The sequence below is a fragment of the Paenibacillus lentimorbus NRRL B-30488 genome, assembly GCF_000411595.1.
In the GTDB taxonomy this organism is placed as follows: Bacteria; Bacillota; Bacilli; order Bacillales; family Bacillaceae; genus Bacillus; species Bacillus velezensis.
In genome coordinates this window covers 230,687-288,357 of record NZ_ANAT01000006.1, presented here as the reverse complement: position 1 = coordinate 288,357, position 57,671 = coordinate 230,687, and the positions used below count along the sequence as shown (strand labels likewise).

16 protein-coding genes and 10 pseudogenes (2 of these 26 running past the window's edge) are annotated in these 57,671 nt (G+C 48.3%); 24 read left to right on the top strand and 2 right to left on the bottom strand.

Features of this window, described 5'->3' with window-relative positions; translation table 11 throughout:
- From D368_RS04050 to mutL, 13 genes and pseudogenes are all read left to right on the top strand, one after another.
- Positions 1 to 1,198 carry the 3' portion of a competence/damage-inducible protein A gene (locus D368_RS04050; protein WP_043867100.1) on the top strand. Its footprint begins 53 nt before the window's first position, so 1,198 of the gene's 1,251 nt are visible here — the last part of the coding sequence; the start codon falls outside the window, past its left edge; the stop codon is at positions 1,196 to 1,198.
- Positions 1,199 to 1,368: 170 nt separating this feature from the next.
- A pseudogene (gene recA, locus D368_RS04045) lies at positions 1,369 to 2,411 on the top strand (recombinase RecA).
- Between the two features lie 166 nt (positions 2,412 to 2,577).
- A pseudogene (locus D368_RS04040) lies at positions 2,578 to 3,756 on the top strand (serine hydrolase domain-containing protein).
- Positions 3,757 to 4,048: 292 nt separating this feature from the next.
- Complete coding sequence (rny, locus tag D368_RS04035; RefSeq protein WP_003154140.1) at positions 4,049 to 5,608, top strand: ribonuclease Y; 1,560 nt, start codon at positions 4,049 to 4,051, stop codon at positions 5,606 to 5,608.
- 59 nt (positions 5,609 to 5,667) lie between these two features.
- Entirely contained in the window at positions 5,668 to 6,462 is a 795-nt protein-coding gene (locus D368_RS04030) for a TIGR00282 family metallophosphoesterase (protein WP_003154137.1), read from the top strand.
- Between the two features lie 199 nt (positions 6,463 to 6,661).
- Positions 6,662 to 6,922, top strand: coding sequence for a stage V sporulation protein SpoVS (gene spoVS, locus D368_RS04025; RefSeq protein WP_003154135.1), 261 nt, complete (start codon positions 6,662 to 6,664; stop codon positions 6,920 to 6,922).
- A gap of 257 nt (positions 6,923 to 7,179) precedes the next feature.
- Positions 7,180 to 8,226, top strand: coding sequence for an L-threonine 3-dehydrogenase (gene tdh / locus D368_RS04020; RefSeq protein ID WP_015417499.1), 1,047 nt, complete (start codon positions 7,180 to 7,182; stop codon positions 8,224 to 8,226).
- 15 nt (positions 8,227 to 8,241) lie between these two features.
- Positions 8,242 to 9,416 (top strand): annotated as a pseudogene (locus D368_RS04015) (glycine C-acetyltransferase).
- A 141-nt stretch (positions 9,417 to 9,557) separates the two neighbouring features.
- Positions 9,558 to 11,085, top strand: a pseudogene (miaB, locus tag D368_RS04010) (tRNA (N6-isopentenyl adenosine(37)-C2)-methylthiotransferase MiaB).
- Between the two features lie 2 nt (positions 11,086 to 11,087).
- Positions 11,088 to 11,519 (top strand): regulatory iron-sulfur-containing complex subunit RicA, encoded by a 432-nt coding sequence (gene ricA, locus D368_RS04005; RefSeq protein WP_003154113.1) that lies wholly within the window; start codon positions 11,088 to 11,090, stop codon positions 11,517 to 11,519.
- Positions 11,520 to 11,772: 253 nt separating this feature from the next.
- Positions 11,773 to 12,318 (top strand): outer spore coat protein CotE, encoded by a 546-nt coding sequence (cotE, locus tag D368_RS04000; protein ID WP_003154111.1) that lies wholly within the window; start codon positions 11,773 to 11,775, stop codon positions 12,316 to 12,318.
- 118 nt (positions 12,319 to 12,436) lie between these two features.
- Positions 12,437 to 15,014 (top strand): annotated as a pseudogene (mutS, locus tag D368_RS03995) (DNA mismatch repair protein MutS).
- A gap of 20 nt (positions 15,015 to 15,034) precedes the next feature.
- Positions 15,035 to 16,912: a DNA mismatch repair endonuclease MutL gene (gene mutL / locus D368_RS03990; protein ID WP_038463888.1), complete on the top strand. Its 1,878-nt coding sequence runs from the start codon at positions 15,035 to 15,037 to the stop codon at positions 16,910 to 16,912.
- 221 nt (positions 16,913 to 17,133) lie between these two features.
- Here the strand turns inward: mutL and D368_RS03985 are convergent, their stop codons facing one another.
- Both D368_RS03985 and D368_RS19910 read right to left on the bottom strand, forming a co-directional pair.
- Entirely contained in the window at positions 17,134 to 17,343 is a 210-nt protein-coding gene (locus D368_RS03985; protein WP_071391815.1) for a hypothetical protein, read from the bottom strand.
- An 88-nt stretch (positions 17,344 to 17,431) separates the two neighbouring features.
- Positions 17,432 to 17,584: a hypothetical protein gene (locus tag D368_RS19910; RefSeq protein ID WP_232484480.1), complete on the bottom strand. Its 153-nt coding sequence runs from the start codon at positions 17,582 to 17,584 to the stop codon at positions 17,432 to 17,434.
- An 828-nt stretch (positions 17,585 to 18,412) separates the two neighbouring features.
- On the opposite strand from D368_RS19910, the pseudogene D368_RS03975 reads away from it, so the two are divergent.
- From D368_RS03975 to D368_RS03925, 11 genes and pseudogenes are all read left to right on the top strand, one after another.
- Positions 18,413 to 19,089 (top strand): annotated as a pseudogene (locus D368_RS03975) (MBL fold metallo-hydrolase).
- A gap of 314 nt (positions 19,090 to 19,403) precedes the next feature.
- Entirely contained in the window at positions 19,404 to 20,273 is an 870-nt protein-coding gene (gene fabD / locus D368_RS03970; protein WP_071391813.1) for an ACP S-malonyltransferase, read from the top strand.
- A gap of 135 nt (positions 20,274 to 20,408) precedes the next feature.
- Entirely contained in the window at positions 20,409 to 21,383 is a 975-nt protein-coding gene (locus D368_RS03965) for an acyltransferase domain-containing protein (RefSeq protein ID WP_071391812.1), read from the top strand.
- Position 21,384: 1 nt separating this feature from the next.
- Positions 21,385 to 23,625 (top strand): annotated as a pseudogene (gene fabD / locus D368_RS03960) (ACP S-malonyltransferase).
- 65 nt (positions 23,626 to 23,690) lie between these two features.
- Positions 23,691 to 23,939, top strand: a complete 249-nt coding sequence (locus D368_RS03955; RefSeq protein WP_017417810.1) for an acyl carrier protein — start codon at positions 23,691 to 23,693, stop codon at positions 23,937 to 23,939.
- A 51-nt stretch (positions 23,940 to 23,990) separates the two neighbouring features.
- Positions 23,991 to 25,253 (top strand): hydroxymethylglutaryl-CoA synthase family protein, encoded by a 1,263-nt coding sequence (locus D368_RS03950; RefSeq protein WP_071391810.1) that lies wholly within the window; start codon positions 23,991 to 23,993, stop codon positions 25,251 to 25,253.
- Positions 25,250 to 26,023: an enoyl-CoA hydratase/isomerase gene (locus tag D368_RS03945; RefSeq protein WP_060674185.1), complete on the top strand. Its 774-nt coding sequence runs from the start codon at positions 25,250 to 25,252 to the stop codon at positions 26,021 to 26,023. The genes D368_RS03950 and D368_RS03945 overlap by 4 nt, the downstream gene beginning before the upstream one ends.
- 9 nt (positions 26,024 to 26,032) lie before the next feature.
- Complete coding sequence (locus D368_RS03940; RefSeq protein WP_003154094.1) at positions 26,033 to 26,782, top strand: polyketide synthase; 750 nt, start codon at positions 26,033 to 26,035, stop codon at positions 26,780 to 26,782.
- A gap of 39 nt (positions 26,783 to 26,821) precedes the next feature.
- A pseudogene (locus tag D368_RS03935) lies at positions 26,822 to 41,769 on the top strand (amino acid adenylation domain-containing protein).
- Between the two features lies 1 nt (position 41,770).
- Positions 41,771 to 55,195, top strand: a pseudogene (locus D368_RS03930) (SDR family NAD(P)-dependent oxidoreductase).
- A gap of 17 nt (positions 55,196 to 55,212) precedes the next feature.
- A pseudogene (locus tag D368_RS03925) lies at positions 55,213 to 57,671 on the top strand (type I polyketide synthase) (it continues 8,097 nt past the right edge of the window).

Genomic DNA, 57,671 nt, shown 5'->3' with positions numbered 1-57,671 from the left:
CGGCCAGATCGCCAATACGAACGCGCAGTTTATCAGTAAAGAGCTGGCGGAAATCGGTGTAAACGTGTTTTACCATACCGCTGTCGGTGACAATCCGGAGCGGCTTAAGCAAGTCATCCGCATTGCCGAAGAGCGCTCAGATCTGATTATTTTTTCAGGCGGCCTCGGACCGACCAAGGACGATTTAACGAAAGAAACCATTGCAAACACACTGGGGCGCCCGCTCGTTCTGAATGACGAAGCGTTCCGGTCGATCGAAGAATATTTCGCGAAAACAAAACGGACCATGTCGCCGAATAACCGCAAACAGGCGCTCGTCATTGAGGGCTCGGACGTTTTGGCGAATCATTTCGGCATGGCGCCGGGAATGCTTGCAGAGCACGGCTCAAGGCTTTATATGCTGCTTCCCGGACCGCCGAGCGAGCTGCGTCCGATGTTTGAAAATGAAGCGAAGCCGCTGCTTCTTAAAAAGCTCGGTTCTAATGAGAAAATCGTTTCAACCGTGCTGCGTTTTTTCGGAATCGGTGAATCCCAGCTTGAAGCTGATTTAGAAGATATCATTGACGCGCAGACGAATCCGACGATTGCGCCGCTTGCTGCTGACGGCGAGGTTACGCTGCGTTTAACGGCGAAACATGCTGACGAAAAAGAAACAGAACGGCTTTTAAAAGAAACGGAAGCCGCCATTTTAGAACGTGTCGGTGAATTTTTCTACGGATATGATGATACGTCCCTGGTGAAGGAGCTTTCAAAAGCATGCAGACAAAACAAAATCACGATTTCTTCTGCCGAAAGCTTTACAGGCGGCCTGTTTTCAGAGTGGGTGACTGATTTAAGCGGTGCGTCTCAACTATTTGCAGGGGGCGTTGTCTGCTATTCCGACAGCGTGAAACAGCATGTGCTCGGCGTGAAAGCTGAGACGCTCGCAGAAAGCGGAGCGGTCAGCAAAGAGTGTGCGAAAGAGCTTGCAGCCGGTGTGAGAAAGCTGACCGGAAGCGATATCGGCATCAGCTTTACCGGGGTTGCGGGTCCCGACCCGCAGGAAGGGCATGCGCCGGGCCGCGTCTTTATCGGCATTTCAGCGGAAGGAAAAGAAGAGGTGCACGAATTTCACTTTGCCGGCTCAAGAACCGGAATCAGAAAGCGCGCCGCTAAATACGGCTGCCATCTCATTTTAAAAATGCTGGATCAAAAATAAAGTTTTAAAGAGCCGTTTTCTCTGATTTTTAAGTTTTATAAGGGAAATTATGCTCTTTTGCAGAAAAGCGAACGCGGAAAAAATCCGAATATGCGTTCGCTTTTTTCTTGGCAAATGCCAGTAAACAAGGTATAGTATATGTAGTGGCAAGATAAAGGAGGAAAAAATAAATGAGTGATCGTCAGGCAGCCTTAGATATGGCTCTTAAGCAAATAGAAAAACAATTCGGCAAAGGTTCCATCATGAAGCTCGGAGAAAAAACGGATACAAGAATTTCAACGGTGCCAAGCGGCTCCCTTGCACTTGATACCGCTCTCGGAATAGGCGGATACCCGCGCGGACGGATTATTGAAGTATACGGACCTGAAAGTTCAGGTAAAACGACTGTAGCGCTTCACGCAATCGCTGAGGTTCAGGAAAAAGGCGGACAGGCCGCATTTATTGATGCTGAGCATGCTCTTGATCCTGTTTACGCGCAAAAGCTCGGTGTCAATATCGAAGAGCTTCTGCTTTCTCAGCCGGATACGGGAGAGCAGGCGCTTGAGATTGCTGAAGCGCTGGTGCGAAGCGGAGCTGTTGATATCGTAGTCGTTGACTCTGTTGCGGCGCTTGTTCCAAAAGCTGAAATTGAAGGTGACATGGGTGATTCACACGTCGGTTTACAGGCGCGTCTTATGTCTCAGGCGCTCCGTAAGCTTTCCGGCGCTATCAATAAATCTAAAACAATCGCAATCTTTATTAACCAGATTCGTGAAAAAGTCGGCGTTATGTTCGGAAATCCGGAGACGACACCGGGCGGCCGCGCGCTGAAATTCTATTCTTCCGTGCGCCTTGAAGTGCGCCGTGCCGAGCAATTAAAGCAGGGCAACGACGTCATGGGAAATAAAACGAGAATTAAAGTCGTAAAAACAAAGTCGCTCCTCCGTTCCGTACGGCTGAAGTGGACATTATGTACGGTGAAGGAATCTCCAAAGAAGGGGAAATCATCGACCTTGGAACTGAACTGGATATCGTGCAAAAAAGCGGTTCGTGGTATTCTTATGAAGAAGAACGCCTCGGTCAGGGCCGTGAAAACGCCAAGCAGTTCTTAAAAGAAAATAAAGATATCATGCTGATGATTCAGGAACAAATCCGTGAACATTACGGTTTGGACAATAACGGTGTTACGGAAAAATCGGAAGAAACTCAGGAAGAGCTTGAATTTGAAGAATAAAAGCACGATCAAAAGGGCGGAATAAGCAATTTCCGCTCTTTTTTTGTGTGTTTAAAAAAACACTGGCTGTTTCGGAAAATTTTATCTGAAATGTTACAACTTTTTTCACCCTTCACTCGTCTAACATCATGGCGAAAGTTGAAATTATATCTGAGGAGGAAAAAAGATGACGAGCCCCCGCCGCACAAGAATTAACAAAAAAGAAAGAAGAAGCTGATGAAAACGGGAGGGCTGTTTCTTTTTCTGCTGCTTGTCACTGTTTTTATTATGATCTGGACCGTCACGGCGCATCACCGGGAGAAGGAATCCGTTAAAAACGCTCCCGCCGCTCAATCTGATACTTCAAAAGACCAGACTCAACAGAAAAAGAAAAGACGCAAAAAGAGAAAACACCTAAATCAATCGATCACAATAAACAGATCAGCAATTACTTGCAACAGATCGGGTTCAGCGGCACGGCAATGATCGTAAAAGATGGAAAAGTTGTGCTGAAAAAAGGCTTTGGCTATGCGGACCGAAAACAAAAATTAAAAACAATCCGGAGACATCATATTATATCGGTTCTTCACAAAAAGCGTTAATCGCGACGGCTGTCCTGCAGCTTGAAGAAAAAGGGCTGCTGCAGACGAGTGACCCCGTCAGTACATACTTGCCGAATTTTCCTAACGGCACGCGCATCACATTGAAAAACCTGCTCAATCATACGTCCGGCATAAACGGGCATATTGAGGGACAGGGACCGATTTCTCCAATTGATTTAATCAAGGATATAGAATACCGCGGAATTAAACGGCAGCCCGGGGTTTGGGATTACAGGGATTCCAACTATTCAGTGCTTGCTTATATCGTATCTCAAGTCAGCGGGGAGTCTTATGAACAATATATAAAAGAACACGTGTTCAAACCGGCCGGAATGAAGCATGCCGGATTTTACAAAACATTTGTCAAAGCCAAATATCCTGCCGTCGGCTACAAAGTCGATGAGAGCGGCAGTCTTGTAACGCCGCACCTTCTGGACTTATCGCAGCTGTACGGGGCGGGCGACATGTATATGAGCGCTGAAGATCTCTATAAATTTGATAAAGCGATCGTAAATGGCACGCTCCTTTCAAAAGAAAGCTTCACAAAAATGTTTACAGCAGGAAGCAGTGCCGCTTACGGCATGGGGTTTTACATTGATCCGGGAAGCTATTCCAATCACGGTGTTATGCCCGGTTACAACATTTTGAACAGCTTCAGCCATTCGGCAAGCAAATATGTCATATTACTGTCAAACATTCAGAATAACGCCAAATTAGGACAGGTAAACAATAGAATTTACCAACTGCTTAACCAGGCGGACTGACAGAGCCGTCATTCACGAAAAGCGGATGAAGGTATGGTATGATATATACGTGGGCGAAGATCCGAGCTGAAGGCGAATCGTTAAGCTGGCAAGCTTGACAAGTATTTCCGACACAATTACAATGAAGTTGTAACATTTGTTTTTTTAACATGATTGTTAAACCATTTAAACTTGACAAGGGCATGAGAGACTCATTCCCTGTGAAGGTTCTGTATGTTGAGAAAATCAGACAATGTACATGCCGGCACTTATTTAAGCAAAAACCAAGTTCATAGCAAGAGGAGGTGAAAGTATGACCCCAATGACGGTTCTCATCTCCATTTTGCTGACTCTGCTCGGTTTAGTTGTTGGCTACTATGTTCGTAAAACCATTGCCGAAGCAAAGATTGCGGGCGCACGCGGTGCTGCCGAGCAAATCCTTGAAGATGCAAAGCGTGATGCTGAAGCACTGAAAAAAGAAGCTCTGCTTGAAGCAAAGGACGAAATCCATACACTTCGAATAGATGCTGAACAGGAAGTTCGTGAAAGACGAAATGAGCTTCAAAAACAAGAAAACCGTTTACTTCAAAAAGAAGAAAATCTTGACCGTAAACACGAAGGAATTGATAAACGGGAAGCGATGTTGGAGAAGAAAGATCATTCTCTGAATGAACGACAACAACATATTGAAGAGATGGAAAGCAAAGTGGATGAGATGATTCGTATGCAGCAGTCAGAACTCGAACGCATTTCGAGCCTGACACGGGATGAAGCGAAACAAATCATTCTTGACCGGGTTGAAAATGAGCTTTCACATGACATCGCCATCATGACAAAAGAAACCGAAAACCGTGCGAAAGAAGAGGCAGATAAAAAGGCGAAAAACATTCTGTCGCTTGCTTTGCAGCGCTGTGCAGCAGATCATGTTGCCGAAACGACGGTATCGGTCGTCAATCTTCCGAATGATGAGATGAAAGGACGTATCATCGGCCGTGAAGGGCGTAACATTCGTACGCTTGAAACGCTTACAGGTATTGACCTGATTATTGATGACACACCTGAAGCAGTCATTCTTTCCGGATTTGATCCGATCAGACGGGAGACGGCAAGAATCGCTCTTGATAAACTCGTTCAGGATGGCCGTATTCACCCGGCGCGCATTGAAGAAATGGTTGAAAAATCCCGCCGTGAGGTAGATGACTATATCCGGGAAATGGGTGAGCAGACGACGTTTGAAGTCGGCGTTCACGGACTCCACCCGGATCTGATCAAGATCCTCGGCCGGTTGAAATTCCGTACAAGCTACGGGCAGAACGTACTGAAACATTCAATGGAAGTTGCGTTTTTAGCAGGTTTAATGGCTTCCGAGCTTGGAGAAGATGCAAAGCTTGCCAAGCGGGCCGGTCTTCTGCATGACATCGGAAAAGCAATTGACCATGAAGTGGAAGGAAGCCACGTGGAAATCGGAGTGGAGCTTGCGACCAAATATAAAGAGCATCCAGTCGTCATTAACAGTATTGCGTCACACCACGGAGACGAAGAGCCGACTTCCATTATCGCCGTTCTGGTCGCTGCCGCTGATGCACTGTCAGCCGCAAGACCGGGCGCGAGAAGTGAAACGCTCGAAAACTATATCCGCAGACTTGAAAAGCTTGAAGAAATCTCCGAGTCTTACGAAGGTGTTGAAAAATCATTTGCGATTCAGGCCGGCCGTGAAGTTCGCATCATGGTGAAGCCGGACTCCATTAATGATTTAGAAGCCCATCGTTTGGCACGTGATATCCGTAAACGAATTGAGGACGAGCTTGATTATCCGGGCCACATTAAAGTGACCGTAATCAGAGAAACTCGAGCCGTAGAGTATGCAAAATAAAGTGATGCTTAGCGCATCACTTTATTTTTTGAGTCCCTGAAAAGGAAGGAATGGAATGTATGAGAATTTTATTTATCGGAGATGTTGTCGGTTCCCCTGGCCGCGACATGGTAAAAGAATATGTCCCGAAACTGAAAGCGAAACATAAACCGCATTTTACAATTATTAACGGAGAAAATGCAGCACATGGAAAAGGACTGACAGAAAAGATCTACCACAGCCTGATGGAAGCGGGAGCAGATGCCATTACAATGGGAAACCATACGTGGGATAAAAGAGAGATCTTCGACTTTATTGATGATGTGCCGCATCTTGTCCGGCCGGCGAATTTCCCGGAAGGTACGCCGGGCAAAGGCATTACTTATATTAAATCGAACGGAAAAGAGCTTGCCGTCATTAATTTACAGGGGCGGACGTTTCTTCCGCCGCTTGATGATCCGTTTGCTAAAGCGGATGAATTAATAGAAGAAGCGAAAAAGCGCACGCCGTACATTTTTATTGATTTTCACGCCGAAGCGACAAGCGAAAAAATTGCGATCGGCTGGTACACAGACGGAAGAGCCTCTGCCGTGGTAGGCACCCATACACACGTGCAAACGGCAGATAACCGCATTTTGCCGAAAGGAACGGCATATATTACTGATGTAGGCATGACGGGTCCGTACGACGGAATTCTCGGTATGGACAGAGAAACGGTCATCAAGCGGTTTAAAACCAATCTTCCCGTCCGGTTTACGGTGGCGGAAGGTAAAACTACGCTGAGCGGAGTGCTCATTGACATCGACGATCAAACGAAAAAGGCCGTAAATATCGAACGGATATTAATCAATGATGACCATATGTTCTTTGAATAGGTGATCATGTGTTTATTTTATAAAAATATTAAAAGGAAAAGCAGGAATATAGCAACTTCTTAGTGAATATAGTAGAAATGGAAGGTAGCCCGCTATTTTTGAAAAGCATTGTGGGGATGGCTTTTTGGATAGCAACATCTAATAATGATTGTTCTAATGAACACTCACTTATCCATTGTAAAACTAAGGGGGAGCAGAAATGGAAATCTTAAAAGTTTCAGCAAAATCAAGTCCAAATTCAGTAGCAGGCGCGCTTGCCGGTGTATTGAGGGAACGCGGAGCCGCCGAAATTCAAGCAATTGGGGCGGGCGCCTTAAACCAGGCTGTTAAAGCGGTTGCGATTGCCAGAGGCTTTGTCGCGCCAAGCGGCGTAGATTTGATTTGTATTCCGGCTTTTACAGATATACAGATTGACGGAGAAGAAAGAACGGCGATTAAGTTAATCGTCGAACCCCGTTAAAAACAAAAACATGACATTCTCAACCTGCTTGCGTAAGGCGAGCGGGTTGTTTTTATTGTTGTCATATTTTCTCACAATATTATATTGATAGTACGAAGAGATGATAAATGGCTTTATTCATATAATATTCAAAAAAAATCCCGCCCATTTTTTCGGACGGAAGCAGTTGTTTTCTCGGAGTGGACACTGGTGTTTACCTCCTTTTTATCTCATGTTACAATCCAGTTATTACAGTGTTTTTTCGAGGAGGAGTGTACATGTTGGGAGGAAAGATGAAAGCTATCGTCAAAAATGAAAACGCTTTCGGAGCAACTCTGAAAGAAATTCCCATACCTTCCATTAATGAGAATGAAGTTCTCATTAAAGTACAGGCCGCATCTATATGCGGTACAGATGTGCATATTTATAATTGGGATCAATGGGCGCAGAAACGAATCAAAACACCTCAAGTATTCGGACATGAATTCAGCGGTATCATAGCGGAAACGGGCAAGCACGTCACAAATGTCAAAATAGGTGACTACGTTTCGGCTGAAACCCACTTCGTCTGCGGTACTTGTGTCCCTTGTTTAACAGGAAAACATCATGTGTGCACCCATACAAAGATCCTCGGCGTAGATACAGCGGGTTCCTTCGCTGAATATGTCAAAGTACCGGCTCGAAATGTTTGGAAAAATCCCGCTGATATGGACCCCGCCGTCGCTTCTGTTCAAGAGCCGCTTGGCAACGCGGTGCATACGGTGCTGGAAAGCAGCCAGCTTGCGGGCGGTTCCGCTGCAATTATCGGCTGCGGACCGATCGGGCTGATGGCGGTGGCAGTGGCTAAAGCGGCCGGTGCATCCCGTATTGCGGCGATTGATAAAAATGATTACAGGCTGGCTCTTGCGAAGAAATTGGGAGCTGCGATCACCATTTCAGCTGATAAGGAAGATCCGCTTGAGGTGATCGACACCTTAACAGGCGGAGAAGGGATCGATCTTGTCTGCGAAATGTCAGGCCACCCGGCAGCTATCGCACAAGGATTAAAGATGGCGGCCAACGGGGGAAGGTTCCATATGCTGAGTCTGCCGGAACGTCCGGTGACGGTTGACCTGACAAATGACGTGGTGTTTAAAGGACTTACCGTCCAAGGCATCACAGGCAGAAAAATGTTTGAAACATGGCGGCAGGTATCGCACATGCTTGAATTCGGCCTTGTTGATCTGACGCCGGTGATCACGCATCAGTTTCCGCTTGAAGACTTTGAAAAAGGGTTTGACCTGATGAGAAAGGGCCAGTGCGGCAAAGTCATTTTGATTCCATAAGGGGAGGGTTCTATAATGAAAGAATTTGAATTTCTAAAAGCCGAGCTTGATAAAATGAAAGAAAATAAAACATGGCAGCAAATGAAACAAATTGAAACGAAGCAGGGTCCGTCGGTGGAAGTCAAAGGGGAAAACGTGATACAGCTTTCATCGAACAATTATCTCGGTTTGACGTCGCATCCAAGGCTTGTCGAAGCGGCCAAACGCGCCGCGGAAGAATTCGGAGCGGGTACGGGGTCCGTCCGGACAATCGCCGGAACATTCACCATGCACAATGAGCTGGAGAAAAAATTGGCAAACTTTAAAAAACAGAAGCGGCACTTGTTTTTCAATCGGGGTTCACAACGAATCAGGGCGTTTTATCAAGCATTCTTACAAAAGAAGATATCGTGATCTCTGACGAACTGAACCATGCTTCCATTATTGACGGGATCAGGCTGACGAAAGCAGATAAAAAGGTGTACCGCCATGTTGATATGGACGATTTGGAAAGGGTGCTGAAAAAATCAATGAATTACCGCATGCGCCTGATCGTCACCGACGGCGTATTCTCAATGGACGGCAACATCGCTCCTTTGCCTGACATCGTCAAACTTGCAGAGGCGTATGATGCCTTTGTGATGGTCGACGACGCGCATGCTTCCGGCGTACTCGGAAAAAACGGTAGGGGAACGGTTAATCACTTCGGGCTTGACGGAAGAGTCCACATACAGGTGGGCACATTAAGCAAAGCCATCGGAGTGCTTGGCGGTTACGCCGCAGGGTCGCAGGTTCTGATCGATTACCTGCGCCATAAAGGGCGTCCTTTCTTATTCAGCACTTCTCATCCGCCTGCGGTAACGGCCGCATGCATAGAAGCCATTGACGTCCTGCTGGAAGAGCCTGAGCATATGGAAAAGCTATGGGAGAACACGGCGTATTTCAAAGACAAACTGGTTCAAATGGGGCTGACCCTCACAAAAAGCGAAACACCGATCGTGCCGATATTAATAGGGGAGGAAGAAAAAGCCCAGGCATTATCAGACCTTTTATTGACCCGCGGCGTCTTTGCACAAAGCATCGTGTATCCGACGGTCGCCCAAGGAAAAGCGAGAATCCGCACCATTATTACGGCGGAGCATACAAAAGAGGAGCTTGACCGGGCCCTGGAAGTAATCCGTTCAGCCGCAAAAGAGCTGCAGCTTGTGTAAGGGGGAAATGATTCCCTCTTTTTATTTCTTATTGATTCTTATTCTCAATAAGGTGTACAATAATAGGCTGGCGGTTGTGCCAAACGCTTTTAACCAGTATACTTGAGGGTGGAAGTTTCGGTTGAAAGGAGACATTCGAACATGAATGAAAAGCAAAAGCAGGAAAGCGGACAAGTGAATCCGGCGGACAAAACATTCGAAAAGGATTACAGCAAGTATTTTGAAGCCGTATATATTCCGCCTTCTTTAAAAGATGCGAAAAACGGGGCAAAGAATCCGTTCAATATCATAACGATTTTAAAATCTCAGAAGAATTTAAAGGCCTCGGTGAAGGCAGGAAATTTTATATCCGCACGTACGGATGCCAAATGAACGAGCATGATACGGAAGTCATGGCGGGTATTTTTATGGCGCTCGGTTATGAAGCGACAAATTCGGTTGATGACGCGAACGTTATTTTATTAAACACTTGCGCTATCCGGGAAAATGCTGAAAACAAAGTGTTCGGCGAGCTCGGCCATTTAAAGGCGCTCAAAAAAATAACCCGGACTTGATTCTCGGCGTCTGCGGCTGCATGTCACAGGAAGAATCAGTCGTAAACCGCATCCTTAAGAAGCACCCGTTTGTCGATATGATTTTCGGCACGCACAACATTCACCGTCTGCCGGAACTGTTATCAGAGGCATATTTATCAAAAGAGATGGTCATTGAAGTGTGGTCGAAGGAAGGGGATGTCATTGAAAACCTTCCGAAAGTCCGCAACGGAAAAATTAAAGGCTGGGTCAACATTATGTACGGCTGTGACAAGTTCTGCACATACTGCATCGTACCGTATACCCGCGGAAAAGAACGAAGCCGCCGTCCTGAGGAAATTATCCAGGAAGTCAGAAGACTTGCAAGCGAAGGCTATAAAGAAATCACGCTGCTCGGTCAAAACGTGAATGCGTACGGAAAAGATTTTGAGGATATGACGTACGGTCTCGGTGATTTAATGGACGAACTGCGTAAAATTGATATTCCGAGAATCCGATTCACGACGAGTCATCCGCGTGACTTTGATGATCATCTGATCGAAGTGCTCGCCAAAGGCGGCAACCTTCTTGACCATATCCATCTTCCGGTTCAATCAGGAAGCTCAGCGATGTTAAAAATGATGGCGCGCAAATATGACAGAGAACGCTATCTGGAGCTTGTCGGAAAAATTAAAGCGGCGATGCCAAACGCTTCACTGACGACCGATATTATTGTCGGTTTTCCGAATGAAACCGATGAACAATTTGAAGAAACGCTTTCGTTATATCGCGAAGTGGAATTTGACAGCGCATATACGTTTATTTACTCTCCTCGTGAAGGCACGCCGGCAGCGAAGATGAAAGACAATGTTCCGATGAGGGTCAAGAAAGAACGTCTTCAGCGCCTCAATGATTTGGTGAAAGAAATTTCAGCCAAAAAAATGAAGGAATATGAAGGCAGGACTGTCGAAGTATTAGTTGAGGGAGAAAGCAAAAATAACCCTGACATTCTTGCCGGCTATACGGAAAAAAGCAAGCTCGTCAACTTCAAAGGGCCGAAAGACGCCATCGGCAAGATTGTACGCGTCAAAATCGAACAGGCGAAAACATGGTCGCTTGACGGTGTGATGGCAGGAGAAGCAATCGAGGTGAAATAATAATGACGCTTTACTCAAAGAAAGACATTGTACAGCAGGCTAGGAACCTTGCGAAAATGATTTCTGAAACAGAAGAAGTTGATTTTTTCAAACGCGCCGAGGCGCAGATTAACGAAAATGAAAAAGTCTCTGCGATTATTAATCAGATTAAAACCCTGCAAAAGCAAGCCGTTAACCTGAAGCACTACGAAAAGCTTGAAGCGCTGAAACAAGTGGAAAGTAAAATTGACGCCCTGCAGGAAGAGCTTGAAGGGATTCCGATCATTCAGGAATTCAGAGATTCCCAGATTGAGGTCAATGACCTTCTTCAGCTTGTCGCACATACGATCTCAAATCAGGTGACAAACGAAATTATTACATCTACCGGAGGCAACCTGCTGACGGGAGAAACCGGTTCAAAAGTAAAACATTCGAATAACAGCTGTTCTATTTAAACACGGGGCCTTCATCGGCCCGTGTTTTTTTGCTGTTTGAGAACTAATTGTAATATGTACTAAATTTTCATCTCATCAACGTTTTGTCCTATTTTTACTGGAAAGTTTTATCATACTTAAAAGTAAAGTTTCTGGGCAGGGCTGCATACAATGAAACAGAAACTTTGTATTTTTATATTTTTATTATAAAAATGCACATGAGACAAATGCCCAGCATAAGATAACACGAAGAAGAACAAGGAGGCCTGCCGGAATGTCTGAATACAGGGAAATTATTACGAAAGCGGTAGTTGCGAAAGGAAGAAAATTCACCCAATGCACCAACACGATCTCGCCTGGAGAAAAACCGTCAAGTATATTGGGCGGCTGGATTATCAACCACAAGTACGATGCCGAAAAGATCGGGAAGACTGTAGAAATTGAAGGGTATTATGATATAAACGTCTGGTACTCTTACGCCGATAATACAAAAACGGAAGTTGTAACCGAGAGAGTAAAGTATGTCGATGTGATTAAACTCAGATACAGAGACACAAATTACTTAGATGACGAACACGAAGTCATTGCCAAAGTGCTGCAGCAGCCGAATTGTCTTGAAGTCACCATTTCTCCTAACGGAAATAAAATCGTGGTTCAGGCAGAGAGAGAATTTTTAGCAGAAGTGGTCGGTGAAACGAAAGTCGTCGTCGAAGTCAATCCTGACTGGGAAGAAGACGATGATGATGATTGGGAAGACGATCTTGATGAAGAATTAGAGGACATTAACCCTGAATTTTTAGTCGGAGATCCTGAAGAATAAGTTGAGGCTAGGGGAGTTTAACACCCCAAGTCTCTTTTTTATATATAAAGATATCACTCTTTTGTTTATGTTATAATGGGATTCGGATAAGAGAAGATACATAGTGAGGGATTAAATGATGGCTAGTTACACGCCTATGATACAGCAATACTTGAAGATAAAGGCAGAGCACCAAGATGCCTTTTTATTTTTCGGCTTGGTGACTTTTATGAAATGTTTTTTGAAGATGCAAAAAAGCGTCGCAAGAGCTTGAAATTACACTGACAAGCAGAGACGGAGGTTCGGCTGATAAAATTCCGATGTGCGGCGTGCCGTATCATTCCGCGGCGGCTTATATTGAACAGCTGATTAAAAAGGGCTATAAAGTGGCGATCTGTGAGCAGACGGAAGATCCGAAGGCGGCTAAAGGCGTTGTAAAAAGAGAAGTCGTCCAGCTGATCACCCCGGGAACCGTGATGGATGGAAAAGGCATCCATGAGTCGGAAAACAACTTTATCGCTTCCGTTTCCGAATTTCGTAACGGATACGGTCTCGCTTTATCGGACTTAACGACCGGAGAAAACCTGGCCGTATTTATTGAGCGGATTGAAGATGTCATGTCAGAAATTTACTCAGTCGGCGCAAAGGAAATTGTCGTATCAAGCAAGTTTAACGAACATACAGCTGCTCAGCTGAAAGAACGGTGCAGCGCAACGATTTCGATCGAAGACGGGGAAATAACAGAACGCATTGAAATCGCAAAGCACTTGCCGGGTGAAGAGCTGACAGAGACGTTTATGCGTTTATATACGTATTTGCAGAAAACGCAAAAACGGAGCCTGGATCATCTGCAGCCGGTTCAAGTATATGAATTGGAAGAAGCGATGAAAATTGACCTGTATTCAAAACGGAATCTTGAGCTGACGGAAACGATCCGTTCGAAAAGCAAAAAAGGGTCATTGCTTTGGCTTTTAGACGAGACGAAAACAGCGATGGGCGGCCGGCTTCTCAAACAATGGATTGACCGTCCGCTGATCAGGGCATCCCAAATCGAAGAACGCCAGGAAATGGTCGAGACGCTGATCAATCATCTGTTTGAGCGTGAAGATCTGCGCGAGCGCCTGAAGGAAGTATACGATTTAGAACGTCTGGCGGGCCGGGTCGCATTCGGAAACGTCAACGCAAGAGATTTAATCCAGCTGAAAGAATCTTTAAAACAAGTGCCGAGCATTAAAGAGCTTGTAGGGTCTCTTAACCATAAAAAAGCAAAAGAACGCGCCGGCTTGATTGATCCGTGCGGAGATTTGCTTGACCTGTTAGAAGAAGCTCTCCATGAAAACCCGCCGTTATCGTTAAAAGAAGGCAACTTAATTAAAGACGGCTATCATCAGAAGCTCGATGAGTACCGTGACGCCAGCAAAAACGGTAAAGACTGGATTGCCAGACTGGAGCAGCAGGAACGCGCTTATACGGGCATCCGTTCATTAAAGGTCGGTTTCAATAAAGTGTTCGGCTATTATATTGAAGTCACAAAAGCAAACCTTCATCTGCTTGAAGACGGACGGTATGAGCGGAAGCAGACCCTCACAAACGCCGAACGGTACATTACGCCGGAATTGAAGGAAAAAGAAGCGCTTATTTTAGAAGCGGAAAACAACATCTGCGAGCTGGAATATGAGCTTTTTGCCGGACTGCGTGAAAAGGTGAAACAATTTATTCCGCGCTTGCAGCGTCTTGCCAAACAAATGAGTGAGCTGGACGCACTGCAATGCTTTGCTACGATCAGTGAAAACAGGCATTACACAAAGCCCGTCTTTTCTGATAATGAAGTAAAAGTCATTGAAGGGAGACACCCCGTCGTTGAAAAGGTGATGGATAGTCAAGAATACGTCCCGAACAACTGCCTGATGGGCGATTCGCGGGAAATGCTCCTGATTACGGGTCCGAATATGTCAGGTAAAAGCACGTACATGAGACAGATCGCACTTCTATCGATCATGGCTCAGATCGGCTGTTTTGTGCCCGCAAAAGAAGCGGTTCTGCCGATTTTTGATCAAATCTTCACGAGAATCGGGGCGGCGGATGATTTGATTTCCGGACAAAGCACCTTTATGGTGGAAATGCTGGAAGCGAAAAACGCGATTGTGAACGCCACAAAAGACAGCCTGATCCTGTTTGATGAAATCGGCCGCGGGACATCAACGTACGACGGAATGGCGCTGGCACAGGCGATTATTGAATATGTTCACGATCATATCGGCGCTAAAACACTGTTCAGCACGCATTATCATGAGCTGACGGTGCTTGAAGATAAGCTTCCTCAGCTGAAAAACGTTCATGTGCGCGCAGAGGAATATAACGGAACGGTCGTGTTTCTCCATCAAATCAAAGAAGGAGCCGCAGATAAAAGTTACGGCATTCATGTCGCCCAGCTTGCCGAGCTCCCGGATGATCTGATCAGCCGCGCGCAGGAGATTTTAAAACAGCTTGAGCAGATGGGAGATAAACCGGAGCTTCCGGCGGCACCTGAGAAAAAGCCCGCCGTCAAAGAAGAACCGGCACAGCTGTCCTTTTTTGCTGACGGTGAAAAAGAACAGAAGGCACCGGCTGTTTCTAATAAAGAAAAACAAGTGCTTGAAGCTTTTAAGTCAATCAATATTCTCGATATGACGCCGCTTGAGGCGATGAATGAAATGTACAAGCTGCAAAAAAATTAAAATAGAAAGAGGTGACGGACTTGGCAAAAGTCATCCAGCTGTCAGATGAACTCTCAAATAAAATTGCGGCCGGTGAGGTGGTCGAACGGCCTGCCTCAGTCGTTAAAGAATTGGTGGAAAACGCCATCGACGCAAACAGCACAGTCATTGAAATCGACATAGAGGAAGCGGGGCTTTCGTCGATTCGGGTGCTCGATAACGGCGAAGGTATGGAAACCGATGATTGCAAGCGGGCTTTCCGCCGCCACGCGACCAGCAAAATCAAAGATGAAAACGACCTGTTCCGGGTGAGAACACTCGGTTTCCGCGGAGAAGCTTTGCCAAGTATCGCGTCTGTTTCTCATCTGGAAATCAAAACGAGCATCGGCGAGGGAGCGGGAACCCATCTCATTCTTCAGGGCGGGAATATCATTTCTGAACAGAAATCCTCCAGCAGAAAAGGAACAGAGATTATCGTTACCAACCTGTTTTTCAATACACCCGCCAGATTGAAATATATGAAAACCGTGCATACGGAGCTCGGCAATATTACGGATGTCGTCAACCGGATTGCTCTTGCGCATCCGGAAGTATCCATCCGTCTCCGCCATCAAGGGAAAAATCTGCTGCAGACAAACGGTAACGGGGACGTGCGCCATGTGCTGGCCGCAATTTACGGGACGGCGGTTGCGAAAAAAATGATACCGCTCCATGTCAGCTCGCTTGATTTTGAAGTCAAGGGCTACATTGCGCTTCCGGAAATCACGCGTGCATCCAGAAACTACATGTCATCTGTCATTAACGGAAGATACATTAAGAATTTCCCGCTTGTAAAAGCGGTGCATGAGGGCTATCACACACTTCTCCCGATCGGCCGCCATCCGATTACGTTTATCGAAATTACGATGGACCCGATTTTGGTCGATGTCAATGTCCATCCGTCGAAGCTTGAAGTCCGCCTCAGCAAAGAGACGGAGCTGCATGAGCTGATCCGTGACGGGATAAAGGAAGTGTTTCAAAAGCAACGGCTTATTCCGAGCGCCCAGCTACCGAAAAAATCAGCGCCGGCACCGGCCAAAAACGAACAGCAATTTATGACATTCGAGGAAAGCGCGCCTGAGCGGAAACTTCCTGAAAAAACGCCTGAGCCGTCTTACTCACCGATGAAGCTGAGTTCGGTCGTAAAAGAGCCTGAGCCGGTCATAGAAGAAGAGTCCCTGACCGATGAAGCAGGTCACGGAGTGCCGCCGAAGATCGGCATGCCGGTAACGGAAGCGCCTGTTTCCGATATTCCGGAGCCTGAAGTGGAGGCTGACTCTGAAGAAATACGGGAAGAAAGAGTTCCGGTGATGTATCCGATCGGCCAAATGCACGGGACATATATTTTAGCCCAAAACGAAAACGGCTTGTATATCATTGACCAGCATGCGGCGCAAGAACGGATTAAATACGAATATTTCCGGGAGAAAGTCGGGCAGGTCGAGCCTGAAGTACAGGATATGATCGTGCCGCTCACCTTTCATTATGCGGCAAATGAAGCGCTGATCATTGACCAGCATCAGCATGAGCTTGAAAGCGTCGGAGTATTTTTAGAAGCATTCGGCACGAACAGCTACATCGTCCGCTGCCATCCGGCCTGGTTTCCAAAAGGGGAAGAAGCTGAACTGATTGAAGAAATCATTCAGCAGGTGCTTGACGCCAAACAGATCGATATTAAAAAACTGCGGGAGGAAGCGGCCATTATGATGAGCTGCAAAGGCTCAATCAAAGCGAACCGCCATTTGCGCAACGACGAAATCAAAGCGCTCTTGGACGACCTGCGCCGAACGACAGACCCGTTCACATGCCCGCACGGCCGGCCGATCATTATCCATCACAGTACGTATGAGATGGAGAAAATGTTTAAGCGTGTGATGTAATAACAACGTTTATGGGTAGTAATTGGGGTTGGCGATGTAGTATCCTGTGTTTGGTGTAACCGTCTATATCGTCAATTGACTGCATTAATAGTGAAATAATGGAGAAAACGATTCCTGAAAAATCTCATGCTATTTGTGAAGAATTTAAATAAAATTGGAATTTGGCGGGTTATACTATCCGCAAGTTAGTCAAGGGGGACTAGTAATTAGCCCCCTTATATTTAGTTCTTCCTGCATTTTTTTCTATTTTTGATTAAACTGAAAACCACTAAGAGAACTACACCGACAGCAACAATATAAAATGAAATTTCCGCTGCGGCGGTGTTAATATTCTTAAGGACAAGGATAAGCCCTATTAAAATTATAGGAATGATGTAAGTTAGAATTCTTATAGCTTTTGGGCTCGGTTCAGCATTACTTTTATCTTCCATAGTTACCTCCGATCTTAAACACTTTAGAAAATAATCACTTTAAAGCTTAACACAGGATAAATTTGTTAAACACCAACAATAGCCCCGTTTAAAGGAAAAGCATAAGAGTTTTAGTAATCCACAAAGTTGCTGCCGGGTTGCCAGTTACTTTTAGAGCACCCGCATAGCACGCATCTTCAACTGCACCAGTAAAATTGCCAATGATATTAAGAATTATTTCAAAACCGCCGATTCCACCCATAGCAGCTTTAACTTTAGTAGGTATTGCGACCCAAGCTGCTCTCAGTGCTTTTATAGCTCAGGACAAATCACCTTGAACAGTAAACTCCGACCCATATCACATAGTCTATTTGTCTAAATCTTAATATTTACTTTTTACACTTAATGATTTTATGTTAGTTTTGTTTTTGCACAGTAAAAAGATAACTTTATTTAGCCCTAACAAAAACATCTGAGCTCCTTGTCAATAATCACATATAAATCGTCTTCAACTGACGTCTTTTTTCATGCACGACGCTTTTGTGAATTGTTGCAGCTAGACTGGTTTTTGAACGGTTTTCTCGCAAAAGAAAAGAGTGTAAATTACGCCGTACTTTTCTCAGTTCAATTATGTTAATGTCAACATAACGTTGAATTCGGTGTAAGAACTAAGGTATTCTGATATATTTCGAGAGCCCGTGTGGTTTAGTTTATCTTGAAGAAAAGGATTGAAATAATAATCTTAATTGCGGGTCATTTCTAAAAACTGATTATCTCCTCCGGCTGCTTCGCAATTGCTTTTCAAAACAAAAGCTCAATTTGTTTTATTTTTATCCGAAAATTATACCATCCTTCATTTTCTGAATAAAATTACCTAAAGAATTCATCTAAATGAACATCCTGATTTCCTGATATATCAGCATAGCAATTTGTAAAAAAGGCCCAGACTGGTGCTTTTGGCGGGAGCAGAAAGTTTTTTAAACTTTACCGGAAAATCCATGGAAAAACGTGGTGCCATCTGGTAAAGTGGTTACAGTCGGCTGGGCGGCGGCAGCAGTCTGCCCGGATCTTTTAAATGGGAATGGTGACAATGGATCATACATATGAAGTGTATCAAATCAAAACTTATCACCAGATGTGGTCCAACTATTGTTATATTATCGCAGACCGCTCAAAAAAATCTGCGATAGCGGTGGACCCGTCCTGGGAAATCGATAAAATAACCGATAAACTGCATGAATTGGATGTTGATTTATCAGCTATTTTATTAACACATTCGCATTATGACCATGTAAACTTGGCGGAGCCGCTTCAGCAAATCTATCATTCTGATATATACATGTCGTCGGCGGAAATCGATTTCTATCAATTCCGGTGCAGAAACTTAATAGCGCTTGAAGACGGACAAACCTTTGCAGCCGGAGGGTTTATCATCAGAAGTATATTGACCCCGGGACATACGGCCGGGGGAATGTGCTATTTGCTATCTGATCACCTTTTTACCGGTGACACCGTGTTTACAGAGGGGTGCGGTATATGTGAGGACAGGGGCAGCTCAGCTGAAGATATGTTTCACAGTATACAGAGGATCAAAGCCTCTATTCCGCCGCATGTGCGTGTGTATCCGGGGCACTCCTTCGGGGAGAAGCCGGGTCAAAAAATGGAGAGTCTTTTGAAGAACAATATTTACTTTCAGATTGAAAAAAAGAACATTTCGTGAATTTCCGCAACAGAAAAAATCAAAAAGGGCTGTTTCATTTTAAGTAGCGTATAATTTGGTTCTATCTAACTAGCTTTTCTTTTGAGGCAAAGAAGTTCTGAAATGGAATGGTAGTTATTACTAGATTTCTGGTGGTGAATGGCTGAGTAACGGGAGTTTGCGGAAGAGAACGCCGGGCAGGCCGGATGGGACATTCTGCTTACGTCTGTTCCAAAAGCCCTGAGTCCGCCTTCTGGCAGGGAAAAATAGGCATTATTCAGGAGTTTGCATAGGATAAATTAACTTGACATGGTATTTTTGTGAAGTTACTATCAACTTGAACATGCTTCTTAACTGAATCCGAGAAAGGATGGCTGAGAAAATGATCACATACTTATTCCCCGGACAAGGTTCTCAAAAGCAGGGAATGGGGAGCTCATTGTTTGATGAATTTAAAGACTTAACGGAGCAGGCTGATGAAACACTCGGATATTCCATGAAACGGCTTTGTCTTGAGAATCCGTATTCCAACCTTCACAAGACGCAGTTCACCCAGCCTGCTTTATATGTTGTAAACGCGTTAAGCTATTTGAAAAAAACCCAAGACAATGACATAAAGCCGGATTATGTGGCCGGCCACAGTTTGGGAGAATATAATGCGCTGTTTGCAGCAGGTGCTTTTGATTTTATTACCGGCCTTCGGCTTGTCCGTAAAAGAGGCGAATTAATGAGTATGGCCACTGACGGAAAAATGGCCGCCATTATGGGGTTAACCGCAGCTCAAGTGTCAGACGCCCTTCAAACGAACGGTTTACATACGATTGATATTGCCAATATGAATTCTCCTCACCAAGTTGTCATATCCGGACGCAAAGAAGACATTGAAAGAGCCAAAAGCGTATTCGAAGGATTAAAAGACGTTACGATGTTTCATCCGTTAAACGTCAGCGGCGCTTTTCACTCGAGATATATGAGCGAAGCAAAACAAGAGTTCGAAAAATTTTTACAGTCATTTCATTTTTCTGCTATATCAATTCCTGTCATTTCTAATGTGCATGCCAGACCTTATGAGCAAGACGGAATCCACTCCGTTCTGGCCGATCAGATCGACCACTCAGTGCGATGGAACGACAGCATCCGCTATCTGCTGGACAAAGGGCGGATGGAATTTGAAGAAGTCGGCCCGGGCCATGTGCTGACAGGACTTATTCACCGCATCAAAAAAGAAACTGAAGCTTCACCCGCCATGTAGCGGAACGCAAGTCAAATTTCTTATCTCACACAATAGTGCCAGCCATACAACATCACGACCACTTCACCTGCACACGACATCACGAAAAACTTACAAATCAATATTTTAAAAAATAAAGAGCAAAAAGGAGAACAAATGAACCAGCCAATTGTTTTCATGTTTTCTGGACAGGGTTCCCAATACTATCAAATGGGGAAAGAGCTGTTTGCACATAACGCCGCTTTTCGGCAGAAAATGCTTGACTTGGACGATTTTGCAGTCAGCCGTTTCGGTTACTCTGTCCTGAAAGAGGTTTATCATACAGGCAATCGTCTGTCTGATCCATTTGACCGCCTTCTTTTCAGTCATCCTGCCATTTTTATGGCTGAGTACGCACTTGCATATGCTTTGGAGCAAAGAGGCATACGTCCCGATTATGTGATCGGAGCAAGCCTCGGAGAGTATGCAGCGGCCGCTGTGTCGGGTGTGCTGAGCGCCGAGGATGCTTTGGATTGCGTGCTGGAACAGGCCCGAATCATTACGGAAACTTGCCGTAACGGCAGCATGCTTGCGATACTGGGTGATCCGGCTTTATATGAAGATGATCCGCTGCTCGGCGAACATAGTGAATTGGCATCTGTAAACTATCATTCTCACTTTGTCATCTCGGGAGAGCGGGAACATATCAAAAAGATCATGGACGATCTGAGAGAAAAGCAGATTCCCCATCAGCTATTGCCGGTATCTTACGGGTTTCACTCAGCGCTGGTTGATCAGGCGGAACAGCCGTACAAGCGCTTTTTAGCTCAGAAATCAATCCGGACTCCGTTTATACCGTACATCTCCAGCGCGACCGGAGAGGCTGAGACCGATATACAAGCGGACTTTTTCTGGGATATTGTAAGAAAGCCGATTCGATTCCGCGAAGCGCTTCAATTCGCAGACAGCCGCCAAAAAGGATTGTATATCGATGCCGGGCCTTCCGGAACATTGGCCGCATTTGCCAAACAGATTCTTCCCGCTGGATCGGCTGAACGCATCCGTGCCATTATGACGCCGTTTCATAAAGAACAAACCCATTTGCAGCAAATAGAAGACAGCATTTTATCACCGCCCGGAAGGAGACTGTAAGATGATCAGCTTTGTTTTTCCAGGCCAAGGCTCGCAAAAAATAGGGATGGGAGAGGACCTGTTCGGCCGCTATCCTGAATTAACCGCAAAGGCCGATCATATTCTCGGATATTCTATTCAGGAGCTGTGCCGGGACGGAGAACGTCTCAATCAGACTCAATTCACTCAGCCGGCGCTCTATGTCGTCAATGCCCTCAGTTATTTAAAAAAACAGAAGAAACCGGCTTGAAACCGGATTTTACCGCCGGACACAGTTTAGGCGAATATAACGCGTTATACGCCTCGGGCGCCTTTGATTTTGAAGAAGGCTTACAGCTGGTCAGAAAAAGGGGCGAACTGATGAGCCGCGCCAAAGGAGGCGGCATGGCAGCGGTGATCGGCCTGACTCATGAGCAGGTGACGGACGTTTTAAAAGAGTATCACTTGCATATGATTGATATCGCCAACATGAACACACCGCAGCAAATTGTCATTTCCGGATATAAAGAAGATATTGAAAAAGCCGCATCCGTTTTTGAAGCCGTAAACGGCGTAAAAATGGTTCACCGCTTAAATGTCAGCGGTGCCTTTCATTCCAGATATATGATGGAAGCGAAGGAGGAATTTTCACGGTTTATTGAAACTTTCCATTTTAAGCCGCTGTCCATCCCGGTCATTTCAAATGTGACGGCAAGACCATATGAGCAGACCGAGCTGAAAGAGACACTCACCGGACAAATAACGGGATCGGTGAACTGGACAGACAGCATCCGTTTCTTAATGGGAAGAAAGAACATGAGTTTTGAGGAAATCGGTCCCGGAAAAGTGCTGACAGGGCTGATTCAAAGAATTACGGCTGAAGCGGAGCCGATAACAGATGAAATCAAAGTCCCGGCTGAGGCTGGAAAAAAGCTCAATTACGGCGGAGTCTTTAGGAAATGAAGAGTTTAAGCGCGATTATCAATTGAAATACGCCTACTTGGCCGGCGGCATGTACCGCGGAATTTCTTCGAAGGAAATGGTCGTCAAACTGGCCGAAAAAGGAATGATGGGCTTTTTCGGAACGGGCGGTTTGAACATCGCGCACGTTGAGGACGCCATTTTGTCAATTCAGCATGAGCTTCGTGACGGCGGTTCCTTCGGTATTAATGTTGTACATAACATGAAGCATACAGATTCAGAAGAAAAAATGATTGATCTTTTACTGAAGCATGGGGTTCAGAACTTGGAAGCATCAGCATTTTTAACGGTTACTCCCGCTTTAGTAAGGTTTCGCGCTAAGGGATTAAAACGCGGTGCCGGCGGACAAATAATAGCGCGTCAGCGGATTATCGCCAAGCTGTCCCGTCCGGAAGTAGCGGAAGCATTTCTCAGCCCGGCGCCTGATCACATTCTGCAGAAACTTGCAGCCGAAAACAAAATTACCGCTGAAGAAGCAAGTCTGATGAGGGAAATACCCGTTGCGCATGACATCTGCGTAGAGGCTGATTCAGGCGGCCACACTGACGGCGGAGTTGCTTACAGTCTCATGCCGGCGATCATCCGTTTACGAGATGACATGATGAAAAAATACCGATACGGCAAAACCGTCCGCATCGGAGCCGCAGGGGGAATCGGGACGCCTGAGGCTGCCATGGCCGCATTTATGCTCGGCGCTGATTTTATTGTGACCGGATCCATTAACCAATGCACCGTTGAAGCAGCGACGAGCGGCCTTGTAAAGGATCTCCTGCAGCAGATGAATGTACAGGACACGGCCTACGCGCCGGCCGGCGATATGTTTGAATCAGGCAGCAAGGTGCAGGTATTAAAGAAAGGGCTGTTCTTTCCGACCCGGGCCTCTAAGCTGCATGAACTGTATCAGCGTCACCGCTCAATTGAAGAAATTGATGAAAAGACACTCAGACAAATAGAAGAGAAGTATTTTAAGGCAAGTGTAAGCAGTATTTATGACAAAGTGAAGGCTCATTATTCGAATGAAGACATTTCAAAAGCCGAACGGAATCCGAAACAGAAAATGGCGCTCATATTCAAATGGTATTTCAGGCAAAGCTCTGCTTCGGCGATTAAAGGAGACCCGGATGCCAAGGTAGACTTCCAGATTCATTGCGGCCCGGCATTAGGCGCCTTTAATCAATGGGTGAAAGGTACGGAGCTGGAGTCCTGGAAAAACCGCCATGCCGATGATATCGGCCTTCGTCTTATGGAAGAGACGGCCTCGCTTTTGAATCAGAAGTTAGGTTCATTTCTGCAAACGTGTTGACAAGACGAAATGATAGATTGAAAACATGGAATATTCATAAAAGATGAAACAGGGAGGAACTGACAATGAGTGAAGAAAGAATCTTTGAATTGCTGCAGAACACAATCTACGAGGTTTTGCCTGATTTAGAAGGTGAACAGCTTTCACAGGAAGACCGGTTAGTTGATCTGGGGGCGGACTCAGTGGACCGCGCCGAAATTATCACGATGATGCTTGAAGAATTATCACTGCAGATCCCGCGTGTTGAGCTGACGGGAGTGTCAAACATCGGCGAATTGGCGGCAAAGCTTTATGAAAAGGTACAGGCTGTCTGATAAAACGGTGAAAAAATCGGAAACTCAAAATTCATATTGGAGGCGAAGTTCATGGCGGCTGCCGGAATAGAAGCGATAAATGTGTTTGGCGGGACGGCATACCTTGATGTCATGCAGCTGGCGGAGTACAGAAACTTAGACCCTGCCAGATTTGAGAATTTACTGATGAAAGAAAAAGCGGTGGCGCTTCCGTACGAAGACCCCGTCACATTCGGCGTTAACGCGGCAAAGCCGATTATCGACCGATTGACAGAGGCTGAAAAAGACAGAATCGAGCTGCTGATTACCTGCTCGGAGTCCGGCATTGACTTCGGAAAATCACTCAGTACATATATTCATGATTACTTAGGCCTCAACCGGAACTGCCGTTTATTTGAACTGAAGCAGGCCTGTTATTCAGGAACGGCGGGTTTGCAGATGGCGCTTAACTTTATTTTGTCGCAGACATCCCCCGGAGCGAAGGCGCTTGTCGTCGCGACGGATATTTCCCGGTTTTTAATTGCCGAAGGCGGCGATGCGTTAAGCGAGGATTGGTCTTACGCCGAACCGAGCGCCGGAGCGGGTGCCGTCGCCTTATTGATCGGTGAAAATCCAATTGTATTTCAGGCGGATGCGGGCGCTAACGGCTATTACGGCTATGAAGTGATGGATACATGCCGTCCGATCCCGGACAGTGAAGCCGGTGACGCCGACTTGTCATTGATGTCTTATCTCGATTGCTGTGAACAGACATTTCGCGAGTACAAAAAACGTGTGCCGGGCGCTGACTATAAAGAGACGTTTCACTATCTTGCCTTCCATACACCGTTTGGCGGCATGGTCAAAGGAGCTCACCGGACGATGATGCGCAAGCTTGCAAAAGCGAAAAACGCTGAGATCGAACAGGATTTCCAAACCAGGGTAGAGCCGGGGCTCCGCTACTGCCAAAGAGTCGGAAACATTATGGGGGCAGCCTCTTTACTGGCTCTTGCAAGCACGATTGACCAAGGGGCATTCGACACTTCTAAGCGGATCGGCTGTTTCTCGTACGGCTCCGGATGCTGTTCAGAATTTTACAGCGGCGTTGTGACGCCTGAAGGACAAACGCGGCAGCATTCTTTCAAAATAGAAGAGCATCTGAACAACAGATACAGGCTGTCCATGGAAGAGTATGAAGAACTGTTTAAAGGCAGCGGTTTGGTGAAGTTCGGAACCCGGAATGTCAAATTGGATATGAATATGATTCCGAACATTTTAGACCATCATGCCGGGAGCCCTCGTTTATATTTGGAAGAAATCACGGAATTTCATCGGAAATACAGGTGGATCCCGTGACCTATGAGACGATCAACGTCCGTTTTCAGCAAAATGTCTGCTTCATCACCTTTGATCGGCCTGAAGCCAACAATACGATTAATGAGCGTTTAGTGGAGGAATGCCTGCACGTTCTTTCTGAATGTGAGGACTCCGTGACCTCCGTAGTGCTTGAAGGGCAGCCGGAGGTATTTTGTTTCGGGGCGGATTTTGATGAGATGTACCGAAAAATGAGGCAGGGAATGCAGCATGCGGAATCGCAGGAGCCGCTTTACCGTTTGTGGCTGGCATTAAAATCCGGGCCGTACATCACAATCGCCCGCGTCCGCGGAAAAGTAAATGCGGGAGGTGTCGGTTTTGCCGCCGCGTGCGATATCGTCATTGCAGAGGAGAGTGCTTCGTTCAGTTTATCTGAACTGTTATTCGGACTTTATCCAGCCTGCGTTCTGCCGTTTTTAATTCAAAGAATCGGATTTCAAAAGGCGCATTATATGACGATTATGACAAAGCCCGTGCCGGCGCGCCAGGCGCTTGAATGGGGACTTTGTGACGTATGCGTCCCGGACTCAGCAACAGAGCTGAGAAAGCATTTGCTGCGCCTTCGCCCGCTGTCGAAAAAAGCAGTCATCCGCTATAAAAAATACATGGATTCCTTAAACGACCTTGTTCATCGTTCGAAATCCATTGCTCTAGCCGAAAATCAAGCGATGTTTTCAGATCCGGATAACCAATCAGCCATTTTCCGTTATGCAGAAACGGGGCGGCTTCCTTGGGAAACGGAGAACAGTTAGGAGGATATCATGCCGAACGCCGCAGTTGAACTGCTCGAAATTGAACCGGATATTATCCAAGTGACAATGCAGGATAAAGCCCATAAAAACGCCTTCTCCAAAGAACTGACGGATGGATTGATGGAAGCATTCACCCGTATAAAAAAATCGTCAGTCTATAAAGCTGTGATTTTAACAGGATACGGCCATTACTTTGCTTCCGGAGGCACACAGGAAGGTCTGCTCAGGATTCAGCAGGGCATCACGAAGTTTACGGAAGACCGCATGTACTCTTTGGCGCTGGAATGTGATATCCCCGTCATTTCCGCCATGCAGGGCCACGGAATCGGAGGCGGGTTTGTCATGGGGCTTTTCAGTGATTTTGTCATTTTAAGCAAAGAAAGCGTGTATACCGCAAACTTTATGAAATACGGTTTCACCCCCGGAATGGGGGCTACTTTTATCGTTCCGGAGAAGCTTGGGGCAAGCCTCGGCCATGAAATGCTGTTAAACGGCGGCCACTACCGCGGCGGTGATCTGGAGAAAAGAGGGGTGCCTTTTCCGGTGCTTCCGCGGCAGGAAGTATTAGACTATGCGCAGGAATTGGCCCGTGAGCTTGCGGAAAAACCGAGAAACTCTTTAATTACATTGAAAAGGCACTTGGTGACGCCGTTTCGCGAGCAGCTTCCGGCTGTCATTGAGAAGGAGTTAATCATGCACGATGAGACGTTTCATGATGATGAAGTGAAAAAACGAATCACGACGATGTACGGAGTATAAGACATACATCTTACATACAGATGAAATGGAGGCAGCTCTATGAAAAGTGATATGAAGGCAAGCGGGTTACTCAAGCCATCTGTCAGCTATGGAAAACCATTGCGGCTTTCAGCGGATCAGCCGATGACGATTCCTGAAGTCCTGCACAAAACCGCCGCGGCAGCGGGAGATCAAAAGGGCATCACATATATACAGCCTGACGGCACCAAAGTGTATCAGACTTACAGCGGCCTGAAAAAGATCGCTCTTTCGATTGTGAAAGGGCTCCGCCAATCAGGAGTGAAGGCTCAGGATGAAGTCATATTACAGCTCAGTGACAATTCCCAGCTGATTCCTGCGTTTTGGGGCTGTGTTTTTTTAGGAGCGATCCCGGTTCCGCTTGCGGCCGCTCCGGCTTATACAGAAATGAACAGCGGGACGCAAAAACTGAAAGACGCCTGGACGCTTTTGAATCAGCCGTATGTCATCACAAGCCGTGACGTGCTGCCGGAGATGACTGAATGGGCGGAGGAGCAGGAGCTTTCCGGGTTTTGCGCTTTGGCGGCAGAAGATCTCAGTGCGCATGAAATGGATACGGACTGTCATCATCCCCGTCCGGAAGATTTGGCGATGCTGCTTTTGACCTCGGGAAGCACGGGCACGCCGAAAGCCGTGATGCTCAGCCATGAAAACATCGTCTGCATGGTCAAAGGAAATATTCAGATGCAGGGCTATACAAGTGAGGATGTCACGTTTAACTGGATGCCTTTTGACCATGTCGGCGGCATCGGAATGCTTCATCTGCGTGATGTTTATCTCGGATGTGAGGAAATCAACATACCGAGCGAATCCATTTTGATGGATCCTTTAAAATGGCTCGACCTGATTGATCATTACCGCGCTTCGGTCACGTGGGCCCCCAATTTTGCCTTTGGGCTGCTTGCCGATTTCGCAGAAGAGATTCAAACACGGAAATGGGACTTATCTTCCATGCGTTACATGCTGAACGGCGGGGAGGCCGCGGTTGCGAAAGTCGGACGCAGAATTATGGAGCTTTTAGAGCCGCACGGTCTGCCGGCTAATGCCATCCGTCCCGCATGGGGAATGTCCGAAACGTCTTCGGGCGTTATTTTCTCAGATGAGTTTACACTGGAAAACACGAGTGACGACGATCGTTTCGTCGAGATCGGTCTGCCGATCCCGGGGTTTAATATGAGAATTACGGATGACCGCAATCAAGTGGTGGAAGAAGGAGAAATCGGCCGCTTCCAAGTGTCCGGTCTGACTGTAACGAGCGGATATTATGAGCGCCCGGACTTAAATGAGAGTGTCTTTACAGAAGACGGCTGGTTTGAAACGGGAGATCTCGGATTTCTGCGTGAAGGCCGCCTGACGATAACGGGGCGCACAAAAGATGCCATCATTATCAACGGTGTGAATTATTACAGCCACGCCATTGAATCAGCGGTTGAGGAATTGCCGGAAATTGAAACGTCATATACAGCGGCATGCGCCGTCCGGCCGAATCAAAGCACGACAGATGAGCTGGCGATTTTCTTTGTGACATCTGTTCCATTGGATGAGAACCGCATGACGAAGCTTCTTCATCACATTCACCAGCACGTGACACAGAGAATCGGCGTTACCCCTGATTATCTGCTTCCGGTCGCAAAAGAAGACATTCCTAAGACGGCGATCGGGAAAATCCAGCGCACTCAGCTGAAACATTCATTTGAACAAGGGCAATTTGATTCATTACATAATAACAGACAAGAAGGCGGCAATTCAGACACGGCTTCTGCAGAGAAAGAAATTGAACGGGATTTTATCCGTTTTCTGAAAGAGGAACTTTCCATCGCGGATGAGCTTGTTGATCCAAATACACCGTTTCAAAGTCTTGGCGTCAATTCCATCAAGATGATGAAACTCGCCAGATCAATTGAAAAAACGTATCACATCCGGCTGACGGCAAGAGAGCTGCACAAAAACCCGACGATTGGCGCTTTAGCGGCTTATACTGCTGAAAAAGCGGCAAACATGTCAGCGGAGCATCATTCCCAAAAAGCCGAACCGCCGGCAGAACGGGAGAGACGGCAAATGGCGCCAGCGCTTTCAGAAGTCCAAAAAGGGCTGTGGACATTGCAAAAATTGTCGCCTGAAACGACTGCATACCATGTCCCGCTCTGTTTCCGATTCACATCCGGAATCGACAAAGAGAAATTGAAACAGGCGTTTCAGCTCGTATTAAAGCAGCATCCGATGCTCAAAAGCGCCGTGAATGAAACAGACGGCGGGTTTTATTTCATAGAAGCGGCAGATCCTTTTGTATTCTCGGAAGAAGATATTTCTGACGTCAATGAATCACAAATCTCCGCTCTGATACGGAAAAAAGTGAAAGAGCCGTTTGTCAAAGAAGGCGGGCCTTTGCTGCGCGTGCAGCTGCTTTCAAAATCCGCCGCGGAACATTATCTTTTGACGGTCATTCACCACATCGTGTTTGACGGCATTTCATCCATTACATTTATTCACAGTCTGCTGGATCATTATCAGGCGCTGCTGAAGGGAAAAGAAGAGTTTACGGCCGCCGCTCCCGGCATTCATCCCGATTTCGCGGCTTGGGAAAAGCGGTATTTAGCGGGTGAAGAAAGCAAAGCTGACCGCGCTTACTGGATGAAACAGCTCGGGGGCGATCTGCCTGACCTTCAGCTTCCGCCGATGCGCACGGACAGCAGTGTTCCGGAGTTTACAGAAGATACGCTGACACGCCGTCTTCCCGAACGGCTGCTGAATAATATAACGGCGTTTGCCGCATCCCGTTCGATTCATTTGTCTACCGTCATGCTGAGCTGCTATATGGTGCTTTTAAGCAAATATACGGATAAGGAAGATATTGTGACAGGCATGCCTGCAATGGTCAGACCTGAAGAACGCTTTGACGGAGTGGTCGGCCATTTCCTCAACATGCTTCCTATACGGAGCAGAGCCGGACGAAAAGAAACATTTGCTGACTTTGTTCAAAAGGTGCAGGATGCCGTTCTGGACGGACTGGATCACTCCTTTTATCCGTTTCCGAAAATGGTGCGTGATGTGCATGCGAAACCCCTGCAGAACGGTTCGCCTGTTTTCAGCAATGCCTTTTTCTATCAGAACTTTCTGCAGCATTCAAGCTATCAATCGATGCTGGATGAATACAAGGAATTCTCCTGTGAGTTTGTAAAAGACATTCATCAGGAGGGGGAATATGATCTTGTATTTGAAATGTGGGAAGAAGCATCAGGCATGGATCTTACGATTAAATACAGCACCGAATTATTCGACGAAGCAGGGGCGGCCAGACTTTTCAGCCAATTTGTACAGGCCGCTGAAGCTTTGACGGCGAATCCGGATATGCCGCTTGAGAACGTTTCTCTCATGACAAAAAGAGAGGAGCACATGATTCTTAAGACTTGGAATGAGACAAGCCGTGAATATCCGGATGCCTGCTTCCATGAATTATTCGAACGTCAGGCGGCAGAAACGCCGGACGCTTGTGCGGTCGTGTATGAACAGCAAAAGCTGACGTACCGTGAGCTTGATGAAAAAGCACGAAGCTGGCGCTCTATTTGCAGGCGCACGGTGCAGGCCCTGATGATCTCATCGGCATTTATACAGACCGTTCATTGCATATGGCTGTCGGCCTTCTCGGCATTTTAAAAGCCGGGGGAGCGTATGTGCCGCTTGATCCTTCTTATCCCGCTGACAGATTGGAATATATGATCGCCGACAGCAGGATTTCAATGTGCCTGACGACAGCTGATTTAGAGCACTCCTTGAACTGGGGAGGCGTGCAGACAACTGCCATTGACCGCGATTGGTCTTGTATTGAAAGCACAGCCGCGGAAAGAACGTCGCTGAAGCGGTTAGTGACACCTGACGATCTGGCGTATGTCATTTACACGTCGGGCAGCACGGGCAAACCGAAAGGCGTGATGATTCCGCACCGGGCCCTGACCAATTTCTTAATCTCGATGGCATATGAACCGGGGCTTTCGTCCGAAGACAAACTGCTTGCCGTCACGACATATTGCTTTGATATCGCGGCACTGGAGCTTTACCTTCCTTTAATCAAAGGAGCAGAGTGCAACATCTGTAAGACAGAAGTCACAAAAGACGCACGGAAGCTGAAAGAGCTGATTCAAGAGTACAAACCGACGATCATGCAGGCGACGCCGTTTACGTGGAAAATGCTCTTTCATTCCGGATGGTCAAATGAAGAAAAAGTGAAAATCCTTTGCGGCGGAGAGGCGCTCAGCGAACAATTGAAGCAGCAGTTTCTCGATACGAAAAGTGAGGCTTGGAATATGTTCGGGCCGACAGAGACGACAATCTGGTCCGCGGTGCAGCGTATAACGGAAAATGAGAGCGCGCTTACGATCGGGCGCCCGATCGCCAATACCCGTGTGTATATTATGGATTCCGGTCTCAACCCTGTTTTAGAAGGGGTGCCGGGAGAACTTTGTATTGCGGGAGACGGATTGGCAAGAGGGTATTTCAACAAGCCTGAGCTGACAGATAAAGTTTTCGTCAGCCACCGGCTCGAACTGGGATCAAAGCTTTATAAAACAGGCGATATGGCGCGTTTTCTTCCCGGCGGCCGCATTGAATACATGGGACGGATGGACACCCAAGTCAAAATCCGCGGCTACCGGATTGAACCCGGAGATATTGAGAGCCGGCTGAATGCCTATCCGGCCGTACAGGAAAGCGTAGTGGTTGTGAACAATCACTCCGGAAATGAAAAGCTTTGCGCATTTTATATCCTGAAAAACGGAGAGCCGCTTCCGTCTGCAAAGGAATTGCGCAATCATTTGAAACAAGCGCTGCCGGCCTATATGACGCCAGCTTCGTTTATCCGTCTTGAAGAGCTGCCGCTCACACCGAACGGAAAAGTTGACCGCAAGCTTCTTGTTGCCCGTGATCTGACGGAAAAGCAGCCGGACACACAAACATTTTCATCATCTCATATCCAGCAGGCGGTGCTGGCGATTTGGCAGGATGTATTGAAAAGCAAAGATATAGAGCTTGATGACCGCTTTTTTGATGCGGGGGGAGATTCGCTTCTTGCCGTGACTGTCACTGACCGGATGACGCAGGAACTGGATTGTGAATTCAGTGTAACGGAGCTGTTTGAATACGCGACGGTAAAAGACATCAGCCGGTACATCACAGAACAAAAACCGAAAGAAGCCGTTTTGGCTCCTGTGCCGCAAAAGGAAGTGAATACAGAAGACCGGGAACACCCAGCGGGAGAAATTCCCGATTATTATGAGGACAGTGTCGCGGTTATCGGTATATCCTGTGAGTTTCCGGGAGCGAAAGATCATTATGAATTTTGGAATAACATCAAAGAAGGCAAAGAAAGCATCACCTTCTTTTCAAAAGAGGAGCTCCGCCGATCCGGTGTTTCTGAAGAACTGGCTGATCATCCCGGCTTCGTTCCGGCTAAATCAGTTTTAGAGGGGAAAGAAATGTTTGATCCCGGTTTCTTCGGCTTTTCGCCGAAAGATGCGGAATATATGGACCCTCAGCTGAGAATGCTTTTGCTCCATTCATGGAAGGCAATCGAGGATGCGGGATATATCTCAAAAGAAATTCCGGAAACAAGCGTGTATATGTCTGCCAGCACGAACTCTTACCGCAGCCTGCTGCCGGAGGAGACGACAGCACAGCTGGAAACGCCGGATGGCTACGTGTCATGGGTTCTTGCCCAAAGCGGTACGATTCCGACGATGATTTCTCATAAACTCGGGTTGAAAGGGCCGAGCTATTTTGTCCATGCCAACTGCTCATCTTCGTTAATCGGCCTGCATTCGGCTTTTCAAAGCCTGCAGTCCGGCGAAGCCAAGTACGCCCTTGTCGGCGGTGCGACCCTTCATACGGAATCAAGTGCCGGCTATGTTCATCAGCCGGGGCTGAATTTTTCAAGCGACGGGCATATTAAAGCGTTTGACGCGGCTGCTGACGGAATGATCGGCGGTGAAGGAGCCGGCGCCGTGCTCTTGAAAAAAGCGTCGGATGCCGTTAAGGACGGCGACCATATTTATGCGCTGCTGCGCGGAATCGGCGTCAATAACGACGGAGCGGATAAGGTCGGATTTTATGCGCCGAGCGTCAAAGGACAGGCTGAGGTCATTCAGAAGGTCATTGATCAGACGGGCATCCATCCTGAAACGATCGCGTACGTCGAAGCTCACGGCACAGGAACAAAACTCGGCGACCCGATCGAACTGTCCGCACTTCAATCGGTGTACGGCCGATATACAGATAAAAAACAATACTGCGGCATCGGTTCAGTCAAAACAAATCTCGGGCATTTGGATACAGCGGCCGGAATGGCGGGCTGTATCAAGGTTGTCATGAGCTTATATCATCAGGAAATCGCGCCGAGCATCAATTACAAAGAGCCGAACCCGAATCTTCATTTAGAAGACTCTCCGTTTTACGTAGCGGGAGAAAAGAAAGAGTTAACCCGTGAGAACAGAGCGCACCGCATGGCTTTAAGCTCTTTCGGTCTTGGCGGAACAAACACTCACGCGATTTTTGAACAATATCCGGATGCATCCGAAGCAGCAGACGCTGCCGGTCCGTTCATCATTCCGTTGTCTGCCAGAAAAAAAGATCGTCTGAAGGAGTACGCAAAACAGCTGCTGGCTTTTCTGGAAAGAAAACGGACGCCGGCCTCGCTGATCTTGCCTACACGTTCCAAGTCGGAAGGGAAGCGATGGAAGAGCGCGCGGCCTTTATCACAAGCGGCACTGCGGAGCTCAAGCGGCAGCTTGCCGATTTTATCAATGATAAGCCGGCTGTAACAGGCTGCTTCAGAGGAGAAAAACAGCAGGCGAAAGATATTGCCTGGCTTTCTGATGATGATGACAGTGCTGAACTCATTGAGAAATGGCTTGCGAAAGGAAAGGAACGAAGCTCTGTGAAATGTGGAGTAAAGGTGTCGCCATCAATTGGCACAAGCTTTACAAAGACAAGCATCCGAAACGGATCAGCGTGCCGGTCTACCCATTTGCAAAGGAGCCGTACTGGCCGAAAAAAGCAGAAAAGAAAACATCTGCCGCACACACCGGAATCTCAGTTTTACACCCGCTCGTGCAGCAAAACACGTCAGATTTGGCCGTTCAGCGGTTCAGCTCACGGTTTACAGGCTCAGAATTTTTCCTGAAGGATCATGTGGTCAGGGAAAAAGCGGTGCTTCCGGGAGCGGCATATTTGGAAATGTCTTATGAAGCGGTAAAACGGGCGCTTGGCGGCTTATTAAAAGGCCAAGACAGAATAACGCTCCATCATACCGTCTGGATGAAACCGATCGTCGTTCACGAACAAGAGCGCCAGGTCCATATTGCGCTGTTCCCTGAAGAGGACGGCATCATCTCATATGACATTTACAGCGTAAACGCTGACGATGAAGAAGTGCTGCACAGCCAAGGACGGGCCGAAATCATAAAGGCTGAACGAGAGCCAGAGACCGACCTTTCTGCCATACAAAACAGATGCACAGCGGACATTCTTGATCCGGCGGCCTTTTATCGGGAAGGCCGGAGCAGGGGGATGTTCCACGGAAAAGCCTTCCAAGGCATTAAGTCCGCCTTTATCGGCGAGAAAGAAGTGCTTTCGGACATACAGCTTCCGGATTCTGTTTCTCATACGAACGGACAATTTACGCTTCATCCGAGCATCATTGATTCGGCTATTCAGACGGCGACGATCTGCATTATGCAGGAGTTTTCCGGACAAAAGCTGATTCTGCCGTTTGCGCTGGAATATCTTGAAGTCATCAAAGCATGCACGCCGACTATGCGGGCGCATGCGCGCTTCAGTGAAGGATATCAAACCGGTGATTCCGTGCAGAAAGCCGACATTGACCTGTTCGACGAAACAGGAGCGCTTTGCGTGAAGGTGAGAGGATTCTCTACGAGAGTGCTTGAAGGCGATGCAGAATCGGCTCAGCGGCCATCAGGCTCGGAAAAGGTCTTGTTTGCACCGGTTTGGAAAGAAGCCGCCGCATCCGAAGAAGCTTCTGTCCAAGCTGATGAGCATTTGATCATACTTTGTGAAGATGCCTGCCGTATAAAAGATAAAGCGGCATCCGGCCTGAAAGACGCCGAGCTGCTGATTGCAGAAGGTAAGGGTGAAACAGCCGCTGAACGCTTCCAAAGCTTTGCGCAGACAATCGCTGAACACATCCGGCGGATCATCAGCGAAAAAAGGCAGGGCCGCATTCTGATTCAGACTGTTATTTCAGCAGACGGCAGCCAGCAATTGTTTGCGGGGTTAACAGGTTTGTTAAAAACAGCCGAGCTGGAATACGGAAAACTTAACTGTCAGCTCATCGAAATGGAATCAATCGGCGAAATGCCGGCTGTGGCTCAAAAACTGAAAAACGACAGTCATCGGCCGCATGATAAACATATCCGTTATACAGGAAAAAACGGTATGTGAAGGCTTGGGAAGAAATGCATCCTGCAGGTGGCGGCGCCGTCTGGAAGGACGAAGGCGTATATCTGATTACCGGAGGCGCAGGAAGCCTGGGGTTGATGTTCGCAAAAGAAATCGCAGGTCGCGTAAAACACCCGAAAATCATTCTGACCGGCCGCTCAAATCTGGCAGAAGCCAAACAGCGTGAGCTTGCTATGCTTCAGGACTCAGGCGCAAATGTCGTCTACAAAAAGCTGAATGCGGCAGACCGGCGGGAAAATGAAGCGCTGATAAAAGAGATTACGGCGGAATTCGGGGAGCTTAACGGAATTATTCACGCAGCGGGAGTGATACAAGACCGTTTCCTGCTGCAAAAAACGAAGGAAGAGTTCAGGGAAGTGCTTGATCCGAAAGTCATTGGCACCGCTTATTTAGATGAAGCCAGCAAAGACTGCAATCTTGACTTTTTCGTATTGTTCTCCAGTGTTTCCGGCGTTCTCGGCAATGTCGGGCAGGCTGATTATGCCGCCGGCAACGCGTTTATGGATGCATACGCCGCTTACAGGCAATCCCTTACGGAGAATGGCCTGCGGCACGGAAAAACGGTCGCCTTTAACTGGACGCTGTGGAAAGATGGCGGTATGCAGGCGGGAGACGAGACGGAAAGAATGATGAAAAAAGCTTTCGGCATGGTTCCGCTTCAAAAGGCGTCAGGCCTGGCTGCATTTTATGAAGGAATGGCTCAGGAAAAGCCGCAGCTTTTAGCAGCTGAAGGACACGCAGCAAAATTAAAACAGTCGTTCCTGTCCGTTTCTGAAACTGAAAAGCCGCAGGTGGAGAAACTAGAGCCTGTATCCGCCGTTTCGGGAGACAAATGGCACGGTGCGCTTATCAGATTGGTCAGTTCAATTTTAAAAGTCGGCCAAGACGAGATTGATATTGATACGGAACTGAGTGAATACGGTTTTGATTCCGTATCCTTTACCGTCTTTACGAATCAATTAAATGAAGCGTATCAGCTGGAGCTGGCGCCGACGATCTTCTTCGAGCACGGGACGATCCGCAGTTTAGCAGAGTATTTGACGGCTGAAACAGAAGCAGGTCTTCCTTTTCAGCCGGAAGAAAAACACGATGCAGAAGAATCTCTTCAAGCGCTTCACACCGCTTTGACAGCCATGGTAAGCGGCATTTTAAAAGTTGACCGTGAGGACATTGATACAGATACGGAACTAAGTGAATATGGTTTTGATTCCGTATCCTTTACCGTCTTTACGAATCAATTAAATGAAGCGTATCAGCTGGAGCTGGCGCCGACGATCTTCTTCGAGCACGGGACGATCAGCAATCTCGCCGGATATTTGGCAAAAGAGCATCCGGGCCGTTTCGGCGAAAAGAAGAAGGAGTCTCCGAAAAAAGAGCAGCCGAAAGCCCAAAAACCGAAAATGCATCGGAAAAAGCGCTTCGCAACGGTAATGAACGCTAGGGCAGCGACACAAGAGCCGCGCCGCTTGGACCCGGTTGCCATTGTCGGAATCAGCGGCCGATTCCCGGGCGCGAAGGATATAGAGGAATTTTGGCGCAATCTGAAAGAAGGAAAAGATTCTATCACAACCATTCCGAAAGAACGCTGGGATTGGCAAGCGTTTGATGGCGACCCGAATCTTGAAAGGAACAAAACGAATATCAAGTGGGGCGGCTTTATCGACGGAATAGCTGAATTTGATCCGCTGTTCTTTGGGATTTCACCGCGGGAAGCCCAATATTTAGATCCGCAGCAGCGGCTGTTATTGACTTATGCATGGCGGGCGATAGAAGATGCGGGCTGTAAGCCGGAAAGCCTTTCCGGCACAAATACGGGTGTCTTTATCGGCACCGGAAATACCGGTTATAAAGATTTGTTCACAAGGGCAGGTCTTGCGCCGGAAGGACATGCGGCGACAGGCAGCATGATTCCTTCCATCGGTCCGAACCGTTTAAGCTATTTGTTAAATCTTCACGGGCCGAGCGAGCCGATTGAAACGGCATGTTCAAGCTCGCTTGTTGCGATTCACCGGGCGGTATCCGCTATAGAAAACGGAGAATGCGACATGGCGATTGCCGGGGGAATCAACACGATTCTGACGGAAGAAGCGCATATCAGCTACAGCAAAGCAGGCATGCTCAGCAAAGACGGAAAATGCAAAACCTTCTCCAAAGATGCCAACGGGTATGTCAGAGGAGAAGGCGCGGGAATTCTGATGCTGAAGAAACTGACAGATGCAGAACGTGACGGCAATCCGATTTACGGCGTGATCCGCGGTACGGCTGAAAACCACGGCGGCCGGGCGAATACGTTAACCTCGCCGAATCCGAAACTGCAGGCTGATTTATTGGTGAAAGCATATCGGAAAGCGGGAGTGGACCCGAGCACCGTCACGTATATTGAAGCGCACGGTACAGGAACGGAATTGGGCGACCCGATTGAAATAAACGGTTTGAAAGCGGCGTTTCACGAGCTGGCGAAAACAAATCAAGAGCCCGAAGTCTCCGATCACCGCTGCGGCATCGGTTCGGTCAAGAGCAATATCGGCCATTTAGAGCTTGCCGCGGGAGTATCAGGCGTCATGAAAGTGCTTTTGCAAATGAAGCACAAAACGCTGGTGAAAAGCCTGCATTGCGAAACGATCAATCCGTACATTCAGCTCGATGACAGTCCTTTCTACATTGTGCGGGAAACTCAGGAATGGACGGCAGCGAAAGATAGAAACGGAAATGCGATTCCGCGCCGGGCCGGGGTCAGCTCATTTGGCATCGGCGGGGTCAACGCTCATATCGTCATTGAAGAGTATGTCCCGAAAGCAACCGCTCAGCCTGAGCACAGCCCGGAAAATCCGGCAATCATCCTTTTGTCCGCCAAATCAAAAGACAAACTGTTTGAACAGGCGCAGCAGCTGCAAAAAGCGATCCGTCAAACGCCGTATACAGATCAAGACTTGGCGGGCGTCGCTTATACGCTGCAAACCGGAAGGGACGAAATGGAAGAGCGCCTGGCCATTCTTGCAGCGACGATGGCGGAATTGGAAACAAAGCTGGAAGCATTTATGGAAAATGAGAAAAACATCGCCGGGCTGTATACCGGCCAGTCTTACCGCAATAAAGATACGTTTGCCTTGTTCACGGCAGATGAAGATATGGACATCGTCATTGACGCCTGGATCAGAAAAGGCAAATTCGCCAAGCTGGCAGAGGTATGGGTGAAAGGCGGCGTGTTGAATTGGAACCGGCTGTATGAAAAAGGTACGCCGCGTTTACTCAGTCTTCCGTCTTATCCGTTCGCAAAAGATACGTATTGGGTGCCTGAGAATCCTGACAAAAATAAGGTCCGTACAGAGGAACGGATGAAACGTATTCTGACAAAACAATGGGAACTGAGCCCGCTCGAACTGCGTGAACCGTGCGCACGTTCCATTGCGATTTTGACAGGCGGGGACACGATCAATCTCGCAGAAGAGATCGCAGCGCACATGCCGAATCACCGTATCATCACATCATCAGACCTTACCGGTGAATATGACTGGCAGGCGTTTGGCGGAGTCATCGACCTTCTCGGCGCAGCGAAAGAAGAAGCTTCTGGAGATATGCCCGGTATCAAATGGCTTCAGCAATTGATTGAGCATGGGCATAAAGAAGGGATGACACTGCTTTGTGTCACGAAAGACCTTGAGTCATTAAATAAAGAGGCCAATCAAACAACAGGAGCAAAACGGGCCGGTCTGTACAGAATGCTGGCATGTGAGTACGGTCATCTGTCTTCAAGGCATCTCGACCTTGAAGGAGCGCTTTCTGATGACAAACTGGCGAAGCAGATTGCCGATGAGTTTCATGCCCGGACTGATGACGCGGAAGTTTGCCGGAGGGACGGCTTGCGCTACCGCGCTGTATTGAGCGAATCAGAAAATATGAATATGCAAGGCGAGAGAATTGATTTTCCGGACAACCATGTGCTTCTGATCACCGGAGGGACGAGGGGGATCGGTCTTTTATGCGCACGTCATTTTGCCGAACATTACGGAGTGAAAAAACTGGTGCTTACAGGCCGTGAGACCCTTCCTCCGCGAAGTGAGTGGACGGGCGGACTGAATGGGGTGACGGCTTCTGTAAAAGCGAAAATTGAAGCTGTTCTTGACTTGGAATCCAAAGGTGTACAAGTGAAGGTATTGTCAGTCCCGTTAGCTGATGAAGCCGGGCTGAGACAGGAACTGAGTCAGATCAACCAGACGCTCGGGCCTATCGGCGGCGTGATTCACTGCGCGGGTGTGACCGATAAAGAGACGCTCGCATTCATCAGAAAAACCGATGCAGACATACAGCGCGTGCTCGAGCCGAAAGTAGACGGGCTTCAGGCATTATACAGTGTGCTCAGCGAAGAGCCGCTGAAGTTTTTCGTCTTGTTCTCTTCCGTGTCAGCTGCGATACCGGCGCTTTCGGCAGGACAGGCCGACTATGCCATGGCCAATGCGTATATGGACTATTTTGCAGACTCATACAAAGAGCAGCTGCCGATCGTAAGCATTCAGTGGCCGAACTGGAAAGAAACCGGAATGGGCGAAGTCACGAACAAAGCTTATAAAGAGAGCGGGCTATACAGCATCACGAATGCAGAAGGATTACAGCTCCTTGACGGCATACTTCTTGAATCAGCAAGGGGCCCGGTGCTGCCGGCCGTTCTGAATCCTAAGCTGTGGAAGCCGGAGCGATTCCTGCGGCGAAGCAGGCAGGATCAGCCAATGAGCCCGGCTATGGTAAAACCGGCGGAAAAAACCGCTGATACTGCCGCAGACAACGCTCAATTAACAAGGAAAACAGAAGAATGGCTGAAAGAATTATTTTCTGAAGAGCTGCGGATTGACCAGGATCAGCTTGAGACAGACGTATTATTCCAAGATTACGGAGTGGACTCCATTATCCTTGCTCAGCTTCTGCAGCGGATCAATCGGAATCTCTCGGCATCGCTTGACCCGTCCATTCTGTATGAATATCCGACGATTCAATCTTTCGCAAATTGGCTTCTCGAAGGATATACAGAAGTTTTGTCAGAACGGTTTGATTTGGCGGCGGAGCCTGTTATGAAGAAGCCGGCTGAGCCGGTAACTGTAACACAAGCCGTTAAGGTGCAAGAAGAGCCGGCCGAAAAACAGATTCACCGGGAAGATATCGCGGTCGTCGGCATGTCCTGCCGGTTTCCGGGGGCGGCTTCCTTAGAGGCATACTGGTCGCTTTTGGCTGAAGGCCGTTCGGCTATCGGTCCTGTTCCGCCTGAGCGATGGGGGTTGAAGACGCCTTATTACGCGGGAATGCTTGATGGAATTCATCAATTTGATTCGGACTTCTTTTTACTGGCTGAAGAAGATGTAAAGGCAATGGACTCTCAAGCTTTGGCCGCTCTGGAAGAATGTCTTAACCTGTGGTATCACGCGGGCTATACGCCGGATGAGATAAAGGGAGAAGCAATAGGTGTGTATCTCGGCGGACGCAGCCGTCACAGACCGGGTGAAGAGAAACTGCTGGATGCGAAAAACCCGATCGTCGCGCTGGGCCAGAATTATTTGGCCGCAAATCTGTCTCAATATTTTGATATGCGCGGCCCGAGTGTTGTCCTCGATACGGCTTGTTCTTCTGCTTTAGTCGGAATGAATATGGCCGTGCAGGCTCTTGTAACAGGAGAAATAAAAGCGGCCGTCGTCGGCGGTGTGAGCCTGTTTGAATCAGAAGAAACCCATAAATTATTTGAACAGCGCGGCATATTAAGTAAAGCGCAGTCGTTTCATGTATTTGACGAACGCGCCGATGGAGTCGTGCTGGGCGAGGGAGTCGGAATGGTTCTTTTAAAAACCGTGTCTCAGGCCATTGAAGACGGAGATTCTATTTATGCCGTAGTGAAGGCGGCATCCGTCAATAATGACGGAAGAACGGCAGGCCCGGCTACGCCGAGCCTGGAAGCGCAAAAATCCGTCATGAAGACGGCTCTTGAAAAAAGCGGAAAACAGCCGGAAGACATTACTCATATTGAAGCGAACGGTTCAGGCACGGTCGTGACGGATCTGTTAGAACTGAAGGCCATTCAATCCGTCTACCGTTCAAAAGATGCCGGCCCGCTCGGAATCGGATCTGTGAAACCGAACATCGGGCACCCGCTTTGCGCGGAAGGAATTGCAAGTTTCATAAAGGTTGTTCTCATGCTGAAAGAAAAGAGCTTTATCCCGTTTTTATCAGGTGAGCATGAAAACACACATTTTGATAGAGAAAAGGCCAATATTCAGTTCAGCCGCACTCTGGCAGACTGGCCGTCACCAATACCGGCGGCAGGAATTAACTGCTTTGCCGACGGCGGAACAAACGCCCACGTCATTGTGGAAGCGTGGCAAGAAGACGAAGGGCGCCGAATCAAGCGCCGCCCTTTAACACCGCCTGCATTAAATAAGCGGCTGATTTCGCCGGACAGCAAAGAAGAAACGAACGAAAAAGCTGCGGCAAACATCTGGGATACCTATGGAGTGGAGGTTTAACGTGAAGAACTTCAATAAGCAAATCACTTTATCGCTGAAAAATCCGTTTATTTTACATCATGACGTTTACGGACAAAAAGTCCTTCCGGGATTGGCTTATATTGATATGTTTTATCAGATTTTCAAAGAGCGCGGCTATTCATACGACGGGCTTCAGCTGCGCCATTTATCCATATATCAGCCGCTTATCGCGAAAGAAGACAGCGCCGTCAAGCTTACGGTTGAATGTACGAAGGTAAAAGAAGGGTGCTGGAAACTTACCGCAAAAGGGGCTGAGGTCAGCGGCGGACGAGTCCAGCCGGAAGAACGTATTTACGTCAAAGCGGAAATGCACGAGACGGCACCCGCAGTTTTCAGTGACACGCTTGATCTTGACTCTGTCAAACGCGAGGCGGAACGCACCATCGATTTAAATGAGCTGTATGCACAATGCAGAAGCCAGGAATTGGTTCACAGCGGATACATGAAAGCGGAAGGAGAAGTGTTTGAGGAGCGGGACGGCGTCACCTTTGATGTATCGCTCGGAAAAGACGCGATGGGACAGGCCGGAGGGTTTTTGTTCCATCCGACTCTTCTTGACGGAAGCGGCGTCGGCGCAAACCTATTGATCTCCTCGCTGTTAAATGGGGAAAAGAGGCTGTTTCTGCCTCTTTTCTATGAATCTTTTACAGCTTCCGAACCTTTGCAGGCCGGCTGCATCACGAGAATCAAACGTTCGTCGCTCAGGCAGGAAAAAGAGCTCATTTACATTACACTGGAGTTTTTTAACACATCCGGCCGAAAAGTAGCCGAGCTGAAAGATTTCACAAGCAAGCTCGTGCGGGATGCCGAGCTGATCAATACAGACCGAAAGACTGCTGAGAAGTCTCCTGAAAAAGCCGGTTTACCGGAAGTTGCGGCATCGCTTGAAGGCGGACACCCGCATGAGGAAGCAGAACGGTATGTCATGAATCTGATGGCTGAAAAAATCGGCAAGCCGCTTGAACAGATTGATTCTCAAGTCGGCTACTATGAAATGGGGCTGACATCGTCCGGACTGCTTGACGTCGTCGAAACGATCAGCGAAAAAATCGGCGAAACCCTTTCTCCGACTTTGCTGTTTGAATATACGACGGCAGCAGAGCTGGCGGCTTTCCTGACAGAGCAGTACGGAAGCCATTTCAGCGCGTCTCCTGCAAAAATAGAGAAGCAGGTTGAGAAGCAAACAGAAAGAAGACGGAAAAGCAGTGTTCCGCAAGATGAAGATATCGCCATTATCGGCATGGCCGGCCGCTATCCGCAGGCCGAAAATATTCATGAATTCTGGGAAAACCTGAAAGAAGGAAAAAACTGTGTCACCGAAATTCCGGAGTCTCGCTGGGACTGGCGCAAATTTGAAAATGTAAAGTCGCCTTCCGGAAAGAGCATTTCAAAATGGGGCGGATTTATTGATGATCCGGATTGCTTTGATCCCCAATTTTTCCGGATTACGCCGCGGGAAGCTGAAACAATGGACCCTCAGGAACGGCTGTTTTTACAAACATGCTGGGAAACGATTGAGGATGCCGGATATACGCCGAAGTCGCTCGCAGAGGCGCGCGGACGGAATAAGAGACAGCGCGTCGGCGTCTTCGCAGGGGTGATGCATAAGGATTATACGTTGGTCGGGGCTGAAGCTTCTTCTGAAGATCATGTATTCCCGCTTTCTCTTAATTATGCGCAAATCGCAAACAGAGTTTCATATTTTTGCAATTTTCACGGGCCGAGCATGGCGGTCGATACGGTCTGTTCATCCTCGCTGACTGCGGTTCACCTTGCTGCGGAAAGCATTCGGCGCGGGGAATGTGAATCGGCGGTTGCCGGAGGCGTCAACTTGTCGCTGCATCCGAATAAATATCTGACATACGGTTTATGGGACATGTTTTCAACAGACGGGGTTTGTCATACATTCGGGAAAGACGGAGACGGCTATGTACCGGCTGAAGGAATCGGTGCCGTTTTATTAAAACCGCTGCGAGAGGCGGTAAAAGACGGAGACCGGATTTATGCGGTGATAAAGGGCAGTGCCGTCAACCACGTGGGGACAGTGAGCGGAATTTCCGTGCCGAGTCCTGTCGCGCAGGCCGATTTGATTGAAGAATGCCTGAACAAAGCGGGCATCGATCCGCGCACGGTCAGTTATATTGAGGCGCACGGGACGGGAACTTCTCTCGGCGACCCGATCGAGGTTCAAGGCCTTGTCAAGGCGTTCCGCCAGTACACACAGGACAAACAGTTCTGTTCGATCGGATCAGTGAAGTCCAATATCGGCCATGCGGAATCGTCGGCGGGCATCAGCGGCTTAAGCAAAGTTGCCCTGCAGCTTCACCATAAAACTCTGGTGCCGTCTCTTCATTCCGAGGAGCTGAATCCGTATTTAGATTTTGAACAATCACCGTTTTACGTCCAGCATCATACCGAAGCATGGCAGCAGCCATCAGTGACGGAAAACGGAAACGAGACCGTATATCCCCGGCGTGCGGGCATCAGTTCTTTCGGGGCGACAGGTTCAAACGTGCATCTCATTCTGGAGGAATTTATCCCTGAAGAATCACAGAGAACAGCGTATGAACCGGCAGAAGAACAGACTTTCATTTTCCCGGTTTCCGCCCGGAATGAAGAACGGCTAAAAGAGTATGTTGCGAAGCTGTCTGCATTTATTCATCCCGGACTGCCGCTTGAGGATGCGGCGTATACACTTCAGATCGGCCGTGAACAGATGGAGGAGCGGGTTGCGTTCACCGCTCAGAATATGACACAGCTCAAAGAGCGGCTGGAAGGCTTTCTGGCGGGTAAAACGGTCAGCGGATGCTGGCGGAACCGAGCCGATAAAAGCAAACAGGCAGAGCTTGCTCCGGACTTGATACATAAATGGCTTTCATCCGGGAGTCTGGAGATGATTGCCGAAAAGTGGGCCGGCGGAGGAACGATGGATTGGAATCTCTTGTACAGTGAAAACAAACCGAATCGGATCAGCCTGCCGACATATCCGTTTGAAAAAATCCGGTATTGGGTGCCAAAGGCGGAGAAAAGAGAATCGCTGCCGCAAAAAAGGGCAGGCATGCTGCATCCGCTCCTTCATGAAAATGTATCAAACATGTCAGGTGTTCGTTTCCGGTCCTCTTTTAGCGGCGGAGAATTTTTCCTGAAAGATCACGTCGTCAAAAACGAGCGGACGTTACCGGGCGCGGCTTATCTGGAAATGGTCCGGGCGGCCGTTGAACACGCGGCAGAAACGAAGGAAGAAGGAACAGTCCGCCTGAAACATGTCGCATGGATACGTCCGTTTACAGCGGCGGATGAGTCCGCAGAACTGTATCTCCGCCTTTATGACGAAGAAAATGGGGAGATGGGATTCACGGTTTACAGTGAATCGGCTTCCTCGGAACAAGAGCCCGTTCTCTATGCGCAAGGAAGCGCGGCGTTTGTCCGAGCGGGCGAACCGGCCAAAATCGAGATTGACAAATTAAGAGAGTCACGCCGTCTGATCACACCCGACGCTTGCTATCAGGCATACAAACAGATGGGGATTGAATACGGGGATGCTCACAAAGCGGTCACGGAAATCTATGCAAAAGACAGCAAAGTGCTCGCGAAGCTCTCACTCCCGTCATCTATTTCTCATACAAAAGATCAGTTTGTCCTCCATCCGAGCCTTTTGGATGCGGCCTTCCACGCGACAATCGGGTTAATGCTTGACAGAGACGGGACTGACATAAGGCCGATGCTGCCGTTTGCTCTCGAACAGATTGATGTGTTGAAAAGCTGTAAAAGCGATATGTGGGTTTCCATTGCGTACAGCGGCGAAAGCAAGCCTGAAGATGCCGTGCAGAAGCTGGATATTGATGTATGTGACGAACAAGGCAATGTATGTGTGAAAATGACTGGTTATTCCGCACGGGAAATTGAAACGGATAAAACAGATACACTATTTTTTGAACACGTATGGGAAGAGAAGACCGCTGTACATGAAAAAGCACCGACTCATTTCAAAGCCCGTCACGTGATGATATCAGACCGGTTTACGGATCAAATGAACAGCATACAGACAGACTTCAGCTGTCATGTGCTCCGTGATCAGTATAAGAGTGAAGACGAACGGTTTGAAGCTTGTGCGCTTCAGGCTTTCGAAGAAGTGAAGAAAATCCTCGCTTCAAATTCCGGCGGGCGCGAGCTCATTCAGATTGTCGTGCCTCAAGAAGCGGATACGCAGCTCCTTTGCGGCTTAACGGGGCTTTTGAAAACAGCGGCGCTTGAAAACCCGAACCTGACCGGCCAGCTGATTGAATTGGAGCCGGACGTCAAGGCAGACACGCTGTCCCGATATGTAAAAGAATGCAGCGCTCATCCTGATGACAAGCATATTCGCTATGAAAACGGCAAGCGCTATACGGCACAATGGCAGGAAACAGAGCTTGAACAGTTCGGCGCCGAAAAGCCGTGGAAGGATAAAGGTGTTTATCTGATCACAGGCGGTGCGGGCGGACTCGGATTTTTATTCGCCAAAGAAATCGCCCGGCATGCAAAAGACGCCGTGCTTATTTTAACGGGGCGTTCTCTGTTGGATAACCGTAAAAAGTCCAGCTTCAAGAACTGTCCGATCTCGGCGCGCAAGCCGTGTACAAACAAACGGACATGACGGAAAAACAAGAAGTTCAATCGCTCACAGCGGACATCTGCCGGAAGTACGGCGGATTAAACGGTATCATACACAGCGCGGGAACGATAAAAGACAACTATATTCTGAAAAAGCACAAAGATGCAATCCGTGATGTACTGGCGCCGAAAGTCTCCGGGCTGGTTCATCTTGATGAAGCGGCAAAGGACATTGAGCTTGATTTTCTGATTCTTTTCTCTTCCGGAGCCGGAAGCGCCGGAAGCGCGGGCCAGGCTGATTATGCGATGGCCAATGCGTTTATGAACGCCTTCAGTGAAAAAAGAAACCGTAAAAAAGCCCGAAATGAACGCTATGGACACACCCTTTCAATCTGCTGGCCGCTTTGGAAAGACGGCGGCATGACGGTTGATGCTGAAACGGAAGCGATGCTGACAAAAGAAAGCGGCATGGTCCCTATGAAAACAGAAAACGGCATCCATGCTTTGTACCGCGGGTGGGCGGCAAACACATCCCAAATCATGGTGACGGAAGGCTACGCCGCAAAAATCCGGGCGTTTCTGAAAAAATCAGCGGATGATCAGCCGGATAAGGGCAGCGAAACGGAAGAACCGGCAGGTCTTACGGCAGGCGGAGAGAACATGCTTGCAGAAAAAACGGAGCATTTCTTGAAACATGTGCTTTCGGAAGTAACCAAACTTCCTGTCGGCAAAATTGACGCCAAGGCGCCTATGGAAGATTACGGAATTGATTCGATTATGATTATGCATTTGACGGGCCGGCTGGAAAAGAGCTTCGGTTCATTGTCAAAAACATTGTTCTTCGAGTACCAGAATATCGAATCGCTGGCGCAGTATTTTATGAAAGCACACCGGGACACGCTGCTGGAAGTGACCGGGATGAAAACAGAAGAAACCCCTGCAGCCAAACCGGCGCTGTCTGAGAAAGCGAAAGTAAAGCCCGTTTCCAAACGGAATGAAGGCAAAAAAGGCTTTGCGCAAGTCCGTCCAGACGCGCGGAAAAATCAGCAGCTGACGGAGCGTGAAGATATCGCGATTATCGGTATATCAGGACGATATCCGCAGGCCGAAAATCTTCAGGAATTTTGGAAGAACTTGAGTGAAGGCACTGACTGCATAACCGAAATTCCAAACGATCGCTGGGATCACAGTCTTTATTACGACGCTGATAAAGATAAAGAAGGCAAGACGTACGGAAAATGGGGAGGATTTTTGAAAGACGTGGACAAATTTGATCCGCAATTCTTCTCTATTTCGCCCCGGGATGCAAAATTGATGGACCCGCAGGAGCGGTTATTCCTGCAATGTGTCTACGAAACGATGGAAGATGCCGGTTACACGCGCAAAAAGCTCACGGAAACATCGGGTGATTTGCTTGGCGCCAATGTCGGTGTTTACGTAGGCGTCATGTATGAGGAATATCAGCTTTACGGAGCCGAAGAACAGGCGCGCGGAAAATCGCTTGCGCTGACCGGAAATCCGTCATCAATTGCGAACAGGGCTTCCTATGTATTCGGTTTTAACGGTCCGAGCATGGCGCTGGATACGATGTGCTCTTCTTCTTTAACAGCCATTCATCTGGCATGCCAAAGCTTGCGGAACGGGGAATGCGAGACAGCATTTGCCGGGGGCGTCAATGTATCCGTTCATCCGAATAAATATTTGATGCTCGGCCAGAACAGATTTTTATCAAGCAAAGGCAGATGTGAAAGTTTCGGTGAAGGCGGGGACGGTTATGTGCCCGGTGAAGGAGTGGGAGCCGTGCTCCTTAAGCCGCTTTCTAAAGCGAAAGCGGACGGTGATCATATTTACGGCCTGATCAAAGGAACGACAGTAAACCATGATGGAAAAACAAACGGGTATTCCGTACCGAATCCGAACGCCCAAGCCGCGGTGATCAAACAGGCGTTAAAAGACGCGGGAACCGATCCGAGGGCGGTCAGCTACATCGAAGCCCACGGCACCGGGACTTCACTCGGTGATCCGATTGAAATCACGGGTCTGACAAAAGCCTTTTCAGAACAAACACAAGATAAACAGTTTTGTGCCATCGGCTCAGCGAAATCCAATATCGGGCACTGTGAAAGCGCGGCGGGCATCGCGGGTCTGACGAAGGTGCTCCTGCAAATGAAACATAAGAAGCTCGCACCGTCACTGCATTCCCGGACGCTTAACCCGAATATTGATTTTCTCGCTACGCCGTTTAAAGTGCAGCAGACGCTTGAAGAGTGGAAAAGACCGGTCATAAATGAAAACGGAGTAAATAAAGAACTGCCGAGAACCGCGGGGCTTTCCTCATTTGGAGCCGGCGGTGTCAACGCTCATATCGTCATCGAAGAATATACCGCTGATGAGGATAAGGAGACGGCTTTTGCCGCGCCTCATCCGTCGATGATCGTCCTTTCCGCGAAAAATGAACAACGGCTTCAAAAACGGGCGGAACGTCTTCTTGATGCGCTGCGGAGCGGGCGTTACCGGGAAGCGGATCTGAGCCGGATCGCATATACGCTTCAAATCGGACGTGAACCGATGGAAGAGCGTCTCGGAATGATTGTCAGCAATTTGCGCGAGCTTGAAGAAAAGCTTGACGAATTTACGGGCGGCAAGGAGTCAATTGACCGGCTCTACCGCGGACAAGTCAAACAGAATAAAGACACGATGGCGCTGTTTGCGGCTGATGAGGACATGGAAAAAACCATTGAGGCATGGCTTGAAAAAGGCAAAGCCGCAAAGGTATTAGAGCTTTGGGTGAAGGGCCTTCCGCTGAATTGGGATAAGCTGTATCAAATGGGCAGACCGCAAAAAATCAGTCTCCCGGCCTACCCGTTTGCAAAAGACCGTTATTGGATCGACACATCAGCTGATACAGCTGTCAAAAGACCGGCCGAAACACAGTCTGCGCCGATCGCACCGGCGACCGTCCCGGAACCGGTCATTGAAGTAACAACTCTTCGCGAGGAGACTGCCAAAGAAAAACCGTCAAACATTTCATTGCAGCCTTTGAGCGGCGCGAAACCGAAAAGAACCGTACAGTCTGCTTCCCGTCCGGCGGTTTCCGCTGAAAAAGTAAGTGCCGAATTAACGGAAAGGTTGGCGGACGTTTTATATATGGATGCCGACGATATCGACGCAGATGACACATTTATTGATATCGGCATGGATTCAATCACCGGTCTTGAATGGATAAAGGCCGTTAATAAAGCGTACGGCACGTCCCTTACGGTGACGAAAGTATATGATTATCCGACAATCCGCCAGTTTGCGGCCTTCTTGCAAAAAGAGCTCGGGACAGAACCGATCCTTGAGAAAGCAGCCGAACCGCAGAAAACAGAGGCCGTAAAAAACCGTCAAACATACAGCTGCAGCCTTTAAACGCTCATAAGCAGCATGTGATACAAGCAGAAGCGGATATTCTGGAGGCGATGTCTGAAACAGCAGCTTCCGCCGAACCGGAAGAACCGATTGAAGCGGTGCATGACGAGTTATCAAAAGCACTGGCTGATGTATTGTACATGGAGCGGCATGAAGTGGATATTGATGAGGCCTTTATTGACCTCGGTATGGATTCGATTACCGGTCTTGAATGGATAAAGGCCGTCAATAAACGGTACGGCACGGACTGTAATGTAACGAAAGTGTATGATTATCCGACAATCCGTCAATTTGCCGATTTTCTGCGCACGCAGCCGTCCGTCCGCGGCAGAAAAAAACAGGCGGTTCCCGTACGTCCAAAGCCGCTTACGCAGCAAGCCGCCTCGCAGGAGAAAACACCTGCCGGACCGGAGAGATTAACGGTTCAAAAGGAACCTGAACCGGTGCAGGCCAAACGGGAGCCTAAAGACGAGATAGCAGACGCGATAGCCATCGTCGGCATGTCGGGCAAGTACCCGGATGCGCCGGACCTAAAGACATATTGGGACAACTTAGCCCGTGCGAAAAACGCCATTCGCGACATCCCGCTTTCCCGCTGGGATGTAAACAAATACTATGATCCGGCCTTAAACAAGAAGGGCAAAGTATACTGCAGATCAATCGGTATGCTTGACGGCATTGAAGAGTTTGATCCGCTGTTCTTTAATATATCTCCGTCTGAAGCGGAACTTATGGACCCGCAGCACCGGATATTTTTACAGGAAGGTTTTAAAGCCTTTGAAGATGCGGGTTACAGTTCAAAAGAATTAAACGGAAAAAATTGCGGCATTTATTTGGGGATTATGAACAATGAATACGGCATGATGTTAAACAAACATCAGACAGGAGGAAGCGCGACGGGCAACAGTTTCAGCATCGCGGCGGCCCGCCTGCCTTATTATCTCAATTTGAAAGGGCCGGCCATTCCGATTGATACGGCATGCTCTTCATCTCTTGTCGGGACTCATTTGGCGCGTCAGGCGCTGTTGAATCATGAAATTGACATGGCCCTTGTCGGCGGCGTCACCTTGTATTTAACGCCTGAATCATACATCAGCATGTGTGAAGCAGGAATGCTGTCTCCTGACGGCCAATGTAAAGCATTTGATAACAGCGCGAACGGATTTGTGCCTGGCGAAGGCGCGGGGGCGCTCGTTTTGAAGAGGCTGAAAGATGCGGAAGCCGATCAAGACCATATTTACGGAGTCATTATCGGATCAGGAATTAACCAGGACGGAAAAACCAACGGCATTACCGCACCAAGCGCGAAAAGCCAAATGGAATTAGAGCGTCAAGTGTATGAAGCGCACAACATCCACCCTGAGAGCATCACCTATGCGGAAATGCACGGCACCGGCACAAAGCAGGGGGACCCGATTGAATTAGAAGCCTTATCTTCTGTATTCAAGGAAAAAACGGACCGCAAACAATTTTGCGCCATCGGTTCGGTTAAATCGAATATCGGGCATACGTCGGCGGCGGCAGGTGTAGCAAGCGTCCAGAAGGTTCTGCTGTCGATGAAACATCAGCAGCTTGTGCCGACCCTTCATTTCAGCACGCCGAATGAACATTTTGATTTCGATGACTCGCCTTTATTTGTAAATACCGAACTCAAACCTTGGGAAACAGGCGGAGCACCGCGGCGGGCCTGTGTCAGCTCATTCGGCTACAGCGGCACAAACGCTCATCTCGTTATCGAAGAGTATCGGCCGAAAGACCGAGGAAGCCGTAAGTCTGATGAGACAAACATTTTTGTGCTGTCGGCGAAAAAAGCGCCGCAGGTAAAAACCTATGCCGAGTCTGTGATCGAATTTGCAAAAGCCAATCAGAATATCAATCTTTCAGATATGGCATACACGCTTCAGACCGGGCGTGATGCGATGGATTACCGTCTTGCGGTTACAGCCGGTTCGAGAGAAGAACTGATCAGCCGTTTAACCGATTTTGTAAACGGAAATACGGGTGAAGGGATATATGAAGCCCACATCAAAACGGCAAAAAAAGAAATCAAAGCATTTGAAACGGACGATGATCTGAAGCAGCTTGTCAGGTCGTGGTTCGATAAGAAAAAATACGTCAAAATAGCGGAATTGTGGGCCAAAGGGCTTCAGATGGACTGGGACAGACTCTATCAAGGCGAAAAACCCCGCAGAATCAGTCTGCCGGCTTACCCGTTTGCGAAGGAGCCTTACTGGCTGCCTGAGCCGAAAGCCGTACCGCAGGAAACAGAAGACCGTCGCGAGGCTGTGCTTTTAGAAAAGCAATGGGTTCCGTGTGAGATCGATTCGGCCGGTGAGAAAAGCGGCAGGACGGTCATGATTCTGGCTGATGCAAGGACAGCGGGGCTTGCCGAAGAGACTGCAAAGCATTTCGCTGACTCGTTCATTTTCCCGGTCGATTCCGCTGACACTGCAGCTAGCGATTGGAATCACATAGATGGCGCAATCGATCTGACGGGATGCGGAGACGAAGACCTTTCACTGGAAGGGATCAGCCGGCTCCAGACTCTGATTGATACAAGCCGCCGGCAAGCGCGGCCGCTGACGCTGCTATATGTAACAAAAGGCTTGCAGCCATTTCAGCAGAAAACGATTCATCTTGCAGGAGCGGCAAAAAGCGGCCTGTACAGAATGCTTCAAAATGAGTATCAAAACGTGACGTCCAGACACATGGATGCCGATACAGATACGGATCAGCAGACGCTTGCCAAACAGATTGCAGATGAATTTTCGGCGGACAGCACAGAACCGGAAGTCTGCCGCCGAAACGGAAAGAGATACCGTGCTTTATTCAGGGAGATTCCAAGCGGGAAGCGAGCAGAACATAAGCCCGCACCGTTTCCTGAAGACCATGTGCTTTTCATTACCGGAGGGACGAGGGGACTGGGTCTCTTATGCGCCCGCCATTTCACAGAAAAACACGGCGTGAAAAAAGTAGTGCTGACAGGCAGGGAGCCGATTCCTCCCCGTCATGAACGGTCAGCCGTTAATACGAGGCTGAAAGAGAAGATACGGGCGATTGAAGAGCTTGAAGCAAAAGGAGTGCAAGTGGCGGTGATCAGTCTGAAATTGTCTGATCATGATGCGGCGGCAGCGGAAATTGAAACGATTCGGCGCACGATGGGACCGATCGGCGGCGTCATTCACTGTGCGGGATCGGTTAATTCAGTAAATCCGGCGTTTATCAGAAAGACTGCCGACGACATACAAGAAGTGCTGGAACCGAAAGTCGCCGGGCTTCAAACATTAAGCAGCCTTTTCACAAATGATCCTTTGCAATTTTTTGTCTTATTTTCTTCAGTATCTGCAGTCGTTCCGGCGCTCGCGGCGGGACAGTCGGATTATGCGATGGCAAATGCGTACATGGATTATTTCGCGGCGGCTCATCAGCATCAATATCCGTTAGTCAGCATTCAATGGCCGAACTGGAAGGAAACCGGATTGGGTGAAGTCCGCACAGAAAGCCTGAAGCAGACCGGGCTGCTGGGACTGTCCAACGCGGAAGGACTTGACTTGCTGGACCGCATTTTATCTGAAAACATCCGTCCGTCCGTTCTGCCGGCTATCGTTGATCGGAGCGAATGGCATCCTGACAGGCTGCTCTGTCAAGAGAAAAACAAAAAGAGACTGAAGCCGTAATAAACGGCAAAGCCGCGGAAAAACATTCAGACAGAGAACTGCTTCTTGATACGAAGGCGTGGCTTGTGAAACTGTTTTCCGATGAGCTGAAAATCGCTCCGGAAGAACTGGAAACAGACGAACCGTTTCAGGATTACGGGGTTGATTCGATCATTTTAGCGCAGCTTTTACAGCAAATGAATCATGCGCTCAAAGAGGACTTAGATCCGTCTGTTTTATATGAACATCCGACGATTGACGCGTTTGCCGAATGGCTTGTATCCAATGGTCAGCCGCTGCTTGCAGAAAGGGAGGAACCTGATACAGAAATGTTGGTTCCGGCTGCCGTACAAACGGTTCACACTGAACAAAAGCGTGATGCCGTAACTGAAGACATTGCCGTCGTCGGAATGAGCTGCCGTTTTCCGGGAGCGGAATCGTTAGAACAATATTGGGATTTGCTGAGAAGCGGCAGGTCCGCAATCGGCTCCGTCCCGGCGGAACGTTTCGGATATGCAAATCAATACGTTGCGGGATTGATTGACAATATGGATCACTTTGATTCCGAATTCTTTTTCATTCCGGAAAACGACGCGAAAGCGATGGACCCTCAGGCGTTAGCGGTGCTGGAAGAGAGCTTGAAACTTTGGTGCCATGCCGGCTATACCCGTGAAGAAATCAAGGGCATAGAAGCCGGTGTGTATATCGGAGGCCGCAGCCAGCATCAGCCTGATCCTGAAAGTCTTGCGAATACCCGCAACCCGATTGTTGCGGGCGGGCAGAATTATTTAGCGGCAAACGTTTCGCAATTTTTTGATCTGCGCGGGCCGAGTATCGTGCTTGATACGGCTTGTTCATCAGCTTTGACAGGAATGAACATGGCCGTTCAGGCACTGAGAAGCGGCGATATCAAAGCGGCGGTAGTTGGCGGCGTCAGCCTGCTGAACACGGATGCGGCGCACCGGATGTTCCAAGAGCGCGGGCTGTTAAACGAGAAACCGGCATTTCACGTATTTGACAAGCGTTCAGGCGGAGTTGTCCTCGGTGAAGGTGTCGGCATGGTGCTGTTAAAAACAGTAAGCCAGGCGCAAAAAGACGGCGATACGATACACGCGGTCATTAAGGCTGCCGCCATGAACAATGACGGCAGAACGGCAGGCCCGTCAGCCCCGAATATGCAGGCGCAAAAAGATGTCATGCAAAGCGCGCTTTTCAAAAGCGGCAAAAAGCCGGAAGACATCAGTTATATCGAAGCAAACGGATCGGGTTCCGCGGTGACTGATTTGCTTGAGCTGAAGGCGATTCAATCTGTATACCGCTCAGGTCCGCATGTTCCGCTCGGCATCGGGTCAATCAAGCCGAACATCGGGCATCCGCTTTGCGCAGAAGGCATCGCAAGCTTCATTAAAGTCGTATTAATGCTGAAGCATAAACAAACGGTTCCGTTTCTCTCAGGAGACGAACCGATGCCGCATTTTGATATAACAAAGACAGATTTTCACTTTCATAAGTCAGCCGGCGAATGGGATGCATCCAGACCGTCAGCAGCCATCAACTGCTTTGCCGACGGCGGAACGAACGCCCACGTCATTCTGGAAGCTTGGGAAGAAAAAGATACCCGAATGAAAAGAAAGCCGCTGCCGGTACCGTCATTAAGACGTAAGGCTCTGGTAAAAGAACCTGACGTACGAGCGGAGAAACAAGAGCTTCCTGCGAAAAAAATGTTCTGGAAAGCATTTAAATGAGAGAGGAGTGGGAAGGAATGATATCGGAAAAAATCAATATCTCACTGGATCATCCCATCATGAAAGGCCATATGGTCTTTGGTGAAGCGGTATTGCCCGGTCTTGCTTATATCGATTTGATTTATCAGGTTTTTCAGGAACACGGTTATGTATACAATGAGCTTGAATTGAAGCACGTTACGATTTATCAGCCTTTAACCGTCAGTGAAACGGCTGCAATCATTCTGACCATTCAATGTTCTGATAGCGGAGATGGAAAGTGGCTCATCTCCCTTTCAGGGCAGAAACAGCAAGGTGACGAGCTGTCAGACAATATACAATATGCGACGGCTGAAATGGTGAAAAGAGACGCCGTCACATTTGACGAAACCATTGATTTCGGCGATGTGAAGCAGTCAGCCAGGTCTCTGAATCTTGATGACATGTATAACCGCTGTCTGGATCATGACTTGGTTCATTCCGGGATGATGAAATCGAATGGACGATTGTACGAAACAGAAGGCGGCATGCTGGCTGAGCTTTCTTGCGAAGAAGGAAAAGATTTCTTTTTATTCCATCCGGCCCTTTTGGATGCGAGCGGGATCGGGGGGAGCGGTTTGCTTTCAGAAACAAACCGGCTTCACCTGCCTTTATATTATGAATCGTTCACGGCCGCTGACAGGCTTCAATCAGAATGCACGGCGCGTATCGCCGCTTCCGGCGTCCGTCAGGAAAAAGAACTCACAACGATGACGATCGAGTACTTCAGCCGATCCGGACAAAAGGTGGCGGAGCTTAAAAACATTACGGGAAAAGCGGTTCGGCTCGAAGAAGACGCGAATACAGCCGAACAGAATCAACAGGCTGCAGCTGAGCCGGAAAGCGCAGATGAAAAAGACATCATTCTGTTTTTAAAGAAGCTTTTGGCTGATAAGCTTGGGCAGACTTGGGAGACGCTGGACGTTCTTGCAGGCTACTATGAGCTTGGGCTGGATTCATCTTCTTTGCTTGAGATTGTACAGGATATCAGTAAAAAGACGGGTGCGGACCTCGCGCCCACTCTTCTCTTTGAATATACAAATATAAAAGAACTCGCAGCCTTTCTGAAAAAGACTGGTTCATTTGAATATGCGGAGGAACGTGCAGCCGAACCATCACGGTCTGAAGCTGAGGCGCCGGACGCGCCAGAACTTCATAAAAACACCGGAGACATCGCGATTATCGGAATGGCCGGCCGCTATCCGAAAGCGAAAAGTGTGGCGGAGTTTTGGGAAAACCTTAAGGCAGGCACGGATTGCATCACTGAAGTTCCGAAGTCCCGATGGGATTGGAAAACATATCAAAACGTAACGTCCCCGTCTGGAAAAACAGTATCAAAATGGGGCGGTTTCATTGACGATGCCGACTGTTTCGATCCGCAGTTTTTCAGAATATCACCGCGTGAGGCGGAAACGATGGATCCGCAGGAGCGCCTGTTTTTAGAAACATGCTGGGAAACGATTGAAGATGCGGGGTATACGCCTGAAACGCTGGGAAATAAAGGGGAGAAACAGCATCCGATCGGCGTATTTGCAGGGGTGATGCATAAAGATTATTCCTTAATCGGCGCAGAACAATTATCTGAAACTGATCCTTTTCCGGTTTCACTGAATTATGCGCAGATCGCCAACAGAGTGTCCTATTATTGTGACTTCCACGGGCCGAGCATCGCGGTGGATACCGTTTGTTCATCATCATTGACCGCCGTCCATCTGGCCATTGAAAGCATCCGCCGCGGCGAATGTGAAGCCGCGCTTGCGGGAGGGGTGAACTTGTCGCTGCACCCGGCGAAATATCTCAGCTACGGAAGCGTGGGCATGCACTCAAGTGACGGCCGCTGCCGTACATTCGGCGAGGGCGGGGACGGCTACGTTTCCGGAGAAGGAGTCGGTGCGGTCTTGCTCAAGCCGCTGGAAAAAGCCGAACAAGACGGCGACCGCATTTACGCGGTCATTAAAGGAAGCGCCGTTAACCACGTCGGGAAAGTAAGCGGAATTACCGTCCCGAGTCCTGCTGCACAGGCAGAAGTCATTAAGGCCTGTCTGAAAAAAGCAGGTATCAGCCCGCGGACCGTCAGTTATGTGGAAGCCCATGGCACGGGTACTTCGTTAGGAGACCCGATTGAAATTGAAGGTCTGTCAAAAGCGTTCAGTCAAGGGACGCAGGATCAGCAATTTTGTTCCATCGGTTCGGTCAAATCAAATATCGGTCACGCAGAATCAGCGGCGGGAATCAGCGGGTTAACAAAAGCGGCGCTGCAGCTTCATCACAAAACGCTTGTCAAATCACTGCATTCTGCGGAATTAAATCCTTACCTGAAATTTGAGGGATCTCCTTTTTACGTACAGCAGCAGACTGCTCCGTGGATGCAGCCGGCAGCCGAAGAAAATGGAAAAGTCACACATTATCCGCGCCGGGCCGGACTCAGTTCCTTCGGTGCATCAGGTTCGAACGCCCA

Excerpts from the sequence above, each read along its gene's own strand:
- ricA (WP_003154113.1), top strand. The coding sequence starts at position 11,088 with ATGACGCTTTACTCAAAGAAAGACATTGTACAGCAGGCTAGGAACCTT.
- tdh (WP_015417499.1), top strand. The coding sequence starts at position 7,180 with ATGTTGGGAGGAAAGATGAAAGCTATCGTCAAAAATGAAAACGCTTTC.
- fabD (WP_071391813.1), top strand. The coding sequence starts at position 19,404 with ATGATCACATACTTATTCCCCGGACAAGGTTCTCAAAAGCAGGGAATG.
- rny (WP_003154140.1), top strand. The coding sequence starts at position 4,049 with ATGACCCCAATGACGGTTCTCATCTCCATTTTGCTGACTCTGCTCGGT.
- cotE (WP_003154111.1), top strand. The coding sequence starts at position 11,773 with ATGTCTGAATACAGGGAAATTATTACGAAAGCGGTAGTTGCGAAAGGA.
- D368_RS03985 (WP_071391815.1), bottom strand. The coding sequence starts at position 17,343 with ATGGAAGATAAAAGTAATGCTGAACCGAGCCCAAAAGCTATAAGAATT.
- D368_RS03955 (WP_017417810.1), top strand. The coding sequence starts at position 23,691 with ATGAGTGAAGAAAGAATCTTTGAATTGCTGCAGAACACAATCTACGAG.
- D368_RS19910 (WP_232484480.1), bottom strand. The coding sequence starts at position 17,584 with ATGGGTGGAATCGGCGGTTTTGAAATAATTCTTAATATCATTGGCAAT.
- D368_RS03940 (WP_003154094.1), top strand. The coding sequence starts at position 26,033 with ATGCCGAACGCCGCAGTTGAACTGCTCGAAATTGAACCGGATATTATC.
- spoVS (WP_003154135.1), top strand. The coding sequence starts at position 6,662 with ATGGAAATCTTAAAAGTTTCAGCAAAATCAAGTCCAAATTCAGTAGCA.
- D368_RS03965 (WP_071391812.1), top strand. The coding sequence starts at position 20,409 with ATGAACCAGCCAATTGTTTTCATGTTTTCTGGACAGGGTTCCCAATAC.
- D368_RS04030 (WP_003154137.1), top strand. The coding sequence starts at position 5,668 with ATGAGAATTTTATTTATCGGAGATGTTGTCGGTTCCCCTGGCCGCGAC.
- D368_RS03950 (WP_071391810.1), top strand. The coding sequence starts at position 23,991 with ATGGCGGCTGCCGGAATAGAAGCGATAAATGTGTTTGGCGGGACGGCA.